The following is a 57,671-nucleotide window of genomic DNA, read 5'->3' as shown; positions in this document are numbered from 1 at the left end:
ATTGTACGTCGCTTGCTTTTCCCTCAATGGCGAGCATATTGCCACGACTAAGTAATTGAACCGACAAGGCCTCTTCAATCAACTTTAGAAAGGCCTCATTTGTCCCTGATAATTTGGTTTGCTGTTCAATATTTTCAAAGGTGAAGTTCTTACTTGTTTGTTCTGCCAAAAATAGTTACCTCGAATAAATTCATACTCTACCAATTTTAACACAAACCCCGCCAATGTCTTGATGCGTCTTAGATAATTCTAAAAAATATGTATAAAAAAACCGGCTATTTGCCGGTTTTTAAAAATGAATTAAATTGTTTGTACTGACAACATGTTAGTTGTACCAGACTGGTTCATTGGTACACCAGCGACAACCACAATCTTGTCACCACTTTGAACAAGTCCTTGTTCCTTAGCGGCGCGCTTTGACAATTCAAGCATTTCATCAATTGTTTCAGGAGCATCGTAGACAACTGGCACAACACCGTAGTTCAAAGTCAAACCACGTTGTACACGTTCTGAGTAAGTCACTGCCAAAATGTTAGCAGTTGGGCGGAACTTAGAAACGATACGTGCTGAGTATCCTGACTTAGTTGAAACAACAATCAACTTAGCGTTTACATCTTGAGCGATGTGGGCAACTGAAGCAGCAACTGATTCAGTTGCATCTTCTTCGACAAAGTGTAGTAACTGCTCACGGCCATCGACACGCAAAGCAGTTTCAGCCTTTTCATCAATGGCAGCCATAGTAGCAACAGCTTCGACTGGGTAGTCACCGTTAGCTGATTCACCAGACAACATAGTTGCATCAGTACCATCAAAGACAGCGTTGGCAACATCGGAAACTTCGGCACGTGTAGGACGTGGGTTTTCTTCCATTGAGTCCAACATTTGAGTGGCAGTGATAACTGGCAAACCACGCTCGTTCATCTTACGAATCATTTCCTTTTGAATCAAAGGAACGTTTTGAGCGGGCACTTCAACACCCATGTCACCACGAGGAACCATCAAACCATCCGAAACATCCAAGATAGCATCAAGATTGTCAATACCTTCTTGTGACTCGATCTTAGGAATGATCTGTACGTGTTCCATGTGCTTTTCTTTTAGCAAAGCACGGATGTCCAAAATATCTTCTGGCTTACGAACAAATGAAGCCGCGATATAGTTGATTTCGTGATCCAAACCAAAGCGGATGTCATCGGCATCCTTTTCAGTAATACCAGGCAAGTTGATTGACACACCAGGGGCGTTAACACCCTTACGTGAACCCAAAATACCGTGGTTTTCAACACGAACAACTAATTCCTTGTTTGCGTCGTCTTTTTCAGTAACAGTTGTAGCTAGCAAACCATCATCAAACAATACTTGGCCGCCAACCTTAACGTCATCGTAAAGACCTGGATAAGTAACCGCAATCTTTTCCTTAGTTCCCTGCAAGCTGTCGTCCATTGAGATACGGAGAACATCTCCAGTATTAAACTCAATCTTACCATCAGCTTGGACAGTAGTACGAATCTCGGCTCCCTTAGTATCTAACAAACGACCAACAGTCTTACCGGTAATCTTTTCAGCTTCGGCAACTGCGTTCATACGACCCAAGTGTTCTTCGTGATCACCGTGGGAGAAATTGAAACGGAACACGTTGGCACCGGCTTCAATTAACTTAACAATTGTATCCACATCAGTTGATGAAGGACCAAGCGTTGAGACGATTTTCGTCTTTTTCATGGGTAAATAGCTCCTTTGATATCTAGGTTACTTGCTCTTGCAAGCACTTCCTTGTCTTATTGTAAACATTTCACGAAAATTCTACAAGGTAGAATTTAGCCTTTTTTCTGAAAAATAACATTTTCTTTTCCTAAAAGTCCGATTAAGTCACGCTTTACTGCTGCTTGGCTAGTTAACCAATAAGTTTGATTTAGTGCTTGTTTCTGATTAGATTGGGCCCAATAGAGCACAACTGGACAATCTCCGTGATATTTTTTGAGCAATTGAGATAATTGTCCTTGAATGTTTGACTGTGCATGGGCTGCATCAATTCGCAAAAACCAAGTCCCCTGTTCCATTGCTGTTGGTTTAGCCTGTTTCGTTGGATAAATCAATTGATTAGCGACCAAAACAATATCTTGACGTTCTTGACTTTTACCAATGACCTGCACCACTTGGGCTACTTTAAGCTGATCAGCCAGCCGGCCATAAAGTTGTGGAAATAAAGTGACACTGATATTGCCAGTTTGATCACTTAGCGTTAAAAAGGCCATATCCTGCCCTTTTTTAGTGCGAATTGTTTTAATTTGATCAATTAAGCCAATCACTTGGACGGTTTGATTGGGCTGGGTAATTTGATTAATACTAGGTATTTTTTGATCCGCAATCAGGCCTTGATAAGCATCAAGCGGATGTCCTGATAGATTAAGACCAATTACGGCCTTTTCCTGATTTAACTTCTCTAACAAGGGCAAATCTGCCATTCGTCGGATTTTAGTTTCTTGTAAGATTAAATCGCCAAAATCCGCCCCGGCTACCAAGTCTGGTAAATTAGCTAATAATTCGGCACGATTATAACCAAAATTATCTAGAGCCCCGGCATAAACTAATTGATTAAAAGTTTCTAATTTACGTAATTTTTCTGGTAAGCGGCGAATAAAGGATTGAACCGTTTGAAAGGCCCCGTGCTCCTCCCGTTCAGCCAATAGACTGGTAATGAAATCCGAGCGTAAGCCATGAACAGCGTGCAAACCCATTCGCAACCCTGCAGCCGAACAAGTCCAAAAGCGCTCAGATGAATTAACATTTGGTCCCTGAACTTGAATCCCAGCACGTTTAGCCTCTAAAATATACTGCCTAATTTTTTCGGTATTGTTTAAATTAGCGTTTAGTAAGGCCGTGTAGAAAGTTAAGGGATAGTGGGCCTTTAAATAGGCCAGTTCAAAGGCTAACTTCGTATAGGCAACGGCATGCGAACGGTTAAAGCCATAGTTAGCAAACTCGTCGATGTAGGAAAAGATTTTTTCTGCTTCGGTTTGGGGATGTCCCTTTTGCACAGCCCCTTTAATAAAGAGCACCTTCATGCTCTCCATTTGAGCTAACTTTTTCTTAGACATAGCACTCCGTAAAACATCGGCTTGTCCCAAAGTAAAGCCCGCATATGCTTCAGCAACCCGCATTACCTGTTCTTGATAAATAATAATGCCAAAGGTTGGGGCTAAAATATCGGTCAAACTATCATCTAAAATTTCAATTTTTTCGCGGCCATGTCGTCGTTGGATAAAGGAATGGATATTTTGACTAGGTCCTGGACGATAAAGGGCATTGACGGCCACTACCTGTTCAAAATCTTTGGGGGCTAGTTGGCGCAAAACATTGCGAATACCCCGTGATTCAAATTGGAAAACACCGCTAGTATCACCGGCAACAAATAAAGCCAAAGTTTGCGGATCATTTAAGGGAATCTTTTTAATATCAAAATTATCGGGTAAATTCGGCTTAGCCAAAGCTAAGGCCTGACTTAGAATGGTTAAATTAGTTAGTCCTAAAATATCAATTTTTAATAGACCGAGTTGTTCGACTGGCCCCTTTTCAAATTGCGTTAACAACCGCTCATCACTACCCAACTGAACTGGGAGGGTTTCCACCAGTGGCCGATCACTTAACACCACTCCGGCCGCATGAGTTGAATAATTGCGGGGCAACCCCTCTAATTGTTGAGCGGTCTTAAATAATAGGGGGCCATTATCAATTTTATCAATTAGAGCTTTTAACTGCGGCTCACTTTGCCAGGCTTCCAAGAGGGAAACTTTCCGACCATTTTTACCGGGCGGAATGGCACCAGACAACTGGCTTAACTGACGAGTATTCAAATCAAAAACCCGACCGGTATCACGTAGAGCTTGTTTTGCAGCTAAGGTTCCAAAGGTAATAATTTGCGCAAAATTGCGTTGACCGTATTTCTCGTGCAAATAAATTAAAACTTCTTCGCGGCGATTATCCGGCCAATCGATATCGATATCTGGCATTTGCGCTCGTTCTGGGTTTAAAAATCGTTCAAATAGTAAATCAAAGGCCAGCGGATCAACATCGGTAATTGCCAGACAGTAGGCCACCAAGGAACCAGCCGCCGATCCTCGACCTGGTCCGGTTTGAATATTATGAGTGTGCGCAAAATTTAAAATATCCCAAACAATTAAAAAATAATCACTAAAACCTAGTTTTTCAATAACGGCTAGCTCATGATCTAGCCGTTTTTGATATAAGTCTGTGTTAAGATTTTGATTAGAATTCGCTAATTTTTCAACCAACCCCTGCTGTGCTAATTGACGTAAATAGCGACCACTATCCATTCCAGCTGGGCTTTGGAACTTTGGTAAACTAGTTGCCTGAAAATTCAAGCTTACTTGGGCCTGATCAATCAATCGTTCATTATTGGCATAGGCAGTTTGTAAAATTGCACTCGCTTGATAGGACTGCCTAATCTCTTCTAGAGGTAATAAAATATTTTGACCGCCTTGGCGCGCCAAAAAAGATAAATTATCCAGTTTACTATTACTAGCAATGGCTCGTAAAACTTCTTGGCTAAAAGCATCTTGGGCTTGTAAATAATCAATTTGGTCTAAAGCAATTACCGGTATCGCATATTCATGGGCAAAGTCAGCCAGTTGCTCTTGGGTCTGAGCAGCCATACGTGGATTTAGCCCCAGATATAATTGATTTGGATTTACTAATCCTAGTAATTTCTGCCAGTACTGGGCCAAATGACTATCACCAGCTAAAATTAACTGGACTAGCTCACTGTTGGGTGGCAAAGTTATCGCAATCCCTTCAAGGTGTTGAGCAATTTTACTGAGGGATAGTTGCTGGTCAACTGCCGTCATTTTGGCTGATGAAAGCCACATCAAATTCTGATAGCCTTTATCAGTTAAAGCGGTTAATAAAATTGGAAATAACGTGGCTGTATTAATTAAGCCATTAACCTGCAAGGTTAAACCCAAAACTGGTTTAACGCCTATTCTCTGAGCCTTTTGATAAAATTCAACTGCGCCATATAAAACGTTCCAATCAGCTAAAGTAACCGCCTGATATCCCTGTTGATGCGCTTGGATTAGGATTTGGTCAATCGTATTTGGATTTTTTAACAAACTATAACTTGAAAATATTTGTAAGGGTGCGTACATTGTCCCTCCTACTGTGCCTTATTTGGCTTCATTATACCGTAATCGCCCCCAATATTTGTATCACCATTGCGGAATTATAAAAAAAGCGTATCATGATTGATAGCAAAGGGGTGAATGATGATGAAATACTTAACAGTCGCTTTTTGGGCCGCAATTTTTGGTGAAATTGTTGGTTACATCGTGTCACAAATGACATCAGCTATCTATGATCCCATCGTGGTCGCAGTGATTGCTGTTGTTGTTGGCGAGCTAGCCATTATCGCTATTCCAGCGGTTTCTGGTTCAGCAATAGCTGAGAAAAGTAAAGCAAAAAATTAAATTAAAAAGGCATGTCACTCCAGTGGCATGTCTTTTTTTGATTAACGAGCTAGCTCAATAATCTTTAAAATCACATCTGTAGCCGCTTCCATAACTTCTAAGGAAACATATTCAAAACGGCCGTGCATGTTTTCCCCACCAGCAAATAAGTTTGGCGTTGGTAACCCTAAGAAAGAAATCTTAGAGCCATCGGTTCCGCCACGGATTGGTTCGATGATTGGCTTAATCGATAAAGCTTGCATGGCTTGTTCTGCCAGCTCTACGGGGGCCATATTTTCTTTAAGAATATCTCCCATGTTGTAATACTGATCTTGGATTGTTAAAGTTAAACGATCTTGGCCAAACTTAGCATTAAATTGGTCAGCAATGGCAATTAACTGGTCCTTACGACTCTCAAATTTTTGACGGTCATGATCACGAATAATATAAGTTAGGTTAGCTTCATCAGGCGTACCACTCATTTCAATCAAATGCCAAAAACCTTCCCGACCACTAGTTTCTTCGGGACGGTCATGAACTGGTAATTGTGCATGAAAATCCATCGCCACTTGGTTAGCATTGATCATGGCGCCTTTAGCAGTACCCGGATGAACATTTTGTCCTTGAATATGCAGTTTGGCAGAAGCAGCGTTAAAGGTTTCCCACTCTAATTCCCCCAATGGGCCGCCGTCAACCGTGTAAGCAAAATCAGCCCCAAAGGCCTTCGTATCAAAATGATCAGCCCCAGTACCGATCTCTTCATCTGGTCCAAAAGCTAGTGAAACTGGTCCATGCTGGATATCAGGGTGATTAATTAGATATTCAATGGCCGTAATAATTTCAGCCACACCAGCTTTATCATCAGCCCCTAAAAGAGTCGTCCCATCCGTGGTGATTAGGGTATGTCCTTGGTACTTATTTAGAGAAGGGAAAACAGCTGGATCCAATTGATAAGCTGTCGTTCCCAATGGAATAATACTTTTACCATCATAATTTTCAACAATTTGCGGCTGAATATTTTCGCTGTTAAAATCAGCTGTATCAACGTGGGCAATGAAACCGATGTTGGGTACATTTTCTAATCCTGGACTAGCTGGCAACTTAGCAAAGACATAACCATCTGACATGGTTTGAATATCTGATAAACCAATCGTCGCTAATTCTTGAGCTAACTTCCTTAAAAAGGCCACTTCTTTATCAGATGAGGGTCGTTTTGTGGCATCTTCATCAGAACGTGTATCAACTCGTACATAATTTAAAAATCGCTCAGATAATGCTGAATATTTGTTAGTCATATGATTCCCCTCACTTAAAAATCACTAAATATAACGGTACGGATCGGTATTAACTTGACTTTCATAAACACTTAAATCAGGTTGCCAGTCACGTACCAAAGTTGCCATCGGTTTCTTTGCCAAAGCTTCCATATGATGGTCCGGATCAATTACCACAAAATCATTAGCCAAAATATCATGTCCGACATGGTAATAAAGATCAGCTGTAATATAGGCGTCAGCGCCTAATTCTTGAGCCTTAAACCAATAGCGGCCGCCATCGCCCGCCAAAAGCGCAACTGTATGTAACCGACGATCTAAATCATTTGTAATGACACGTACTTCAGCTACTTGGCAGGCCTGTTTAACCTTTTGAGCTAATTGACTAACCGTGAGATCCTCTTTTAAAATGCCAATTCGCCCTAAACCACTTTGCCCATCTGGATTAGGCAATAATGGTTGTAAGTCTTGTAACCCAAAAATACTGCCCAACCAATCATTCATCCCCCCAGCAGCGGCATCCAAATTAGTATGGCTGGCATAAACAACAATGTCATGCCGTAGTAAATCCGCATACATCTTGTTTTGAGGGTTACTTAAATCCAAATTACGGGCTGGGAAAAACATCGCTTCATGATGGGCCCAAATAAAATCAACCTTTTGTTCAATTGCCTCTTGGACAGTTTCTGGTCGCACATCCAAAGTGGTCATTACCTTATGAATCTCTTGTTGCGGGTCACCAATTTGCAAGCCTACTGGATCTCCCTTTTCTGCTAAGTCTTTGGGGGCAAAGGCTTCAATTTGTTGAATTAATGTTTGTACCTTAACCATTATTTAAGTACCTCTTGAATCTTATTTTTCTGAGCCTGCCATTCCTTATAGGTGACACTCTCCCCCTTCTGAGCAGCTACTAAACGATCTAAAATGAGATTAATACGCTGTAGTTCTGCCAGCCACTTAGCCGAAAAAACTGGGCCTGCTTGCCGGCGTAAAAAGGGACCAAATTGTAGGTCAAAGATACCTAATTCCTGAAAACCAGGCTGAGCCACAATAATTTCATAAAAATGCTTACCCTCTTGGACTATTTTTTCAGCTTTGACTTGGTACTGATGGTTGATAAGCCATCTACGTACAGCAGCCTCTTCCGTATTAGGCTGTAAAATCAAGGTTTGGAATTGCCTTTGACCATTTTTTTGCCAATCACGATCTAAAATATCCCGAATCAGCAGGCCGCCCATACCAGCAATCACCACAGTATTAATTTGATCACTAGTTTGTACTGCATCTAAACCGTTGGCCAAACGAGCAATCAATTGTCCCTGTAAATTTTGTTGAATAATTTCACTTTGGACATTGGCCAAAGGACCCACAGCTACTTCGCCAGCTAAAGCATATTTAATCTGACGACCGACCAATAAGTGGGCTGGTAAATAGGCATGGTCAGAGCCAATATCGGCTAAATAAGCCTCCTGAGGGACATAGTTGGCCACTGCTTCTAAACGCGGTGAAAGATGAACGGGATTCATAGAATAATCCTTCCTATCGTGGAGTTTATGCTGAATAATTTTATGGTGTAGCAATCCAGTCTTTAATCGGCGCAAAGGTACGCCGATGAATGGGACAAATCCCCTGCTGCTTAATTGCTGCTAAATGTTCTGCGGTTCCGTAACCAGCATTATGCTCAAACCCATAACCGGGGTATTTTTTAGCATAATCAGCCATTAACTGATCACGACTAACCTTAGCAATAATACTGGCTGCGGCAATTGAATTACTACGGGCATCGCCTTTGATTAGTGATTCTTGAGCCAAAGGACTATCAATTTGCATGGCATCAATTAATAAAGCTTGTGGCTGGGGATTAAGTTGCTGAACTGCTAATAACATCGCCTGACGACTAGCCTGATAAATATTTACTTGATCAATGACATCGGCATCAACTTGAGCAATACCAATGGCTAAAGCCTGCTGACGAATTTTTTGATCTAATTCAAGTCGCTGATGGGCCGATAATTGTTTGGAATCAATCACATCAATTAAATTAAAGTCATGTTTTAAAATGACTGCTGCAGCCACCACTGGACCTGCTAAGGGCCCACGACCTACCTCATCTATGCCAGCAATATTGGTATAGCCATTTTCCCAGTACCTCTGTTCAAAGTCGAAACGATGATGAAAATGCTCAATTTTAGCTTGTAATTTAATCTGCTGCCGCTGATAGCGTTCAACCAATTGGCGCACACCTTTACGAGAATCTTGCGCCCATAATTCAAGTCGAGCATCACTAGACCCAATAGTAGTTAGAGCAGCTTTGATATCAGCAATTGTCTCAGTCATGGTAAATATCCAAAGTATAACGACCCAACTTTCCCTTACGCAGGTCGTTTAGCAAACGCTCACTGGCCTTATCATAATCATCTTTAAAGCCTAATCTTTCGGTAATGGCTAGCAAAACTTCCACATCACTAAGGTCATTTAAGTCCGAATTCAAATGATAACGTTGTACCAACTCTTCTAAATGGTACTGTCGATAAAACTGGATTAAATATAAGGCGGCATCATCCTTAGAAAATAAAGTGTCTTTAACAGCTCCAGATACCGCTAACTTCATGCCCACTGTTTGATCTTCAAACTTGGGCCAGAGTACCCCGGGAGAATCCAATAATTCTAATTTAGTCGGCGTTTTTAACCAAGCGATTTTCTTAGTGACACCCGGTTTATTGGCCGTTGGCGCCACATTTTTCATCACTAAATGATTCAATAAAGTTGATTTACCGACATTAGGGATACCAGACAGCATCGCTCGAATTGGTTGATCATAAATTCCCTTAGCAAGTTGATCTTCCCGCTGCTGACTAAGCGCTTGGCGAGCAGCCTTAGTAACCGTTTGAGGAGTCTTAGGATCACGACTATCTAAAACAAGTACTTGATGACCAGCTTGACGAAAGTGCTGCGCCCATAATTTAGTCTGGATAGGATCAGCTAAATCGGCCTTAGTCATAATTAATAATCGCGGTTTTTGACCGATTAATTTCTCTAGTTCCGGATTACGTGAACTGGCTGGTAAGCGAGCATCAATCAATTCAAAAACAATATCAACTAAAGATAAGTTTTCACGCATTAATCGCATGGCCTTGGCCATATGTCCGGGGAACCATTGAATAATTTGAGCCATATTTCTCCTTTCTAGCGGGCGGCTTGAAAATGTTGCCAAGCTTCATCAAAGGTGGTCATACTCATTAAATATGAGCTATCCTCTTCTAAATAATGTGATATTTCTTCAAAATCAACACTTTGCTTAGGAAAAGTTGAATCCAAAAAAGCGTTATTAGCAAACTGTTGAATTTCATCAGCAGCAACAGGATTGCGGTTAGTCATCAACCAATCATAAAAACTACGATTACTTTTTGCCATTAACAACCTCACCCACAAATTGGAACTGGCCTTGATTCAAATCAATTTTAGTAGCCTTAAAGCGCATATTTTGATTTTGCGTTGCCTTATTCAAATCGATAATAATTTTTTCTTGATTAGGCTGGAATTGGACGTAACTTGGTCCATTATACATTTGTTTGATATAGCCCATTGCTACATTGACTGGTAGGGAAATCTGCCCCAAAGAAATAGATTGAGCTTTTAAAACAATATTACCATCGTTAGTTGCTTCGGGCATCATCGCCATTTTAGCATCAATATTTTGTCCCAAAATACTTAATTTACCGGATAAAACAACATTGCTTTGATTAGCAACAAAGGTAAAATCACCATTACCAGAATCCTGGAGGTAGCTGCTAGCTAATGCATTAACTTGATCTCGATTTAAATTAATATCAAACGTTGCCGCAGTATTTTTACTAGGTTGACTCAAACTAACCTTTGACGGTGAAAAAGCCAAATAAGCTGAGTAGCAACCGCCAGCAACCAAACCTACAATCAATAGCCAAAATAACCAAAACCAAAGTGCTGATTTTTTCTTCATAATTCACTTCCTTTTTACCTCAACTTAGTGTTGGGTAAGTTAACGGGCACGATACAAAATGGCTAAAGCACCTAATCCCGTATGGGTTGAAACAATCGGGGTCGTGGTTGAAATCAAAATGTTGATATCAGGCCAAATTTGATTCAAACGATCAGCCAAAGCTTGTGCTTCTTCCGCTACCCCAGCATGCGAAATACCAATTTCTAGCATCTCAGTGTAGCCCTTCATTTTCTCAATTACTTCGTCATTAAATTTAGCAATCGTTTTCATGCCACGGCCCTTGAGCATAACATCTACTTTTCCTTGGGCATCAACAAAAGCACCGACTTTAATATTTAATAGATTACCAATTAATCCCTGGGTCTTACTTAATCGTCCACCGGCAACCATGTTAGTCAATGATCGAAAACTCAAGTAGATATGTGACTCACTTCGAGCAGTGGTGGCAGCAGCTACTACTGTGTCCATATCTTCCCCAGCTTTAGCAGCCTTAGCAGCAGCCAAAACAACAAAACCTTCACTGCGATCAGCCAAAAGTGTATCAAAAGTAGTTACATCAGCCTTAGTAAGTGAGCCTGCCTGTTGAGCAGCGCCAACTGTTCCAGAAAGACCCGATGATAGATGTAAACTTAAAATTTCAGCTTCAGGATGCTCCTGATAAATTTTGTCATACGTTTCTTTAAAGGCACCAATTGAAGGTTGCGAGGTTTGTGGCAAAGTACTACTTTGCGCCATTTTCTCCAAAAATTCTTCTGGATGAATCGTAACGCCATCTTCATAGACCGTGCCATCAATTTGAACCGTTAAGGGCACAATATGAATATCATATTCTTTTATTTCTTCCGCCGTTAAGCGAGCCGCCGAATCAGTTACAATTGCTACTTTTACCATCTTTTATAATCCTCATTTACCCTTACGTTGATAATACATTATCTTAAATTCAATGCCATTTTGTTCTTCCGATTGACTTTTAGTCAAATCAAATACATCTAAATCAACTGGTTCAACCCAAGTATCACCAGCAAAATCACCAGTAACTCTGGTCACCACTAGTTGTGTAGCATAGGGCATCATCATTTTATAAATTTGTGCGCCACCAATTACGGTCACCAAACCACTGATTGATTGAATGTACTTTAATACATCCGCTAAATCGTGGCATACAACTACATCCTTACAGTTGGTAGAAAAGTCCGGTTGTTGGGTCACTACCACACTCTGCCGTTGTGGTAATGGACGCCCGATACTATCCCAAGTTTTACGCCCCATAATCATGGTTGAGTGCAAAGTTTCTTTTTTAAATAGCGCCCGATCGGCTGGTAAATCCCAAGGGACTTGACCATTTTTACCAATCCCATGTTGCTCATCTTCAGCCCAAACCATCTTAATTTCAGTCATTTCGTTTCTCCTGTCTGACATAGGCTAATAGTGCTGCTTGCTGGTTAGGGATTTCACCGGTAACAACTGCTTTTTCCAAGTGTTGTAGTAGTTTCCCCATCTCAGGACCCGGTTTAACCACACCACTTTGCATCAATTCTTGACCGCTAAGCGCCATTTGTCGAGCATTTCGAATGGGCAATTGTTCAAAGATTTGTTGCACTAACTCAATTTTATCCTTAGTAAAGCCTAACGAATGCATACCTTCAATTAATTGTTCTTGGTATGCTTCAACTTGATAAAGATGCCAGGCATCCAAGGAAACCTTGCCTCTTAAAATGGGGACTAGCGCTTGCGCCGTCTTAATCACTGCGCGACTTAATTTCCATTCTCGTAAAAAACTGGCAATATCTTGCTCTTTGACTGGTGAAGGTACTAAAAGATTGATCCAAGCAATTGCCGCCTGACTGATTTGTAAACGATTTAGAATCGTTAAAATCTCCTGCCAGGTCGTCAATGGCCAGTGACCAACTCCACCTGGTAGGTAGGCTAACAAATGGCTATCCAAAGCCTGTTGCAAACCCCGACTAGCTGCGGGACTCAAGAGCATTTTTTCAAATTCGACTTGAATTCTCTCTACTGCTATCTTTGTTAGATTGGGTGCTAAATCTGTTAAGGCAGTTTTAGTTTGATTTTCAATGGCAAAATCTAATTGGGCACTAAAACGAATTGCGCGCATAATCCGCAAGGCATCTTCATTAAAACGTTCTTCGGGGTTTCCAACCGCACGAATTAAACCATTTTTTAAGTCAGTTAAACCGTCAAATAAATCGACTACTTCGCCATTAGCTTTTAAGGCCAGAGCGTTGATAGTAAAGTCGCGGCGTTTTAAATCTTCACTAAGACTACGAACAAAAGTAACTTCATCAGGTCTGCGATAATCAGTATAGGTGGATTCTGTTCGAAAAGTCGTAACTTCGTAACCAATATGATGATCTAACACCATCACTGTGCCATGTTGAATACCGGTATCGACGGTGTTTTCAAAAATCATCTTAATTTCTTGTGGAAATGCTGAACTAGCAATATCCACGTCATGAATTGTATCTCCTAGAATCATATCCCGCACTGCGCCACCCACAAAAAAGGCTTCGTAACCAGCGTCTTCTATTTTTTGTAATATTGGTCGGGCTTCAGCCATTTGACTGGGAAATTGATCAATTTTCATTTATTTTTAGTACTCCTAGAACATCTATCATCACAATCTATCTTAGCAAGTTTTAGATTGTTAGTCATCTAAAAGTAAACCACTCAAACGATCCTGCACCTCATAGTCATCGGGCGCTTGTTCTAGATAATGTTCTAAGGTTAACCGCTCTTGATTCAGTTGTCCCTGTTCATGATACCAACTCGCTAAATCTAGTAAAAATTCAGGACGATTTAATTTAGCCTCTAAAGCCTGATCCCAATAAGTTTGCGCCTGCTTATAATTATCTAATTTTTGATAAGCTAAGGCGAGAATCCAATAGAAGTTTGGATCAACCAACTCCTTGTCCTGAGCTTGTTCAATAAGATCAATAACGGCCTGATACTCTCCTTGGGCCATTTTAAAATTAGCTAGTAAGAGGTAATTGGCACTTTCTTGATCATCAATGGCTAGCGCGGCTTGAAAATCAGCTTCGGCAGCATCGAAATCTCCTAGTTGTTGGGCGACCTTTCCAGCTTGACGATAAAGTTGAACGTTAGTTTGATCGGCAGCTAAACCTAGTTGATAATTTTGATAAGCCTTTTCAATTTCACCCGCTTGTTCATAAGCTTGACCCAAATAAGGATAAACGGAACTATACTGACTATCTTCGATAAGAATTTCTTCAAAGAGTTTGATGGCTTCGTCATCACGGTGACTTTGATAGTACAACAAGGCCAATTGGAACTTAGTGTCTAAAGACATTAGCTCGGGCTTAATTTGTTCTAAATAACCAATTGCATTGTCATAATTACCAATGGCAGCATAGGCCAAGGCAATTCGGCTTGCTAAATCAATGCCATTTAGATATCGTTCTCCCGCCAATAACAAACTACGATAATAATTAATCGCTAAACGATATTGAGCAGTCGTATAGTAAAATTCAGCCAAAGCAAATTGAACCACTGTTTCTTTTGGTGCCAGTTGTTCAGCTTGTTGTAAGCAGTGCTGAGCTGATTCGACCAATCCTTCGGCCTGATACAAATCTGCTTTAATCATCAAAGCTGGTACATAACTAGACGAATTCGGGTTAATATTAGCTAAATATTCCTGAGCTAGTTCCGTTTGATCGTCTTCAATCGCGATTTCAGCCAAGGCTGTTTTCAATTGATCTTCTTCTGGATATTTTGTTAACAGATGTTGATATATTTTTTGCGCTTGATCTAAAAAGCCACGACCAGCTAATTCTTCAGCCAGACTATAAACCATATCGTCGTCATCAACTTGCAAGGCCTGATCAAAAAATAATTGTGCTTGATCAATTTGTCCCAAACTTAATGCTGCCAAACCTTGCTCAGCTTGACTAATATTTTCGGATGTCATGTAGTGGAATCCCTTCTAGTGCACTGGATATTGAGATACTAAACCATCCCTATTTTACCTGAATAAAATTTTGAACACAAAGCACCATTTAAAATATGAGAGAAGTATAATAGTGTCAGTATTTGATTTGTGATATAACTTTCTGACGTATATTTGTCTAACGAAATGAAGGTAAAGCTGAACATGTATTCTCTAACCAAAAAGCGTTGGCAAGCGATTAATGAACATGATGCCAGCTACAACAATCAATTTTTATACGGTGTAACTACCGATCATCGTGTATGTTGTCCAGGCTGCCTACGACCAAAGCAATTCACTCGAAAAGATATTGAAATCTTCAAAACCCCGGATGAATCACTTATTCATGGATTCATTCCTTGTCCAGATTGTCACCCATTTGGGCAGCTAGATGAAAGGGCTAGTTTTGTACTCAATGTAAAGTCCTACTTAGTTAGTAACTATGCCAAGCGGATTACCTTGGAAGAACTCAGTCAAATTTTTCATACTAGTACTGGCGTCTTACATCGTAGCTTCCTATTAGAAACGGATGAAACACCACAAAACTATCTACTGCATATCCGCATGTTTCACGCGACTGAATTTTTAAAAAATACCAACCTATCTGTGGCTGCAATTGGCCTTAAAGTTGGTATACCTAATCTTTCATATTTCAATACGGTTTTTAAACAACAAGCCGGTCTAACAGCGGTACAGTATCGTAAGCAGTTTAATTAAATGAGTCTTTGACAATCATGTCAAAGGCTTTTTTATGTACCATTAATTTTAATTTCACTACTACATTGAGCCTTGCTAACATTACGCCAGTTAATCCTAATACCAAGTCCAGGTTTTTGAGGAACTGCGATGTTACCTTGCTGAACTGTCAGCTTTTCTTGGATTAAATCATATTGGAAGTAACGATTCGTATCTGAAATATCAGCTGGGTAGGCATTAGGAAGACAACTGGCTAATGCTAAATCAGCACTGCGCCCCAGGCCACTGGTAAACATGCCGCCCACCCAGGCTTGCAATTGCGATTGTTTAAGAAGTTCAATGGCTTTTTGAGCAGCTAACAATCCACCAATTTTTCCTATTTTTAGCGTTAAGAGTTGAGCAGAATGACAAGCAATCATCGTTCTAACATCCGTAAGCTGGTTAACACTTTCGTCTAAACTCAGAGGTATTGTAAGTTTCTTTTGTAAATGAGCATGCTCAATGAAATCCCCATTGGCAAAAGGTTGTTCGACAAAATTTACATTTTGGGGTAACTTTTGTAAAGCTATCCCCTGCTCCCAAGACAAGGAGGCATTGGCATCTAGTGAAAAATTTTGATTCGGAAAGTGATTAATTAATTCAATTAACTCATTCAGGTGCCAGTCCTGGCCAGAAATTTTTAATTTAATTCGGCTGTAACCTTCTTCAATCGCACTAATGACTGCCTCAGTGGTATTTGTCCAGGTATCTTGTTGTCCAATTGCTATCCCAACGGCTACCGTTGATGACTGTCCACCCAACATTTGAGCTAATGATTGTTTCTTTAATTTACCAATGCAGTCCCAAAAAGCCAAAGCTAATCCGGCTTTGGCAAAAGAATAGTAAGGAATCTTTTGCTCTAACTGAGTTTCAAATTCTTGTGGACTAACAATTGATTTTCCTAATAAATGTGGCCCCAACCATTTTTCAATCGCCCCAAGACTACTATTTTGAGTTTCTGAAGCGTAATTGGGCGTACTAAAAGATTGCACCTCACCGTAACCAGTTACCATCGTGTTAGCACTTGTATCCCAAACGGTCATTTCTACTAGCGTTAGTGGTCGTTTTACTAACTGCGCTTGAGCGGTTACAAAGTGATTAAGCAACGGTAAGGCTACCGGTATCAATCGGATACTCTGGATTTGATACATAATTGTTGTAAAATCTCCTGATAAACACCTGGTTGTTCTAGATGGACATTATGACCGGCATTTTTAACAACTGACAATTCAGCATCGGGTATGCTTACTGATAATTTTTGAGCAATTTTTAGAAATTTAAAATCATTTTCACCAACAATTAAGCCTGTGAAAAGCTTTAACTGTTTTAACTTAGGCCAAAAATTGGGTTGACTACCAGTCCCCATCATCCGTAAAGAATTAGCCATATTTTCAGGTTTTTGATTTAGACGTTCATGCTGAATTTGCACCTGCTGGCGCACTGGCAATAATTTTTGACTGGCAAAAAGTGGTAACTGCCGCCAATTTTGAACAAACTGGCGGTAATCTGCTAGTAAGGCGTTGGCCCGTTGTTCATCTTGTAATTGACGTTCTTGTCGCCTTTGGGCAGAATCAAGCCCCGCCGTACTACTTTCCAAAACCAAACAATTGATAAAATCAGCTAAATGTGATTGTGCTAAACCAAGAGCTAAACGACCACCCATTGAATAACCGACTACATTCAAGTTTTGCCAGTTAAAATGCTGAAAAATAATTTCAAAATCAATGATTTGACTTTCCATACTTAATCGCTTTCGTGGCACTAACGGTGCTTGGTTGCCAAATCCCAGTAAATCAACTGTCCAAACGGTGCCTGGTAAATAGTCCAATATTTGATCGAAGTCATGATGATTACCCATAAATCCATGTAAAAAAAGCCAATTGACCTTAGTAGAACTATTTTGCTGGTAATAAAAATGATAGGGATACTCTCTAACATTCAAAATAATTTCAGTCATCAAACTGTTTTCCCCTTAATAGGTATCACTTTCATACAAAATTAATTGTGGACCGGCCGTAACCGGTTGATTTAATAATTGTGGCAACTGAGCTACATTCTGCACGGCAGTATACGGTAAATCGTACACTTGAGCAATGGCTTGAAAGTCTAAATTTAAAGGAGTTGCGAAAAGTTCTGTAAAATACTGTTTACACTGCGCCTGTGGTAGACCGGCAAAAATCCCACCTCCATTATTGTTCATGATAATAATATCTAATGGCAACTGATATTTTTTTGCCATCATCAACCCATTCATATCATGAAAAAAGGACAAGTCTCCCGTTAATAAAATACTTCGGTGCGGTTTTTGACTAACTGATAAACCAAGGGCGGATGAAATTATCCCATCAATACCATTCACACCACGATTAGCATAAATTTTATGACTATTTTTACCGGAAAAATAAGTATCCATCTGTCGAATTGATAGACTATTGGCAACAAAAATAGCCTGATCAGGCTTAACAGTTTGATCCAAGCAAGAAATTAAATTGCTGGCCCGTGAGGTCCCCTTATTTGGTTTCAAGGCTTGCCAACGAGCATGAAAAGCTTGTTGTTCATTACTTTGAACACAGGCTACGCTATTTAAAAATTCAGATGGTGACATTTCAAAACAGCGTTGACTCTGGCGAGTGTAATCTAAATCAGCTGGCATTCCAATTTGCCAAATTGGAATTGCTTTTTGTTTTAACCATGATAATAAATTAGGTGAAATCGGCGTTTTCCCAAAGCGGAGGACCAAATCTGGTAAATATTTTGAGTCTAATTTATCATCAGCTAACCAGTCATTCAACCCATACAAACTTTTAGGCGTCCGAACTCGACTTAAAATATCAGTCCAAACCGGAATGCTATATGCTTGGGCAAATTGCCACAACTGATCTTGATAATCTTCCGTCACATTCGGTCCAGCTAAAATCATAATTCGTCGGTAAGCGGTTAGTGAGTGGGGACTCCCTAGCGTTCTTTTACTCATAGCTGCATACGTCAAAGGCTGAACCGGTTCAATTGGCGCCTTACCCATATCCGGTAGAAGTGGTTTTCGCAAAGGTAAATCAATTTGAACCGGACCAGCTGGTGTACGCCAAGCTTCATGGACCAACGCTTGCACCTTAAAATCAATATACTCGGTGACCCCTGGTTCGTCATCCTGTAAGGCTAAACTCAGCTGATTTTTGGCATAAACCGTAAATGGTTCAATTTGAGGGATAGTTTGTGCAGCACCCAGATTCTGTAATTCCTGCGGTCGGTTAGCCGTCAACAAAATTAAAGGTATTTCCGACACCTGTGCTTCGGCCACCGCCGGGAGATATTCCAAAACAGCCGTGCCCGAAGTGGCTAATAAAACAACGGGTTGCTGTGATCCTTTGGCTAATCCTAACGCAAAAAAAGCCGCCGATCGCTCATCTACATCAACCCAATAATGAATTGTGGCGTCATATTGAGCATACTCGGCAATTAACAGTGCAATCGGTGTGCTCCGCGATCCCGGTGAAATAACAAAATTTTTCACGCCGGCCGTTACGAGTGCTGAAATTAAATGTTTTGTATTAAAGGTTAACCGATCAGCTGTCATTTAGAAATCACCTCGTGAATCATACTTTCCATCGTCAAAAATTTTGCTTGGGTCTCTTGCCATTCGCTTTGGGCTTGGGATTGAGCTAAAATACCGGCCCCTGCAAATAATTGAATCTGACGACCTGAAATCACCATAGAACGGATACCAACTGCTAGTTCTCCTTGATTTTTATTTGTAAAATAACCCAAGGCTCCCCCGAAAAGTCCTCGAGGTTCTCGTTCATGTACCCGTAAATACGCTAAGGCGCTTTGCTGTGGTAGCCCGGCTAAAGCCGGTGTTGGATGCAGTGCTTGAGCTAAGGTTAAGAAATTAACTCTCGGTAATATGGTCGCTTGAATTGGCGTATATAAATGTAGCAATTGCGATGTGAATAAAATTCTAGGAGTAGTTGAATAATGACATTGCACTACCAATGGAGCCAGCCTGTTGACAATATGTTGGGTTACGTAATCATGTTCCTGACGATCTTTACTACTTTTTAGCAACCGATCAGCTATCTTTTGCTCATCTTGATAATCATCGTTACGTGCTGCTGTGCCGGCTAAAGCTGCAGTTTGGACCTGGCCATCTTCAACTGATAATAAGCGCTCGGGCGTTAGGGAAACAAAATAATGCTGCTTTTGTTTTAGTACAATCCGATAAGACTGTTCTTGCTCAATTAATCGGGTCCATAGCTGCCTAATCGTCATTGGTTCAGATAATGCTATCAATCGCTGCCGGCCAAACACAACCTTTTTTAACTCTTGGTCATTTTTTAAAATATCAATCAACTGATTAGCTCGTTCAAGCCAATCAGATTCATCACTAACACTTAAAATCTGATTTTTAATTTCCGTATTAGTGTGTACTGACGCTAGCCAGCTACCCCAATTAATCGCATCAATGCTCTTCACTTTTAACTGGTCATTTTCCCAAGTAATACTGATTTGCGGTGCAAACCAATAACTTGACATTTGACTTGGTGTAATCGACCTATCCGTATCAAAATCTTGTCCACCAACAATTAACGGATAGTGAAAATTATCAATATCTTGCCAGTTAGACCATGATTTTTGGCAACCAAAGGCAAATATTTTAATTTGATTATTGGGACTGGCGAAAAAGAAGCTATTCTCATCTTGATCCAAATGTTGTACCAATTGATTAATTGTATCTGGCTGAGCATCGATTGTGAAGCTTTTCATTTATTCCATCCTAATAAAAAACAACAGGATTCCCCGTTGCTTTAATACATTACTGTATCTTGTTTTCCCAACGTTGACCAGCTGGCCAAACACTATTACCCGTTAATTGATCACCCAAGGTAACACTATGATTAATAGCTGCCCAAACAAAATCTTTAGCCCTTTTAAGCGCCTGTTCCATTGTCAGGCCTCGGGCTAAACCAGCCGCAATTGCTGCGGATAAAGTACAGCCCGAACCGTTAACATCAGCTAAGAAATCTAGCTTTGGTTTTTCAAAAAAGCGATTCCCATCAGGGCTAGACCACAAATCTAAGGCCATTTTCCCCGCTAACCTTTGCCCCCCTTTGGTGAAAACATTAGTTATGCCTAAAGCCTGTAACTGCTGATTGACTGCTATTAAATCTGCCTTGTTATTAATCGTTGTTACATTAGTTAGCAACTGAGCCTCACTAATATTAGGGGTAATTATGTCTGCCAGCGGTAATAAATTAGTCCGATAAAAGTCAATAAATACTTGTTGTTGTTGATAGTCGCCTTCTTTAACCGCTAAGACTGGGTCAATGACAATTGGTATAGTCAACTGCTTTAAAAACTCAACCACTAATTTTACTTGGTCTAAATTAACTAACAGGCCAACTTTTACCGCCGCCAACTGATCAACCAATCGAATGGAATCTAGTTGTCTTGCTAAAACATCAGTATCGACTGGAAAAACTTTGAAATCAGTTGCGGTTATCGTGGCAATACTAGTAATCGCTGTTAAGCCAAATAGACCGTATTCGTTAAAAGTTGCTAAATCAGCTTGTACCCCACCACCAGCTAAACTATCAGATCCAGCAATCGTTAATATTTTAGGTGTCTGATTTTTAATCATAAAAATTTTTCAATTACTTAGCTTTACCCGCTGTTTCATGTTGGTCATCTCCTTCTTTTTTAGGAGTAGTTCCATCTGGTAAAGTCGCTTCGGTGGGCTTATCCCAAGAGACAAAATCACAATCAGGATACCGCGAGCAACCATAAAAGCGACGGCCACGCTTGGTCTTTCGTTCAACCACTTGCCCCTTTTTACACTTAGGACAAGCCAAGCCAATTTCTTGCACGATGGCCTTGGTATTTCGACAATCTGGGAAACGAGAACAAGCATAAAACTTACCGTAGCGACCCATTTTAACTAGCATTGGTGCGCCACAGACTTCACAGTCTTGCTCGGCCAACTCATCATGCATGGTAATTTTTTCCAAAGTTTCTTCAGCGCTTTGAACTTCCTTACTAAAAGGTCGATAGAATGTGTCAACAACCGGTACCCATTGCTCATCCCCGACTTCAATTTCATCTAACTCATGTTCAACTTGAGCAGTGAATTTAGTATTGGTAATATCTGGGAATTTATCTTCAACTATATTTTGAACAATCTCTCCCAACTCAGTTGGTACGAACTTACGAGCATCAATACGGACATAGTTACGCCGTTGAATAGTATCCAAAGTCGGCGCATAAGTTGAAGGACGTCCAACTCCGTTTTCTTCTAAGGCCTTAATCAAAGCCGCTTCCGTGTAACGAGCTGGTGGCATTGTAAAGTGCTGTTGAGGATCACTTTTAGCTAACCCAACTACATCTCCAACTGCTAAAGCTGGTAAGGCATTATCCTTTTCTTTGGCAGCAGGATAAGCCTTAGTGAATCCTGGAAACTTAGTTTTAGAACCGTTGGCATGAAAAAGTACACCATTTTGTTCAATGGTAACGGCCATTGTATCTAAAATTTCAGGAGTCATTAAACTAGCAACAAACCGTGACCAAATCAAAGAATACAGCTTAAATTGGTCGGGGGTTAACTTATCCTTAATGCTAGCCGGCGTACGATTAACATCCGTTGGTCGAATTGCTTCGTGGGCATCTTGAGCCCCTTCTTGCAAAGCTGCTTCAACCGGTTTGTGGCGAGAATATTCCTCCCCCCACTCATTATGAATATATTGAGCAGCAGCATTTTTAGCTTGAGAAGATAAACGGGTCGAATCAGTACGCATATAGGTAATTAGTCCAACTTGCCCTAAACCACGTCCTAAGTTAACCCCTTCATAAAGCTGTTGGGCGGTCATCATTGTTTTCCGTGTTCTAAACTTCAACTGATTATTGGCCGTTTGCTGCATCGTCGAGGTCGTAAATGGTGGCTGAGGCTGTCGCTTACGCTCCTTACTAGTTACCTGAGTAATATTAAAGTCAGCATCTTTATCTAACCGCTTAAGAACTGCTTGAATACTAGCATTGTCTGGCAAGGGCTGTTTCTTACCGTCAAAGCCATAAAAAGTAGACTTGAACTTGGAGCGTCCCTTTTTAAATTCTGAATCAAGCGTCCAATATTCTTCTGGTTCAAAAGCTTGAATTTCACGCTCACGAGCTAGAATTAGTCCTAAAGCCACCGATTGAACTCGTCCAGCCGATAAGCCACGTTTAACCGTTTTCCAAAGAATTGGCGAAATGGAATAACCAACTAAGCGATCAATAATGCGTCGTGCTTGTTGGGCATCAACCAAATCTTGATTAATTGTTCGAGGCGTTTTAAAGGCATTTTTAACCGTGTCTTTGGTAATTTCATTAAAAACGACTCGATTAGCATTCGTAGGGTCTAAATCGAGTATATGTTGTAAGTGCCAGGCAATGGCTTCCCCTTCACGATCCGGATCGGATGCCAGGTAGACAGCTTTAGCACCCTTAGCAGCTTTACGCAAATCCTTAATAACTGGGCCTTTTCCACGAATGTTAATGTAACGAGGCTCATAATCATTATCAACGTCAACACCTAAGGTAGATTTAGGCAAGTCACGCACGTGCCCAATACTGGCTACCACTTTATAACCACTACCTAAGTATTTTTCAATGGTTTTAGCCTTGGATGGACTCTCAACAATGACTAATTTTTTCTGATTGCGTTTTTTGGTACTTTTACGCTTTGAAGTTTTTTTAGTAGCTTTTGCTTCTACCAAGGTCTAATCCTCACAATTTTAAATAATAGGGGCATTATAGCACACGACTGTAAAACGCTTAATTATTTTATCAAAGTCTCTGCTAAACTGATAGATTTTCCAAAATCAATTTTACGACCATTTAATAATTTCGGGCTGGCGCTGAAAAGATTCAACCAAGACAGACTGTAGCGTAATCTTAATAACCGCCTGTTTACGAGCATTTTCAGCTAAGTCTAAAATTTCAGGATGATGCTTGATTTCAATCTCAGCTTCTTGTTCGGTTAAAACTTTAATAGTCAGCTGGTTAGAACTAATCCGTTGCCCAGTTTTGTCATCATACCAAGTTGTAAAGGCTGCTGTGGAATTGGCCTGCAAGTTTTTTACTCGAGTACTTTGCCAATCAGACACTAAGTATAAAACATTATCATTATTATGAGCTTCTTTGAAGGTAATCACGCTAGTGGCTAACTGTCCAGCTTGATTGACAGTTGCTAGAGCAATTAAATTTGACCCATTTTGTAATAATTCACGAAAATGGGTCACTTGAGCTGATGCTGAATCATTTTTACCAAATTTACGTTGATTTTTTAAAATAGTTAAAATTGTCAGTGGAATCGTTAATAATAAGTAACCAATGATAGTCACAAAAATAATCCTAATTCCTAAACTGTTCAGTTTTAGGACACTTGCTAACCATTCTGATAAAACAATTGTTACAAAAAAAACAACAAATAACTGCACAAAACGTTTTAAATACATAAGCCATCCTTCTCAAATCAGTGGAGTAATCACCTCCATAATATCACTGAGTTTCGTTACGGGCAAAGCACCAGCCTTAATTAGTTCATTTGTTCCCTGAGACTCAGTGGAAAAAATCGAACCCGGTATCGCTAACACCTGGCGATTATTTTGTAAAGCCGAATTAGCCGTAATTAAAGAGCCTGAGTGACGTTTGGCTTCAATTACCAAAGTGGCTGAAGATAGGCCTGCAATAATTCGATTTCGGTCGGGAAAATGCGCTCGTTGCGGACCGGTATTTGGCGGATATTCACTTAACAATAGACCCTGCTGGCCAATTTGTTTTTGTAAAGAATGATGATTAGCCGGATAGGTGACATCAATGCCAGTACCTATTACAGCAATTGGAACACCTTGTTGACTAAAGGTAATCTGATGAGCCATCACATCCACTCCCTTGGCTAGACCGGAAACAATTGCCACCCCAGTACCAACTATTTTAGGTAAGAAAGTCCGTAGCACATTCAAACTGTAGGGACTTGCACTTCGAGTACCGACCACTGATAAACTGGGAAGCTTCAAAGCATCTAAATGGCCTTGATAAAACAAAATTAGCGGTGGTTGATAAATTTGTCGCAACCGCTCGGGATAATCATCATCAAAATAACTTAGGTAAGAACTTTTGAATTGCTGGGCTTGATTCAAAGCTGTCAAATAGCCATTCTTAAAATCAGCCAGTCTGCTTGCCTTGGTCGGCTTAGTTAGTTCAATAATGTGACACAAGTCTTCAAAATTCCAAGGGTATTTGGTCGGCGCGTAGCCCTTTTCAATGGCATGGATTACTTTATTTGCCCGCTCTTTACCAATCCCTGGCGTTAATCGTAATGCTAATAAAAATTGTTTTAAAATCATAAAAAAACCTCCTCGCAGTATCATACGAGCAGGCTTCATTTAATTTATATAAATCGTTAAGATTGTTTTTCAACAATTTCACTTAAATAGGCCCAACGATCCATTTTTTCTTCTAAAGTCTGATTAACTTGATTTAATTGGCTTTCAATTTCAATCACTTTAGTATAATTACTACCCTCTTGAGCCATTTGTTCGGTCAAAGTTGCGGCATTTTCTTCCAATTGAGCAATTTCATTCTCAATGGTAGCCCATTCTTCCTTTTCTTTATAAGTTAATTTTTGAACCACTTGTTTTTTAGGTTTTTTAACTTTAATGGGCGCTGGCTGATCATTTTGAGCAATTGGTTGATTAATTGTACTACCGTTTTGCGCTAAGTATTGGCTAAATAAGCCATCATAACGTTCAATTATGCCATTTCCAGTAAATATATATAACTGCCGTGCTACTTTATCTAGGAAGTAGCGATCATGGGAAACGGTAATAACTGTCCCAGCAAAATCAGCCAAAAAATCTTCTAAAATCGTCAAAGTGCCAATATCTAAATCATTCGTCGGCTCATCAAGAAGCAAAAAATTTGGCTGTTCTAAAAGCAGTTTCAGCAAATACAAACGCCGTTTTTCACCGCCGGAGAGCTTACGAATTAACGTGCCATGCATAAAAGGAGGAAACAAAAATTGTTCTAATAATTCTGAAACCGAAAGTTGATTCCCATCTTTATCAGTAACCGAACTGGCGACGTCTGTTAAATACTCAATCACTCGTTTATCTTCTGGAATGGGCTCAGTCGTCTGAGTGTAGTAGGCCATTTTAACGGTTTCACCCAACTCAATTATCCCAGAAGTCAACGGGATACGGCCAGCAATGACATTTAAAAAGGTGGACTTACCAGCGCCATTAGCCCCAGTAATCCCAATCCGTTCACCAGCACCCAAACGAAGGTTGAAATCTTTTAAAATCTGATGATTACCAAAGGCTAGATTCGCATCTTCCATTATCAAAACTTTTTTACCCAAGCGTTGCTGCCCAAGCGATAGCGTAACATCTTCATCAACTTGGAGATCGTCCATCCCCGCCTCTAACTTTGCAAAAGCTTTTTCACGACCTTTTTGCTTAGTTGTTCGGGCCCGAGCTGATTTTTTCATCCAAGCTAATTCACGCTGATATAACTGTTCTTTTTTATGCTGGCTAACCTGTTCAGCCTGAACCCGCTCTGCTTTACCAGTAACATAGTCCTGGTAGTTCCCCTGATACTCATATAATTTTCCAAAAGAAAGTTCAAAAATACGATTAGCAACCGCATCTAAGAAATAGCGATCATGCGTAACAGTCAAAACTGCCCCACGATAGTTGGCCAAATATTTTTCTAACCAAGCAATTGAATCAAAATCCAAATGGTTGGTTGGCTCGTCCAAAATTAACAAATCCGGTTCTTCAATTAAAATTTGAGCCAAACCGACTCGTTTTCTTTGACCACCCGATAATTCTTTAATTTTTCGATTTAAGTCAGGCATATGTAACTGCGTTAAAATAGTCTTAATTTGAGACTCCGCCGTCCAAGCATCATCACGATCCATAGCACTTTGAGCCCGTTCAAATTTTTGCCCAATTTGCTGATCCTCTGGATTCTGACTAAATTCTTCCAAGGCCTGTTGGTAGTACCGAATTGTTTTAAAAACCGGTTGATTACCTGCAAAAACTGCATCCATCACCAACTGTTCGCCATCTAATGACGGATTCTGACGTAAATAGCCGATATTATAGTCATTTTGAACAACTATTTGACCCTGATCAGCCGGTTGGCTACCTGCTAAGGCATTTAAAAGAGAAGTTTTCCCACTGCCGTTAACACCAACTAAACCAATCCGATCACCTTCGCTGATTAAAAAAGAAATGTGATCAAATAGTGTTTTTTCACCGTAAGTACTTGTTAAATTTTCAACTCGAAATTGTTTCATAGCATCTATTATAGCGATATTTTCTAATGCCGACTAGGGAAATTAAACTACCAATTTCTCCTACAGATAATTACTAGCCTGCTATAATGGTTAATAACATGTGTTGATCAGATTTATAAGGAGAGTTTTCAATGGATTTAACGGGGCAGATTGCCAATTTTCACTTTAACCATATTTTATTAAATGCCGCAGGAGTTAAATGTCAAACAACTGCTGAATTAGATCAGGTTCTAGCCAGCCCATACAGCGGTAGTGTTGTCACAAAATCGGCTACGCCCATGGTACGTCCTGGCAATCCCAGTCCCCGCTATTATCAGCTCCCTGAGGAACTAGGCTCGATTAATTCAATGGGCCTACCCAACGAAGGATTTGCTTATTACTTGGATTATGTTCTCAATAAACAAACCGACAAACCCGTTTTCTTTTCAGTTGCTGGCCTAACCAAAGACGATAATTTAGCGATGCTAATGGAATTGGAACAATCTGATTTTAATGGTTTGGTTGAACTAAATCTTTCTTGCCCTAATGTGCCCGGTAAGCCGCAAACTGCCTATGACTTTGAAGCCACACGGGCTATTTTAACTGAGGTTTTTGCCTTCTTTACTAAGCCACTGGGTGTTAAATTACCACCCTATTTTGACATGGTTCATTTTGATATGATTGCCGCTGTTTTAAATGATTTCCCTCTGGCCTTTGTTAATACCATCAACTCAATTGGCAATGGTTTAGCCATTGATCCTCACACTGATACGGTGGTCATTAAACCTAAGGGAGGCTTTGGTGGTCTCGGTGGCAGCTTGGTCAAGGCTACCGCTTTAGCTAACGTTCGGGCCTTGCGTGAGCGTCTTAATGAAAGTATCAAAATTATCGGTACTGGGGGCGTAACATCCGGTCGTGACGTATATGATTTAGTTTTATGTGGTGCTGATTTAGTTGAAGTTGGTACACAATTGATGGTTGAAGACACCCCTGTTTTTGAACGACTAGAGGGCGAATTAGCCAACGAATTAGATAAGAAAAATTATCAAAGCCTTGCTGAAATTCGTGGTAAACTCCAAACAATTGCTTAACGCCAACCCACATCGAACATCAAGAAAATTAGGAACTTTTTACAATGCTGAGATGGTTCACAAACAATCGAATTGGTCTGACTGTTACCGGTAGTTTCCTATTGTTGGTCTGCGTTTTAATTACTTCTTTGCTTAATCAAAACCAGCTAACTACTCGGCCTGATCAAGTTCCTTTGCGAACTGGTCCTGGTATTAGCTACGCGCAAACAACCAGTTTGAAAAGTGGTACTAAATTAGTCGTTTTAGAAAAAAAACATGGCTGGTGGAAGGTTAAGCGCGGCGATAAAAATCAAAGTGGGTGGGTTGCTAGTTGGGTAGCCAATAACACCCACCTAAAAACCGTACAATCCATGAGTGAGGCTACCATTGTTTTAGATCCTGGCCATGGTGGTTCTGATACTGGGGCTTTATCAATTGATGGCAAGCATTATGAAAAAAACTATACCTTAGCTACTGCTACAGTTACTAAAAAAGTTTTAGAATCAACGGGGGCTCGGGTGCTAATGGTACGTTCCACTGATGTCGTGGTTCCTCTACTTCATATTCCTAGAATGGCTGAGAGTGAAAAAGCTGATGCCCAAATTTCATTCCACTTTGATTCTTCTGACAGCAACAATTCGGCTAGCGGAATTTCACAGTATTATTACAATGAAAATTCTCGCCCCCTGGTTCAAGTACTTAATGAACATCTTAATAACCTCCCGCTTGAAAATCGTGGTTATGAAACCATGCCCTATCTGGTGATTAAAGATATCAGCCGACCAGCAGTATTATTAGAACTTGGGTTTATGAATAGTAAAAAAGACTTTTCATACATTCAAAAGGAAAGTTACCAAGAAAAAATTGCTGACGATATTAAGGCGGCCATGATTCAATACATTGATAGTATTCGTAACAAATAAGAGAGACCCTTTGGGTCTCTCTTATTTATCTCTGTAAATCTTTAGCTTTCATTTTTTCGATTGCCAGATTCTCTTTCTTTTTACGGGCAACTAATGCTTCAACCCAAATCGAAAGCAGCAGACCTTCTCCCAGAACTAATACTAGCAATCCTGTCCAAGACGGTCCCCTGCTTACCATGATATAAATCATGTAAATAAGGAAAGCAAGACAAGGAAGTGAGCCAAACCATCGCGGAAGATAACGTTCCAATAAGCTTAAAATTCCCACGGCTATCGCTGCAATAATCACATTTTTTATATCAGACATTTTCTTCCTCTCGATACTTCTCAATAATTTCTTTAGCAATATCTAAAGAAATTTTCTCATCAATAACTAATTGCATTATTTTGCTTTCAAAATTATTCGTGTCTTTTTCAGTTAATCTTATCTTGTCAATAATCCGATTTAATCTTAACCGCACGGTTGGATAACTAACGCCATAAATCTTAGCTAATTCCTTTAAGGAACCTGAAGCCAGAGTTAACTGCTTAATAAATTCTTGATCTTCTTCTGCTAAATCCCAAAACCACAAAGCACAGCTCCTCTTTAATATTATTTATTTTATTTTAATATAATTGAATATAAATTTCAATAATATTTAATTTATATAAATATTATTGAAATTCAGCCAAAAAAAACGCCACTCCGAAGAGTGACGGGTAGGTAGATAGATACTACCCAGTTGGTCAAGAAGTATTATAACATGCTTACTGCCAAGCCTGCAATAGTTGCGCCACGGTCAATTGACCAGGTGCAGAACTGTACTGGCTCGATAAAGTAGCAAAAGTCATCTGCGAACCATACTTATATCCTTCAATACGGCTTTTTTCACCAAATGGTCCCATCGCCATTGTCACTAAAGGCTGACTAATCACGGGAGCCATGGCGGCTGTTGCATTCAGCAAGCGATCAACATCAGCTGCTACTTGGGGCATTACAGCTAGTTTAACAATTTGAACTGGTTGATCCGCCAAATATTGAATGACCTTTTCTAGATTAACTGGTGTGGTCTGCCAATCATGATAAGAAAGTAACACTGGAATCTCACGTGCTTTGGCAGCCTGAATAATCTTTTCCTTCAAACCACTTTCCAAAGTATCTTCTAAGTCGATGGCTGCAAATGGAAAACCAGTTTGTAAGGCAGCCATGATGAAGGTCACATACTCTAACTCATTAAACTCTCCTTGGCCGCCCTGACTCTTAGTCCGATAGGTCAAAATAACCGGATATTGACCAACCGTATCAAAGACATTACTAACAATTTCTTTAATAATTTCACGTTGCATCGCTGGCCAATTCGTTAAAAATTCCTGCCGTGCGGATTCTAGTTCCGACAGCATTTTGGCTTCGGTTAATTTAGAAACATTTTTCTGAGCTAACTCTTGCTGAGCTCCGGCTTTGACTTGCTGCCAAATCACTTCCTGACTAAATTCATCGACGATATAATCAGCTCGCCATTCGACGACATCTGGATTTTGCGTAGCTAATTCCCGAGCAAAGGGTGAAAATTTATCCTGGGGGCCCAAGGTCATGGGCACAGCAATGACTGGTCGGTTAGCGGGAGGAAGCTTCAATAATTCACGTAAATTCATTTTATCCTACTTTATTTCATAGACAACCCAGACCATCTCAGGACGGAGGGTTTGTCGAACTTGGTAATGATCATCGTCAACTAAATCACTATTTTCATACTGGTTTAACGATACGATTGAAAACCAATCTTGATCGGCCACAAAACGTTCAAAGGCCACGGGTTTACTAGGAGCAAAAACAACCGAAGGTCCCCAAACATTATCTAAATCAACCGATTGTAAGTAGCGCTTCATTAAGCCTTCAGTCGCTGCATGAATGATGGCAATTTGCTTGCGATGATTAAGATTTTCCAAAACAATTAAGGGCAAAAGTGGTAACACAAAAGCCGTTTTAATTTTAGCACGTTGCCACTCCAAGTAGTTAAAGTCTGCAAAATTTAAACCGGGAACCTGCTGCGATTTAAAGGCCACCGGTAGCAAAATTTCTTCGCCCTGATAGTCAGCTAAATTGGTTAGAATTTCTTCAAAACTACTGTGTAAAATAATTTCTTGATTAGTTTGATAATATTGAGCCGCCCGCTGTGAATCCGTACCGACCGGTCCCAAAGTATGTAGTCGCATGGCTTCACCCCCGCTGCATCTCTTCGTCTTCACGTTTCATGGCGGTTTCTAACAAAATAGTCATTAATTCATCAATAAATTCGTCGGAAATATTAGGATTTTTGGCGTAGTCAACCTTCAAAGCGGCCCGCATATTAGACATCCGAGTCGGTTGAGAAACGGACATACCGACTTTTTTCTTGTAATTAGCCACTGCTAACACGACTTCCATCCGTTTTGAAATAATGTCAAATAGTTGCCGATCAAAGGCATCAATTTGCGATCGCAAGGCCAAAAAAGCTAATTCATCTTCATTGGCACTAAAAAGCGCTACGATTTCAGCCGCAATTCTTTGTGGCGTTTTTCCAACTGTTTCTACAGTGAAATTAGCCACTTCTTGGTATTTAGGATCCCGTGCTTCCCAAAGTTGGAAGAAATCGGCGGTTGATTTTTCCTGTAAAAGTGGTCGTTGCCCTTCCGCCAACAAACGACTAATCGTACTTTCCAAGTTACCATGTAAATAAACGAGAGTGGCTGGTGAATTTTTTAAGATTTCACGATTTTCAGCCCGTTCCACCACACCACCACCGGTTGCCACCACCCCATTAAAGGTTTGAACTTGACTTAACACTTGGGTTTCTAAGCGACGAAAGTAATTTTCATCATGTTTTTGAAAAATTTGAGCAATCGACATCCCCGCTGCCCGTTCAATCTCTTGATCTAAATCTAAAAACTTAGAATGATGTTGACGGGCAATTTCACGGCCAACAGTTGTTTTTCCGGCTCCCATGAAACCAATTAACATTAAGGTATCCGGTTCTTTAATCATTATTTTCTCGCTTTATTAATAAATTTTGTCGACTCGTTTGGGCCCGACTAATTAATTGCAGTAACGCTGTTTCATCACTAGCTTCAATCGCTCTTTGAAATTGATCCAAGGCTTGTCGAAAGCTAGTTAAATTGTTTAAAACTGCCTTTTGATTACTCAATAAAATATCTGACCACAGTTGCGGATTACTGGCCGCAATCCGAGTCATATCCTTAAAACCGCCCGCCACATATTGGCCAAAGTCTTGACTCTTGCCCAAATCATTAACGGCACTATTCATCAGAGCAAAGGCAATTACGTGGGGGTTATCTGAAATAACCGCCATTAAATCATCATGTTCGTCAACTGACATGGTAATAAAATTGGCTCCGGTGGGCGCTAAAATATCTTTTAAATCGCCCACTCGGCTAGCTGCCTGCTCATCTGCTGGCATTAAAAAATATGGTGCTTGGCGATACATGCCAGTTTTAGCAGCCTGAACACCTGCTAAATGACTGCCGGCCATGGCATGCCCGCCGATAAAGGTAATCCCTTTTGGTAACAAAAATTGCCGAGCCTGAGCCATAATAGCACGTTTGGTTGAGCCAGCATCAGTGACAATTACCGTTGCTTTTAAAGGCAACTGTCCTAATTGGGCAATCATTTTTTCAATACTGTCAACTGGCGTCGCTAAAATAATCAAATCAGCCTGGGCAGCAACTGTCGCCAAATCCTGACTAGTTTCGTCTACCAAACCAGTTTTACGAGCATAGGCTAAACTAACCGCATTTCGATCAACCCCTATTAATTTTATCTGCGGACTTTGGCGTAAATCACAGGCCAAGGAGGCCCCCATTTCACCTAGTCCTACAATCACAACGTTCATTTGATTTCCTCGTTAGGCATTAATTGCGCTAAATCTGCCATAAAAGTAGGATAAGAAATAGCCATCGCATCTTCGTCAATCAGGGTCACTTCCCCCTTAGTAATTAAGGCCGCCACAGCAATCATCATGGCAATGCGATGATCGCCATTTGATGACAAGGCCACGGCTTGATCATGGGCAACTAGCGGCTTACCGCCCTCAATTACCATCCCATCCGGCTTTTCAGAAACTGACACGCCCAGTCGGGACAAAACGCGCACTACGGCGTCAATCCGATCAGTCTCTTTGACACGTAATTCTTGGGCCCCACTGATGGTCGTTTTCCCTTGGGCCTGACTGGCTGCCAAAGCTAAAATTGGTAGCTCATCAACCGTTGCCGGAATATCAGCAGCAGTAATTTCAATACCATGCAATGGCTGATACTTAATAATCAAATCGGCTACTGGCTCTTGGTCATCATGCCGATTAACCATCTCAATGTTAGCGCCCATCTTTTTTAATAATCGTAAAATACCATCCCGAGTAGGATTAATGCCAACACCTTTTAAGGTAATATTAGAATTTGGCGTAATCAAAGCCGCTACCATAAAGAAGGCTGCACTAGAAATATCGGCTGGCACAACCACATGTTGCCCCTGTAATAAGGGCTGTTTTTCAATTCGAATTGTATTGCCATCGAGTTCAATACGACCACCAAATTTTTGGAGCATTCGCTCGGTATGATCCCGTGAAGCCAGCGGTGACACAATCGTGGTGGTGCCCTCAGCCTGCATACCAGCAAAAATCAAAGCACTTTTAACCTGGGCCGAAGCAACCGGCATTTCATAGTGGATTCCTTGTAACTGATTATTAGCTTGGATTATTCCAGGTAAATAATCACCATCGGTTAACTGAAAATGAGCACCCATGGCCTGTAACGGTTGGCTAACCCGTTTTAAAGGCCTTTTAGATAGCGACTCATCGCCAAAAAAAGGCATATCAAAGGGCTGCTTAGCGAGTAATCCCATTAGTAAACGCGTGGAAGTACCCGAATTTCCCATATCTAAAGCAGTTTTGGGAGCATGAAAATGTTCTAACCCGCGTCCTTCAATGATTAATTGGTCGCCTTGTTCTTTAATTTGCACTCCTAAGTTTTGTAAAACACCCATCGTATGATAAACATCAGCTGAGGCCAAAAAACGGTCTACCACTGTTTGTCCTTGGGCAATTGCCCCAAACATTAAGGCTCGATGGGAAATCGACTTATCTCCGGGAACCATTAATTCTCCCTGCAAACCGCTGATTGGTGCTGACTGTAATTTAATCATATTGACTTTCCTTTACTAAATTATATGTACGTAGCCGAAGCTACTTTGACTTAAAATTCTTTAATTTCTTGGCGATACTGTTGAACTTGTTCTTTCATGCGCTCAATATTATCGGCATCAAATTTATCCAAAACTGCCTTAGCCAACTCAATAGCGACCATGGCTTCCGCAATCACCGCCGCTGCAGTCACTGCGGTGGTATCTGAGCGTTCAATCGAAGCCTTATGATTTTCATGACTGTCAATATCCACTGACTGCATGGGCCGATACAAGGTCGGAATCGGTTTAACCACACCACGAACAATGATTGGTTCGCCGGTCGTCATGCCGCCTTCAAAACCACCCAAATTATCGGAACCACGATAAAAACCACGTTCTTGACTCCAATAAATTTCATCCATAATTTGATCACCAAATTTATCGGCATTATTAAAAGCATCCCCAAACTGGACCCCCTTAAAAGCGTTAATGCCGACAATTGCTCGGGCAATTTTAGCATCTAACTTTTCATCGGCGGAAACATAGGAACCCAAGCCGACTAGTATGCCAGTGGCCATCACTTGCACCTGTCCACCCACAGTGTTGGCATCGGATTTGGCCTGATCAATCACCTGCTGGATGGCCTGATCAGCTTGAGCATCTAAAGCCCGAGTCGCAAATCCTTCCGTCACCTGACGTAATTCTTCTAAGTCTTTGTACTGGGTCAAGGTATTCAAATCTGAGTAGGCCGGCCCAACATTGACCACAAAACCATGCACATCTACGCCAATTTCAGCTAATAACTTTTTGGCAACTGCCCCAACGGCCACCCGCATAGTGGTTTCACGGGCCGAAGACCTTTCCAAAACATTCCGTAAATCTTCTTGATGACGGTATTTCATCCCACCAACTAAGTCGGCATGTCCAGGACGCGGCCGTAATACCTTACGGAGCGTATTTTCAGCACTGGCAGGTTCATCTGGCGCCATAATTTTGGACCAATTATTATGGTCATCATTATGAACATTTAAAGTAATTGGTGATCCTAAAGTAGATTGGTGCCGAACCCCGGTTAAAAAAGTTACCCGATCAGTTTCTATTTTTTGCCGTTCACCCCGGCCATAACCGTGTTGACGACGAGCCAATTGAGCATCTACATCAGCTTGACTCAGGTGCAAACCGGCCGGAATACCTTCGATAACAGCAATTTCTTCAGGTCCATGGCTTTCACCAGCTGTAATATATCGCATAAGTCCTCTTTCTAATTTTTAAATCATCGAGCGAATTTCATCTAAAGGCTTGGGGACAATGATTGGTTGGCCAACTTGGGCCAAAGCTACCATATTAATCACCCCGCCTCGATTCTTTTTATCATTAATCATGTGCTGGAAAAATAAGGGCGTTCCGACTAGGTCAGAACTAATTGGCAAACCAACAGCCTGCAAACGGTCAATTAAAGCTTGGGTGAGTCCCTCCGGACTAATCCCTTCGGCTTCAAAAACACGCGTAACAGTCACCATGCCAATTGCCACCGCCTCACCATGTCGTAAACTGCCATGGGAAAGTAATTCAATGGCATGGCCAAAAGTATGACCGAAGTTCAAAAATTGACGTTGGCCGGCCTCTTTTTCATCGCCCATTACCACCTTAGCCTTATAAGCAATTGAGCGTTCGGAGAGTTCAGGCGCATGGTCACGAATGTCTTGGACGGAACGAATTTTACCAGTGAAATTAAAGAAATCCTGTCCCTCCAAGGCTGAAGTTTTAGCAACTTCCCCATAACCCTCAACCAAATCACGATCCGTCAAAGTATCTAGATAATCACTATCAACCAAAACTAAGTCCGGTTGATAGAAGGTACCGGCAATATTTTTAGTTTCACCGAGGTTGACGGCTGTTTTACCACCGACTGAGGAATCAACTTGAGCTGTTAGGGAGGTTGCAATTTGGATAAAGGCGATGCCGCGCATGTACAAAGAGGCCACCACGCCGGATAAATCGCCAACCATACCGCCCCCAAGGGAAATCACCCCGTCTTGCCGGGTAAAACCAGCCTGGGCCATCTGGCTGATAATTTCACCAACTTTGGTTAAGGATTTTGAAGCTTCACCAGCGGGTACTTCAACTGGTAAAACTTCAAAACCAGCTTTTTCTAGCTGTCCTTGAGCACTGCTTAAATAAAGGGGGCCAACATTACTATCCGTAATAAGTACCACCTTACGTGGCTGCCAAACTGAGCGGACCTGCTCACCAATTGCTTGGTGTAATCCCTTTTCAATCTTTACATCATAATTTTTATGAGTCAATTTTACTTTGACCGTGGTCATGCAATCACCTCGTGAATCTTTCGTACGGTTGTCGCCAATACCTGGTATTGAGCTGGTGTTAAAGCTTGGGCACCATCAACAAAGGCATGGCTAGGATCATTGTGAATTTCAGTCATCAAACCTTGAGCACCAGCGGCAACAGCGGCCTGAGCCAATGGCGTTACAAATTCGCTGTGTCCAGCGGCATGCGAAGTATCAGCGATAATTGGGTAGTGAGTCAACTTTTGCAAAACTGGAATAGCGCCAACATCAAAGGTATTACGCGTATATTTACTGTCAAAAGTACGAATACCACGTTCCATCAACATAATTTGATCATTTCCACCAGCAGCAATATATTCAGCTGCATTTAATAAATCATCAATGGTGGCCGACATACCGCGCTTTAAGACCACTGGCTTGCGCTTTTGTCCTAAAGCCTTTAGCAAGGCGAAGTTTTGCATATTTCGAGTACCGACTTGGAAAATATCAGTATATTGATCAACTAAATCAACATCCCGAGTATCCAAAATTTCAGTAACCATATCCATTTCTAAAGCATCGGCAGCAGCCCGATGAGCTTTAAGCCCTGCTTCGCCATTTCCTTGGTAAGAATAAGGGGATGTCCGCGGCTTGAAGGCCCCACCACGTAGAATAGTTGCCCCAGCAGCCTTTACATCTTGTCCCATTTCCAAAACATGTTCGGGTGATTCAATTGAATCCGGTCCAGCCATTAAGACAAAATGCTTACCGCCGATAACACTGTGCTTGGTTTTAATAATGGTATCTTCTGGATGGAAGGCCCGTGAAGATTTAATGGCGGAATGATGGTTCTCAATAATTTCTTCAACTTGATCGGCAATTGCCTGCTGATCAGCTGCACTAATGTTTTTAATACCGGCTAAAGCTACTCGGTTTTGGTGAACAAACACTGGGTGAATTGGATCATGTTGATCCAACTTTTGGGCAATTTCTTGAGCAGCAGCTTCATTTTTTGCAACAATAATCATAATTTATTCCTCAATTTCTTTTTTCATCAATTTCCGGTCAGCCGGACGATTAAACCAATATTCAAAACTCAAAGCTCCCTGACCCACCAACATGGGTAAGCCATTTTGGGTCTTTAATCCGCGCGCTTGCGCTAGTTGTAGCAATTTAGTACGGGCATTGCGATAAATCATATCAACCACATAGGCTGAAGCTGGTAAATAATTGAGCATGGTAGTAGTCAATAAACAGTCGTCACCATCCATCCCAACCGTGGTGGCATTAATCAATAAGTCAGCCTGAGACAGGGCTTCTTGCAATAATTTCTCATCAACAATATCCATTAATTGAGCCTGGGGATTTAATTTAGCTAAGGCCTCTTGTCGTTGCAGCCAATCTGTATGCCGACGGTTGAAAACAGTTAGGCTAGTAACCCCATACTCCTTAGCACTAGCAATCACGGCACGAGCGGCGCCACCAGTTCCTAAAATCACTACTCGCTGCTTGACTTGTCCTTGCGGTAAACTCTTCCAAAAGCCATCTCCATCGGTACTGGTGCCAATCAGACGTCCCGCTTCAATTTTTACTGTATTAACTGCCTGTAACCGCTGGGCTAACGGAGATACTTGATCCAAATAAGGAATAACAGCTGCTTTAAAGGGGGTTGAAACATTAAAACCACCAGCCCCTAAGGCTTTTAACCCAGCTATGGCAACCGCCAACTGATTAGGATCTACATCAAAAGCCTCATAGTGAGCAGGCAAGTCGCTCGCTTGCATCATAGCATTTTGCATTTTAGGGGATTTAGAATGTCCCGCTGGATGTGCTAATAAGCCGTACAACATCCGCTCAGCCCTCCTTTCTCTCTAATTATCACGCTAACTACCTCCTAACGAAAAAAGAACCGTGCTAGCACAATCCTTAGCACGATTCTCACCCCCGCCGGTCCGGCGGAAAAATAAAAAGTCACTAAGTATTGTTTGCTAACACCCAGTGACCTAACCTCAAAAACTTCTGGTCGCTCAGTGCATCGTATTACCGACGCATTGAGCGACGGCGCTACATAAACCAGAAGTAAAAATAACTATTGTGTTGTGAGGTCATAATGGTCATAAAAGTTTCCTTAAATTTATTTATGAGTATACTTTAATTTAAATTTCATGATTTGTCAAGGATGTTCTTAGAATTAATTATCAGATATTTTATAAAAAACTTGCTAATTCATTTATCAAGTGATAAATTATAGGCATTCACAACTATACCAAAAGGAGTTTTACATGTCCGATAGAAAACTAACAACTCGCAGCGGTCATCCCTTTGCTAACAATCAGCACAGCTTATCAGCCGGCGAACGTGGCCCCCTGCTTTTACAGGATTACCAATTAATTGAAAAATTAGCTCACTTTGATCGTGAACGTATCCCCGAACGAGTTGTTCATGCTAAAGGTTCCGGTGCCATGGGACATTTTACCCTGACCAAAGATATGTCAGCCTACACCAAGGCCGATTTCTTAAACGGAGAAGGTAAGGTCACTGACACCTTTGCCCGCTTCTCATCAGTGGCTGGTGAAAAAGGTTATCCCGATACGGCTCGAGATGTTCACGGTTTTGCCGTTCGTTTCTACACTAACGAAGGAAACTATGACATCGTCGGTAACAATACGCCAGTTTTCTTTATTAATGACCCGTTGAAGTTCCCCGACTTTATTCATTCCCAAAAGCGTGAACCAAAAACTGGTTTACGTGACGACAATATGCAATGGGATTTCTGGTCTAACTCACCCGAAAGTTTGCACCAATTAACGACCCTATTTTCCGATCGTGGTTTCCCTTATGGCTACGGTTACATGCACGGTTATGGTTCTCACACTTTCAAATGGGTTAACGCACAGGGCGAACAATTCTGGGTTAAATACCATTTCAAGTCCAACCATGGCATTAAAAATCTATCCCCTGAAGATGCCACAGCCATGATGGCCAAAGATACTGACTGGCACCGCCACCAAATGTTTGATGCCATTGAAAATGGTGACTATCCATCTTGGACCGTTAAAGTTCAAATTATTCCTTATGAAGAAGGTTTGAATTATAAATACGATATCTTTGATGTAACCAAGGTTGTTTCTCAACACGATTATCCTTTGATTGAAATTGGACAATTTGTGCTGGACCACAACCCGGGTAACTTCTTCCGCGATGTCGAACAAGCGGCCATGTCCCCGGCTAACCTAGTGCCTGGAATCGAACCTTCATTAGATAAGTTACTCCAGGGTCGTTTATTCTCTTATAACGATACCCAACGCTATCGTCTCGGAGCCAACTATCAAGATATTCCGGTTAACCGACCAAAGGCTGGCGTCAATGTTGATACCTACGAACGTGATGGCTACATGACTACTAATGACAATGGTGGTGATTCCGTTGTCTATGAGCCAAACACCAAGGGTGGTCCGGTCGAAGATCATCGCGGTGACATTGCTGGAGATGAAGTATCCGGTAAAACTGGCAATTACCCCGCCTACGACCAGGATTACTTCTCTCAACCAGCTGCCTTGTACAATTTGATGACTGAGGATCAAAAAGAGATTCTAACGCAAGGGATTGCCGATTCATTAGGTTACATTGATGATCTTGCAACCCAAGAACGTCAAATTAATTTGTTTAAGCAAGTTGACGCCGATTATGGTCAACGGATTGCTGACAAAATCGCAGCCATTAAGGCCCAGCAACAATAACCATACAAAAAATGACTTGAATTTAAAATTCAAGTCATTTTTTAGTCTTCCTAGAAGAAAGTCATGCTGTAAGAACCTTCGAAGGTATCCCCGGCTGCCAAGACATTGACACCAAATTTCTCCTTGAAATTCCCAGTCGCATCAACTGTATCAGCAATCCCCCACCATGGCTCAATGGCAATGAAAGGTGCCTCTTTCCCAGCTGGGGTCCAAATCCCTAGGAATTGGGCATTTTCAACTGTCATCTTCATGCCATGCTGGTTAGCCAAACGGGCCAACAAAAAACTAGTCCGCTGACGATCAAGCTTTAAGACAATCGCATCATCATGATAATCTTCCTGACGTAAACGCAAAGGAATATTAGCATTAAATGGCGTTGGTAAATTAGGATTAGAATATGGTCCTACCAACCGAACTCGATCGTAAACAATTTCAGGTTCAATTGACAAATAATAATCTGAAAATTTACCACCATCAAGTGGTAGATTAAAGGCTGGGTGCCCCCCAACGCTAAAGAAGAGGGTTTCCTTCTCATCTGGATTATGAACAATGTAATCCACCTTAACCTCATCATTATCAGTTAAGATAAACCGCACATCAAAACGGAATTTAAAGGGATAAATCCGCAAAGTCGACTCATTATCAGTCAAACGCAAGACAACTTCTTGCTCGCTTTGTTCAACAACATCAAACCGCATATTGCGGGCGAAACCATGTTGATTCATGTAATAAGTTTCACCGTCGACTACAAACTGGTCACCTCGTAAACGACCCACGATTGGAAATAAGTTCGGTGCATGCCGGCCCCAATATTTAGGATCCCCAACCCAAATATATTCTAATTGAGCCGCTTTATTCCAGACGCTGGTTAACTCGGCTCCCTCTTCGTTGATTTTTACTTGTAAGTTATTATTCTCTAAAATAATCATGTTTTAATTTTACTATTGTTACCGTTTGAAAACAATTGCAAAAATTTATCGTTTTGCCCGGGGAAAAAAATTGCGGTAATTTTCTTGCAAACTGGCCCGAGAAACGTGGGTATAAATCTGAGTCGTCGATAAATTAACATGCCCTAATAGTTCTTGTACAGTTCGCATATCAGCGCCATAATTGAGTAAATGCGTGGCAAAACTATGACGGAGCATGTGGGGATGAATTTTCCCGGTCAGACTAGTTTTTTTCATCAATTGTTGCAAAATATAACTAATACCAGCGGTAGTTAAAGGTTTACCCCGTTGATTCACAAAGACATAATTATGTTGTTGTCCTTGTAATAATTCTGGCCGTAACTGGTTTAAATACTGCTGAAGGGCTTGCTGGGCAAAATGACCAAAGGGTACATAACGATCACGTTGTCCTTTTCCATGAAGTAAGACTAGCCGCTGACTAAAATCGATTTGATTAATTTCTAGCTGAGCAACTTCTGCTACTCGCGCTCCAGTTGCATAAAAAAATTCTAGTAAGGCAGCATCTCGTTGCCAAAGGGGGTGTTGGTCATGATTATAGGCCACTGCAAAGAGCTCATCTAACTCACTTTCATAAAAAAACTCCGGTAAGTGATCTTGATGCTTTTTTAAAGCGACCTGACTAAAAGGATTATCGGTCACGTATTGCCGATTTAATAAAAACTGATAAAAAGTCCTTAAACTACTGACCTTTCGAGCAATCGTAGTCCGGGCCTGCTGAGCTTCATAGAGGCTCGCTAAATAGACCCGCACGTCTAAATTTTGCACCGCTTGAAAGCTAGTAAAACCACCATTCTGATGCAAATAATCTTTAAAATGGCCAATATCAGTTAGATAGGCCTTAACCGTTTGTGGTGAATATTGCCGTTCAGCAGTTAAATATTCGGCATATAATTTTTCTAAATTTCGTGACATGTCTTTTATTATAACTTTTTAACATGCTAAATGTTAAGAACTAGTAAAGTTCCTTATGATTTGTAAAAGACCCGCCTTTCTGTGCTTTAAACCGCTATAGTTAAGGGAAGAAGTAACCCAAGGAGGTCAATTATGAACTTACCAGTTTCATCAACAGCCGATACTTTACGTCATTTTATTCTTGATATTCAAAGTAAGTTTGCTGGATCTTTAAATCACTTTCGCGATAACATTTTAAACACTCGTGATGCCCGTGTCGCTGCGAAGCGTGGCGAGGCCTTTGTGCCAAAACACTATCCCCTACAATTGGACAAAAATAAGCGTGTTTACGTGCGTAATGATCGTTACGCTTATTCCCCAAAGAATAAATCGGTAAAATAATTCATAAAAAAACGGCTAAACTAAGCCGTTTTTTTGTGTTTAATTTTTAAATGAATGAATTGGTGCTGGAATATGACCGCCACGATTGATAAAATCAGCACTCGACTTTTCGATCACTGGCATAACCGGCGCAGTTCCTAATAAACCACCGTAATCAACCATGTCACCCACCTTGGTACCGTTAGTTGGTAGCAAGCGGACAGCCGTGGTTTTATTATTTTGCACCCCAATCGCCGCTTCATCAGCAATAATGGCACTAATGGTCGTAGCTGGCGTATCACCAGGTACAGCAATCATGTCTAATCCAACTGAACAAACTGACGTCATTGCTTCTAATTTGGCTAGGGAAAGCGTTCCTGCTACGGCCGCGTCAATCATCCCTGCATCTTCAGAAACTGGGATAAAGGCCCCAGAAAGCCCACCAACTTGTTGGGAAGCCATGACCCCGCCCTTTTTAACGGCATCATTTAACAACATCAAAGTTGCGGTCGTGCCATGGGTGCCGACTTGCTCTAGTCCAATTTCTTCTAGAATTTCAGCCACAGAATCACCCCGGGCTGGGGTTGGTGCCAAACTCAAATCCACAATGCCAAAGGGTACCTGTAAACGCTGTGCTGCCAAGCTCCCCACAAATTGCCCAACACGGGTAATCTTAAAGGCTGTTTGCTTGATGGTCTCGGTGACCACATCAATTGGTTGGCCCTTAACCTGCGTTAAGGCTCGTTTAACCACTCCCGGTCCAGAAACACCGACATTAATCACCACATCCGGTTCACTGACTCCGTGAAAAGCACCCGCCATGAAGGGATTATCTTCCACGGCGTTCGCAAAAACCACCATCTTAGCATTGGCTGTATCGGATTTATCCGTGATGTTTTTAATCGTTTCACCCATTAATTTAATGGCGTCTAAATTAATACCGGCCTTAGATGAACCAATGTTGACGCTAGACATGACCAAGTCAGTCTCAGTCAAAGCGCGCGGTAGCGACTTAATCAAGGCCAAATCACCATGGGAAAAGCCTTTTTGAACTAAGGCTGAATAGCCCCCAATAAAGTCCACGCCAACTTCTTTAGCCGCCCGGTCTAAGGCGTGGGCTAAGACCAAAATTTCTTCTTCATTAGCTGAACCAGCAATCAAAGAAATCGGTGTAACACTAATTCGCTTGTTAGTGATGGGAATCCCATATTCCCGTTCAATTTGTTGGGCAACGGCGACTAAGTGTTGGGCATACTTGGTAATCTTTTGATAGACTCGTTCAGCTGTGTCGTTGACATCAGCTCCCACCGTATCTAGCAGGGAAATTCCCATTGTTACTGTTCGAATATCCAAATGATCTTCGGCAACCATTTGAATTGTTTCACGTATTTGCTTTGTATCCATGGGTTACCGCCTAAACTCGTGCCATTGCATCAAAAATTTCTTCCCGCTGAACATGGATAGTCACACCCAATTGTTGACCGGTAGTTTCTAAAGCCTGTTGCATAGCGTTAAAATCATTGGCTTGGGGTAAAGCAACTAACATTGACATGGTAAAAGTTGTGTCCATAATCGTTTGGGCCATGTCTAAAATGTTAGCTCCTTCTTGGGCCAAAGTCTGAGCTACGCCAGCAACAATCCCCGCCTTATCTTTACCAACTACAGTCACTACTGCTTTAATCATTCTTTCTACTCCTCTGCTCTTTAAAACATTTCTCCGTCATACGGAATGCTTGTTAATTGATCAAAATCATATTCTGCCAACTGACTTTCTTGCGTCAAAAAGGCTGTCAAGGATTTCCCTAACATCAAGTTAACTGAACCAGGCTTTTCCTTAAACAAAATAATTGGATGTCCAGTTGCATGGGCATACCCGATTTCCCATGCTGTTCCAGAATCAACCTGATCATCGACATAATCAACGATTGCCACAACGACATCTGCCTCATCAATGGCCTGGACATCTCCTTGGTAGGTTACCGTCTGCCAAGCCGGACTAAACATTTCATATTCTTCATGCTGATGTTTACGAGGTGAAAAAACTTCCCCAATTTGTGGATGTGAAGCTAACAGCGTTTCCAATCGGCTAACCCGATCGATCTGCTCTTCGTCAAAAAAAGGACCTGCTAAATAAATATTTTTAGTCATAACCATACTCCTTTATTAAATCCAAACTACCTACAATAACATTCTAGCGATAAAGTCGTTGACCCGCTCGCCAACCGAAAAATTGGCAAGTTGAGCGGTCATCTAGGGCTGCTGATTTTTGATCTTGATGAGAATCATATAACTGTGATTTAAACACTTTTTCATACTCAACCACACTCAAACGTTGCCGTTTAACCAATTGATAATCAAGGACGGTGGCATTAATCAAAGCTTGATAATCAGGTTGAAGGGTCAAACTAAATAGTTCTGCTTCGGCTCCTGATCCAAAACTAAATAAATTGACTTGATCACCGGCCTGTAAACTATCATCATGGGCCAAAAGCGATAGTAAACTCAAATACACCGAACCAGTATATAAATTACCAACCTGGCGACTATATTGTTGACTGGCCAACAAACGTTTAGTTAAAGATTCTTGCTGATCAACCGAGGCTTGGTCGATAATTTGATTCAAGGCCTTTTTACCCATTTTAGTATAGGGTAAATGAAAGGCAAAAGCGGCCACATCGGCAATTGTTTGCTTATTTTTTTGACAATACTTTTGCCATAGCTCAACAAACATCGTCAGATAAATTTCCGTTGATAAATGGCCGTCTACTAGGGCCGTATCCGAGTCTAAGGGACGCCAAAAATCAGCTACTTCGCGGCTCATAAAGACCGAATCATTATTAATCACGGCTAATTGCGGATCAGCACTGACCAACATGGCAATGGCCCCGGCCCCCTGGGTGACTTCCCCAGCGGTATTTAAACCATAGCGAGCAATATCAGCAGCGACCACCAAAACTTTACGGTCTGGATGCAAGGTCACATAGTCTCGCGCACTCATTAAAGCGTAAGTTCCACCGTAACAAGCCTGTTTAACTTCAATCGTCCGTAAATCATCGGGGAGTTCCAACAACTTTTTTAAGTAAATTGCTGCTGATTTGGAATTATCAATGCCCGATTCCGTGGCAAAAATCACTTCATCAATTTGATGACCGTTGTCTTCATTTATAATTTGTCGGCTGGCATTAACCGCCATGGTCACAACATCTTCATAGTTAGGAACCACGGCCTGCCAGTCTTGCCCGATACCAATCTTAAATTTATCAGGATCAACACCCCGGGCCTGAGCTAAGTCAGTTAAATTTAAGACATAATCAGGTGTATAAAAAGCGATTTGATCAATACCTACCTGCATCTCAGACTCCTTTGTGCTTAATAAAGTTGAGCGACTTTTTCTTGAATACTTTCACTGTTAATAAATTCATCATAAGTTGTATCAAGTCGATCAACACAGCCCTTAGCGGAAACTTCGACCACGTGATTGACGGTCGTTTCCAGGAATTCATGATCGTGAGAAGTCATAATAATTGAACCCTTAAAGGACTTCACCGCATCGTTTAGGGATTGAATTGATTCCAAATCTAAGTGGTTAGTTGGATCATCCATTAGCAAAACGTTGGCCTTAAGTAGCATCATTTTAGCCAAAACAATGCGAACTTTTTCACCACCAGATAGGACACTGATTTCTTTTAGGGCATCATCACCCTTAAACAACATTTGACCCAACATGCCGCGCAATGAAGTATTGTCCTTTTGCTCTTCTTCAGCAAAGTCGCGCAACCAATCCAAAACGACTGCATCTTGCTTATCAAAGTTATCGTTTAAATCTTTGGCAATGTATGAGCGACTAGTCGTAACACCCCAAGTCACAGTTCCCTCATCGGGTGCCATTTCACCGGCAATAATTTTCATCAAAGTGGTACTAGCCAAATCTGACCGAGATAAAATTGCAATTTTATCCCCGGGACGGCCAATGAAATTAATGTTATCTAAAATCTTTTGGCCATCAATGGTTTTAGAAACTCCTTCCAACCGAATTAAGTCATTTCCCAATTCCCGATTAATTTCAAAATTAATGTAGGGATACTTTCGCGATGAAGGCTTAATATCATCCAGAGTAATTTTATCTAACTGTTTTTTACGGGCAGTTGCTTGTTTAGACTTAGAAGCATTAGCTGAAAAACGGGCCACGAATTCCTGCAACTGCTTAATTTGTTCTTCTTTTTTGGCATTTTGTTGACCGGCCAAACGCTGAGCCAGTTCAGATGATTCCCGCCAGAAATCATAGTTACCAACAAAGGGCGTAATCTTACCAAAATCAACATCCAAAATGTTAGTTGATACGACATTTAAGAAGTGACGATCGTGGGAAACCACAATGACCAAGTTAGGAAAATCAGCCAAGAAATCCTCCAACCAGGTAATCGTTTGGACATCCAATCCATTAGTCGGCTCATCTAAAATCAAAATATCAGGATTACCAAACAAAGCTTGGGCTAGGAGCACCTTAATCTTATCGTTTTCAGTCAATTCGCTCATTAGTGACTGTTGCTGTTGGTCATTGATGCCTAACTTGGTTAGCATTTGAGCGGCTTCGGCTTCAGCGTTCCAACCATCTAGTTCCTCAAATTCCGCGCTTAAGTGGGCCACTTGAACCCCATCCTCATCACTAAAATCAGGTTTAGCGTAAATGGCATCCATTGAACTCTTCACTTCATAAAGACGCTTATGTCCTTGCAAAACTGTATCCATGACCGTAAATTCGTCAAAGGCGAAGTGATCCTGTTGCAAGGAGGACATTCGCTCCCCTTCGCCAATATTAATAGTTCCTGATGTTGGTTCCAACTGGCCCTGTAGCAATTTTAAAAAGGTAGATTTACCGGCACCATTGGCCCCAATAATCCCATATGTATGCCCTGGGGTTAGTTTTAAATTAACGTCTTGATACAACTTATGACCTGAAAAACTAAAGGACATGTCAGCTACTGTAATCAATGTGTTTCCTCCTTGGAATGCTTGCGTATTAATACTCTTTTTAGTGTAACAGAAAAGGGCGCGTCAATTCGCGCCGTAAAATCAATTGCCTAAATCGTGAAAACCATTTTCAACTGATACAAAATTTTCATCCGGATCATCGCGTGTATCACGCAAGAAAGTAAATAGACTCAAAATTAAGTAAAATAAACTAAAGTAATAACCATATTGATTTGAAACTAAATTCAATAACAGTGTGGTTAGTAAGGCAAAAATTAAAGGCTGAACTACCAACCACAGCGGCGATAGACCATGCTTGCGAATTTGCCAACCAAAGTACAGAGCATAACCACCGTTTAGGATAAAGAAAATCCATACAATCGGGGTTACCCCATACCAACCCAACCAATCTCCTAATTGAGGTAAGCCATAGGCCAAAATAATCATTAAGAATAACTGCTGTATTTCAAAACGGCGTAAAATTTTTTTCATGAAGATCTACTTCCTTAAAATGCCAAATTAAATTGCCGGATTATTGTAATTCCGTCAAAACGCTGATACCTGACAAGGCATAAATTGGGGCAGTTTCAGCCCGTAAAATTCGAGGACCGAGGCCAACCGGCTTATAATCAGCCTGCACCAACTGCTGGATTTCATATGAGCTCAATCCCCCTTCAGGACCAAACCACAGGCACAGTGATTGACCAGTTTTTAAAGTACTAATTTCTTGGACAAAACGACTACTTTCGCCCTCTTTAGCCGACTCTTCCCAAGCGACTAAAGCCATATCGGCTTTAATTTGCAAAGCCTGTTCCACTTTTAGTAAGTCAATTTTAGCGACTACTAAGCGGTGAGACTGTTGGGCAGCCGCCAAAGCAATTTTTTCCAGTCGAACTTGTTTTTTTGCCGCTTGTTTTTGCCAGTCGACCACCGAACGAGCCATTCTAGTAAAAACAATCCGACTAACACCTAGCTCGGTTGCTTTTTGTACGAGCCAATCCGAACGATCGTTTTTTAAAGGAGACACCACCAAAGTGACTGCCACCGGTAGTTCGACCTGCTGATGCAACTCTTTGACAATGGTCAAGGCCATTTTTTCAGCATCGATTGAATCAACCTTAGCAACCACTAAACGCTGTTGTTGATCCACAAACTCAGCCTGACTGCCAACTTTAGCGCGTAACACTCGACCAAAATGTTGGTAAGTATCAGTATCCTTTACCAATTCAAATTGATTAGTATCGAGCGTTTGATTTAAGAAATAACGTTGCACGACTAGCCTTCCTTTTGGGTAATGTAAGCGTACCACGGACCTCGATTTAAGCGTTCAACCATCTTGAATCCTTGATTTAGGAGGTTCTTTTCAATCATTGCCGCCTGGTCTTCATAAATACCAGAAACTAAGAAATATCCCCCAGCAACTAGATGCTCCTTGGCCTGGGGAATCAGTGGTTCAATTACATCAGCTAAAATATTGGCCATAATGATGTCAAAATCATAATCAGGTACTTGCTTTAATAAATCAGATACTACTAAATCAACATCTTGTGCTACTGGATTAAGGTTTAAATTCTGTTGTGCCGTTGTCACGGCCGCTTGGTCAATATCAGTCCCTAAAACGTAATCGACCCCTAATAATTTAGCAGCAATCGCCAAAACTCCTGAGCCAGTCCCGACATCAAGTACTTTTTCACCACCACGCACAATCGTCTCGACAACTTGTAACATCAAAGAAGTGGTCGGATGTGTACCGGTACCAAAGGCGGTCTCTGGATCCATGATAATTAATTTTTCATCACTTTGTTGCCGTTGATAATCTTCCCAGGCCGGCACTACCGTTAACTGCCGAGTAATCCGACTAGCATGGTAGTATTCTTTCCAGTTGTTTTCCCAATCACTGGGCTCCAATTGCCTTTGACTGGGCGTAATTTCCGGTAAGAATAGGCCTGTTGCTTGCAGGTTCTTTAAGGCTTGGTCAAATTTTTGATAATTTTGCCTAAAATCATCATTTTCTTCCAAATAAACCGTTAAATCAACCGTCTGTTCTTGATCAGCTAACTCAACACCCGTAGCACCATTACTAACTAAAGCATCAGCCACCAGCTCAGCACTATCGACTGGTACATGATAGGTTAGCGCAACCCAAGTCATTGCTCATCCTCTTGATAGTCAATCACAACCTTACCCAGAGTATGATGGCCTTCAACAATTTTAGTAGCCTGCTTTAAAGACTCAACACTAAGTCCTTGGTAGAACTTAGTAGCCGTTGACTTCAACTCACCTTCATCCAGTAAGGTGGCAATCTTTGTTAAAATATCGCCCTGTTCCTGCAAATTATGATTGAAGTTACCACGAGCTAGGATAAAGACCCATGTAAATTGAGCGCCAATTTCTTTCAAAGCCCCAATATCAACTGGCTTCGTATTAGTTACAATGCCAGCAATACGACCAAAGGGCTTAATGGTATTCACCATCAAATCCCAATAGGCATCCGTATCTTGTAAGTTGGCAATATAATCAACTTTGGGATAACCCAATTTACTCAATTGTCCGGCCAAATCTTCATGATAGTCCAAAACATGGTCGGCACCTAAGCCTTCTTCCCAAGCTCTTGATTCTTTATTACCTGCCGTAGCGATAACTGTCAAACCGATGTATTTGGCCAATTGAATTAAAATTGATCCAACGCCACCCGCACCATTAATAATCAATAATGTTTTATCTTGGACACTGTCCCGTTCCACGGTCAAACCAAAAGCTTGATGCAAAATATCATAGGCCGTAATCGATGTCAGTGGCATAGCGGCTGCTTGACTGGCTGATAATTCACGTGGGGCATGAGCCACCAAGGCTGCTTTAATCACTTGATATTGAGCATTAGTTCCAATTTGAGGTTGCGTTCCAGTATAAAAGACCTGGTCGCCAACCACAAAATCATCAACGTTTTTACCAAGAGCTTCAACTTCACCAACGGCGTCTAAACCTAATACTTTAAAAATACCATCTAAGTGATAATTTACCCGCGTTTTAATATCAATCGGATTAACCGAACTAGCACTAATTTTAACTAATAATTCTCCTTCGGCTGGCTTAGGCTTTGGAATTTGACGGCTAATGAAGGCATCTTTTTCAGACAGCTCAGCATTATGGTTAATTCCAACCGCCATCATCTTGGGTTGGAAGCGCTGCATTAAATTTTTAAATGGTGTCAGAATTGACATGCTATTTCTCCTCTAGCTATTTTAAATTCAGTAATTAATTTAATTACCACGAGCAAATTTTTCATCATCATCGGTTTTCAAAACTGCCATAAAGGCTTCTTGTGGCACACTTACGGTACCAACATCCTTCATTCGGGCTTTCCCACGCTTTTGTTTATCCAACAATTTAGCTCGTCGGTCTGGATCTCCCGTATGGATTTTAGCGGTAACATCCTTACGATAAGCCTTGATGTTTGTCCGGGCCAATATTTTGTTACCAATTGCGGCTTGAACTGGAATTTCAAAGTTTTGCCGGGGAATAATTTCCTTTAACTTGGCCGTAATAATCCGCCCCCGTTCAACGGCAAAGTCACGATGGACGATAAAGCTCAAGGCATCGACCTTACTGCCATTTAGAAGAATATCAATCTTAACCAAATCAGATGGTCGATAACCAGCTAAATCGTAATCTAGTGAGGCATAACCACGCGTATTTGACTTCAACTTGTCAAAGAAGTTAAAAATAATTTCCGATAACGGCATGTAATATTTAACGTTAACCCGGTTTTCATCCAAATATTCTAAGGTATCAAATTCGCCCCGTTTACGCTGAGCAAGCTCCATGACTGATCCGACATATTCGTTAGGTACCATGATTTGAGCGTGAATATAGGGTTCTTCAATCTCTTTGATTTGTTGTGATTCTGGTAATTCCGATGGGTTTTCAATCGATAATACTTCCCCATCGACTGTTTTCACTCGGTAAGTAACCGAAGGTGCCGTGGTAACTAGGTCCAAATCAAATTCACGTTCGAGTCGTTCCTGAATGACATCCATGTGCAAGAGGCCTAAGAAACCAACACGATAACCAAATCCTAGGGCCTGGGATGTTTCCGGCTCAAAGGTCAAAGCCGCATCATTTAACTGTAACTTCTCCAAAGCTTCGCGCAAATCACCATAACGGGCGTTATCAGATGGATACAACCCCGAGTAGACCATCGGGGTCATCGGTTGATAACCCGGCAAAGCTTCTTGGGCGGGATTTTGAACCGAGGTGATTGTATCACCGGAATGGGTCGTGTGAATATCCTTAATCGAAGCCGTCAGGTAGCCAACATCACCAGCCATTAGATAATCACGCTTTTGGGCATTCGGTGACATGACCCCGACTTCCGTAACCTCATATTCAGCACCGGTGTTCATCATCTTAATCCGGTCGCCAGGCTTAACCACACCCTCTCGAACCCGGATATTGACCACCACGCCCCGGTAAGAATCATACTGGGAATCAAATATTAAAGCCCGCAATGGTGCTTCCAAATCACCTTCTGGTGCAGGAAAATCACTAACAATCCGTTCCAATAATTCCGGAATACCAATTCCCTGCTTAGCCGAAACCATGACTGCTCCAGAAGCATCAATGCCAATCACGTCTTCAATTTCTTTTTGGACTTTTTGCGGGTCAGCTGCTGGCAAGTCAATCTTATTAATAACTGGTAAAATTTCTAGTTCATTATCAAGGGCCAAGTAAACATTGGCTAAGGTCTGGGCTTCGACTCCCTGAGAGGCATCGACGACTAAAATTGCCCCTTCCGCGGCAGCCAAAGAACGTGACACCTCATAGGAAAAATCAACGTGCCCGGGGGTATCAATCAAATGAAAAATATAGGTTTGCCCATCGTTGGCATCGTAATGAACTTCAACGGCATTTAACTTAATGGTGATCCCGCGTTCCCGTTCTAAATCCATGGTATCGAGCAATTGCTGTTGCATATCGCGTTCAGCCACTGTATGTGTTTGCTCCAAAATTCGGTCAGCGATAGTTGATTTCCCATGATCAATGTGGGCCACAATCGAGAAATTCCGGATCCGCTTTTGTCGCTCTTTGAGTTGGTCAATCTTAATTTCTGCCATACTTGCTCCGTCTGTTTAAAGTTTAATCCTGCTTCTATTTTACATGAAAAAGGCACAAGGTGATACTTGTGCCAATAAATAGTACGGTCAAAGCCTTACTTGATTACGATTTCTTCCAAGTCACCCATACCGGCAATCAAACGACTAATTTGATTTAACTGAGCATAACGGTTAGCCCGAATGGCCTGGTCATCATCATTAACCATTGTTGCTTCAAAATAGGCGGCAATTGGTGCCTGCAAAGCAGCCAAGGCTTCATACAAGGCCTGCGCACCAGTCTGAGTCAAATCCTTGAGATTAAGCTCCTTAGTTGCCTGGTACAACTGCTTTTCAGCATCATTAACTAATAAGTCTGGCTCAACTGCTGCATCGCTAGCTTGCTTAGCTGCCAAACGACTAACACGGGTCAAAGCTTCAATGACAGCCCTAAAGTTCGCATCATCGGCATGTTGGCTTAACACCTGAGTACGATCAGCGACATAAACAAAGTTACCTGTAACAACATTAGCCGTTCCAGCTGAAACAATATCAGCCCGAATACCTTGATCCAAGGCCTGTTTGCGCAAGCGATCAGTCATAAAGTCAATCACTTTTTCCAAATTAGTATCAGCCACTGGCAAATTATTTTGCTTATATTTACTCAAAATTGCCAATAGATCCAACTGCCAGCCCTTACTTTCTAAAGTCCGGACAATTCCACTGGCTGCTCGACGCAACCCGTAAGGATCATTTGATCCAGTTGGTACCATATCAGCTGCAAAGAAGGTCACAATGGCATCCAGCTTATCAGCCAGTGCCAACACTGCCCCAACGTTACTTTGAGCCACCACGCCATCAGCTGCAATAGGTAGGTAGTGTTCGCGAATTGCCTGTCCCACGGCGGCTTCTTCGCCAAAGAGGTTGGCATAGTGTTCACCCATAATGCCCTGTAATTCATCAAATTCACCGACCATACCGGTCATCAAATCAAACTTATAAATTTGAGCAGCACGCTGCAAGGCTTTGGTTTCATCCTCAGATAGTTGCAAATGTTGAGCTAACATAGCAGCTAATTGGCCAACCCGTTGCATGTGCTCATAGACTGTACCAATCTTTTCATGGAAGACCAATTTCTTAACCCGTTCCATGTAATCAGCAATCGTCTTTTGCTGATCTTCTTGGTAGAAGAACTCAGCATCTTCCAAACGAGCTACTAGCACCTTTTCATTTCCAGCAATCACATTATCAAGATGCTGGTCGTTCCCATTACGGACAGAAAGGAAGTGTGGTAGCAATTCTCCGGCTTGATCAATCACAAAGAAGAAACGCTGGTGTTCGCGCATAGAAGTAATCAAAACTTCCTTTGGTAGGGCCAGGTACTTATCCGCAAAGTTACCGGCAAAGGCGGTGGGCCACTCCACAATATTATTCACTTCTTCTAGCAAATCTTGAGCTGCTTTTGAATCCAAATCTAGTTGCCAGTGATTTTCTTGAGCAATGGCTGTTAATTGAGCCATAATCTTTTGCTTACGAACTGAAGCATCCGCCAAAACAAAAGCCTGCTCCAAGCTTTGTTGATAGTCATTAGCAGTTGGAATAACTACGTCACCATCGGACAAGAAGCGGTGTCCACGAGTGGTATTACCAGTCTTAACATCCAAAACCGAGAAATCAATCACTTGCCGGTCCAACATGGCTACTAACCAGCGAATTGGTCGAACATACAAGAAGTCATGGTTTCCCCACTTCATGTAAGTGGTAAATTTCATTTGCATGACCACTTCATCACCCAACTTAGCCAAAATATCAGCCGCTGGTTCGCCAGGCAAAACTTTATTAAACCAGACATAGCCGTCACGCTGCGTTAAGTTTTCTGGCATTGTACCCTGTCCGCGAGCAAAACCCTGGGCTGCTTTAGACCAATTACCCTCAGCATCCTTAGCCCGCTCAATGGCTGGCCCACGTTTTTCTTCACTGATACTTTCTGATTCAGCAGCTAGGTCGGTGATTTGGACTGCCAAACGTCGAGGTGTTGACAGGCCCTTTAATTGACCGTATGACAAACGATGGTCAGCCATAAAATCACGAACTCGCTGTAATAATTGCGCTTCTGAACTAGTTACCAAATGTGCCGGTACTTCTTCTAAGCCGATTTCTAATATAAATGTTGCCATTAGTTATTCTCCTGACGGGTGTACTTTCCATGACTGCCCAAATACTTTTCACGTAAATCTTGATCCTTTAATAAAGGAAAGCCCAACTTTGCTCGTTCTTCAATAAAGACTTTAGAAACTTTACGAGCCATGGTCCGAATACGGTGCAGGTAACCAGCACGTTCAGTGACTGAAACCGTTCCACGGGCATCTAGTAAATTAAAGGTATGCGATGACTTTAAAATATAGTCATAGGCTGGGTGAACTAGACCTAGATCCAACAAACGAGTTGCCTCGCCTTCATAATCATCAAAATGGCGTAAAAGCATGTCTTGATTAGATTCTTCAAAAGCATACTTAGAATGCTCATATTCTGGCTCTTTGAAAATATCACCATACAAAACACCATGGCCCCACTCCAAGTCATAAACCGTAGGCACATCTTGGATGTAAGATGCCAAACGTTCTAATCCATAGGTAATTTCGGCAGTAACAGAATCCACTTCGATACCACCGACCTGTTGGAAGTAGGTAAATTGGGTAACTTCCATTCCATCCAACCATACTTCCCAACCAATCCCAGCAGCCCCCATTGAAGGGTTTTCCCAGTTATCCTCAACAAAACGGATATCATGTTCTAACGGATCAATTCCCAACGCTTCCAAAGAAGCCAGATAAAGTTCTTGAATATCATCAGGCGAAGGCTTCATCACCACTTGGAATTGATGATGTTGGAACAAACGGTTCGGATTGTCACCATAACGACCATCGGCTGGTCGACGCGATGGCTGTACATAGGCAGCATGCCAAGGTTCTGGTCCATTGGCCCGTAAGAAAGTATAGGGACTTTGGGTACCAGCGCCGACTTCATTATCGTAGGCTTGCATTAGGTTAGCTCCTCGGCTAGCCCAAAACTCCTGTAAAATCAAAATAATATCTTGTAATGAATGCTTTTTTTCAGTCATAATTTTTCCTTTAATTTTTCCTAATGAGTCATCAACGCTCTTCTTGCGACTTAAGGCTGGCAAACTTAGCCTGCATGGTTGGATTACCTCGGGTTAGTTTTTTAACACTGACGTCATCTAACTTATTATTGGCTAAGCGTAATTGATTTTCAGAAGTTGTTAATTGCTTCTTAACATCTTCCATTCGAGCAATTGATTTATCAATACTCTTCAAAGCCTCTTGTACATTTTTGGAATACGAAGTGTAATTTTTAGAAAAACCAACCTTGAATTTTTCAATATTATCTTCAAAGTGAGTAATGTCTAAGTTTTGCTCGCGCATGGCTGCTAGTTCCTGCTGGTAAGAAACTGAATTTAAGGCCGCATTACGCAAAATTCCAATAAATTGAATAAAGAACTGAGGACGAATAACATACATTTTTTCGTAATCACTCACCTGCACGATTCCCGTATTATAGTAGTCACTATCAGCTTCTAGCATTGAAACCAAAACGGCATATTCAGTCTTTTTTTCCCGGCGATCTTTATCTAACTCTTTGAAAAAATCAGCATTTTTATGCTTAGCCGCAGTTGTATCAGCTTCATTTTTCATATCAAACATGATTGAGATAAACTCCAAGCCATTTTGATAATCACGGAAAATAAAATCCCCTTTAGATCCACTTTGACGCGATACCTCATTATCTTTTTCAAAATAGGCATTAGGAAAGGCATAGGGCCGAATCTTGTTAAATTCCTGATGAGCGTATTCTTCTAAGCTTTCCCCAATTTCCTTGGTAGACTGGCGCGCTTTAAAGTCCTTATAAAACTCAACTTGTTCGTTGGCCGCCTTTAACTTAGCCTCATAGTCATTTTTAACTGTGACAACTTCTAGCTCCTGAGTTTTAGCTTGATTAGCCAGCTCACTCTTAATTTGAATCATGTCCTTTTCAAGCGCCGTAATTTGTTGATCTTTGGTTGTTAGGGCTTGGTTATGAGCTAACTCATTTTGAGAGATGGCTTCTTTGACCTTGGTCTCAGTATTTTCCTGGATGTTTTTAATTTGGGCTTCTAAAAGCGCAATCTTTTCTTTTTGTTGACCTTGTATTTCTAGTGCTTTTAGGTGCTCATCTTTTTGAACCTGCCCTTTTTGGGCCTCAATAATTGGTGCTTGTTCTTCCTGCCAGATCTTTTTTTGCTGGGCTAAGCGTTGTTCAAAATCGCGATTCAATTCATCGGACAAACCTGCCGTATCAATTTTCTGTTCGTCTTTTAAATCAATTAAATCGCCAGCCTGAGCCGCTTCATCCAAAACTAATTCGGTTGCCGAGCGTAAATGATATTTTATCTTAGCCATGATTCCCCTCTCTATTCATAAAAAAAACGCCTAAGTCATCCCAATGTCAAAACTGACATCAGGACGCTTACGCGCGGTTCCACCTGATTTCTGAATCAAAGATTCAGCACTCGAATTGTTCTCAACTCCTAGGTTGCCAAGCCCAATCAATGCTAAGAACTAAATTAATTACATTATGAATAGTTTCCTGCTAAAAATCAAGAAAAGATTAAATCGTCATCAATTCCTTTTCCTTGTCACTAGCAATAGTATCAACGGCCTTGGTGTTGTCATCAGTCAACTTTTGCGCCTGATCTTCAGCATCGTGCACTTGATCTTCAGTCAATTCTTTATCTTTTTTGATGTCATCCATTACGTCACGGCGGACATTACGAATGGCAACCTTAGCCTTTTCAGCCTCAGCCTTAACCTCTTTAACCAATTCCTTACGACGCTCTTCAGTCATTTGTGGAATTGCTAAACGAACAATTGTCCCATCACTAGCTGGGTTTAAACCCAAATCAGACATATTAATCGCAGTAACAATTGCTTCCAATGCACTCTTATCAAAAGGCGTAATCAATAACAAGCGAGCTTCTGGCACCGAAATTGAGGCCACTTGGTTTAAGGGCACCATAGCCCCATAATATTCAACTTGAACTCGGTTTAAAATGTTAGGATTAGCACGTCCAGTGCGAATATCAGCCAACTCGCGGCGAAGTGCTTCTTGGGCACCGTGCATACGTTCCTTTGCCTTAGAAAAATCAAAAGCCATTACTTTCCTCCTACAACTGTTGTACCAATGGGTTCACCCATGATAACGCGTTTAATATTACCTGATTGATTAAGGTTAAAGACCACCAAAGGCATGTTATTTTCCATGGAAAGTGAACTTGCCGTTGAATCCATGACCTTAAGACCCTTCTTCAAGATGTCCAAATGAGTCAAAGTGTCAAACTTGTGGGCTTCTGGGTTAGTACGAGGATCATCATCATAAACCCCATCAACACCATTTTTAGCCATCAAAATCGCATCTGCA

57 protein-coding genes (2 of these 57 running past the window's edge) are annotated in these 57,671 nt (G+C 41.3%); 6 read left to right on the top strand and 51 right to left on the bottom strand.

Features of this window, described 5'->3' with window-relative positions; all coding sequences use genetic code 11:
• The 3 genes from C7384_RS00600 to C7384_RS00590 form a co-directional block, all read right to left on the bottom strand.
• Window positions 1-169, bottom strand: the beginning of a protein-coding gene (locus tag C7384_RS00600; RefSeq protein WP_089937409.1) for a PhoH family protein. 842 nt of this gene lie to the left of the window's left edge; only the first 169 of its 1,011 coding nucleotides appear in the window; its start codon is at window positions 167-169; its stop codon lies beyond the left edge, outside the window.
• Window positions 170-300: 131 nt separating this feature from the next.
• Window positions 301-1,722, bottom strand: a complete 1,422-nt coding sequence (pyk, locus tag C7384_RS00595) for a pyruvate kinase (protein ID WP_089937407.1) — start codon at window positions 1,720-1,722, stop codon at window positions 301-303.
• A gap of 95 nt (window positions 1,723-1,817) precedes the next feature.
• Complete coding sequence (locus C7384_RS00590; protein ID WP_089937405.1) at window positions 1,818-5,165, bottom strand: DNA polymerase III subunit alpha; 3,348 nt, start codon at window positions 5,163-5,165, stop codon at window positions 1,818-1,820.
• A 120-nt stretch (window positions 5,166-5,285) separates the two neighbouring features.
• Between C7384_RS00590 and C7384_RS00585 the strand changes: the two genes are divergently transcribed.
• On the top strand, window positions 5,286-5,483 hold the full coding sequence (locus C7384_RS00585) for a DUF2929 family protein (RefSeq protein WP_089937924.1): 198 nt from the start codon (window positions 5,286-5,288) through the stop codon (window positions 5,481-5,483).
• Window positions 5,484-5,524: 41 nt separating this feature from the next.
• Here C7384_RS00585 and pepT read toward each other — a convergent pair whose 3' ends face one another.
• The 11 genes from pepT to C7384_RS00530 are packed head-to-tail and all read right to left on the bottom strand — an operon-like array spanning window position 5,525 to window position 14,661.
• Window positions 5,525-6,757: a peptidase T gene (gene pepT / locus C7384_RS00580; RefSeq protein WP_089937403.1), complete on the bottom strand. Its 1,233-nt coding sequence runs from the start codon at window positions 6,755-6,757 to the stop codon at window positions 5,525-5,527.
• Window positions 6,758-6,781: 24 nt separating this feature from the next.
• On the bottom strand, window positions 6,782-7,567 hold the full coding sequence (locus tag C7384_RS00575) for a Nif3-like dinuclear metal center hexameric protein (RefSeq protein ID WP_089937400.1): 786 nt from the start codon (window positions 7,565-7,567) through the stop codon (window positions 6,782-6,784).
• The gene (locus tag C7384_RS00570; protein ID WP_089937398.1) at window positions 7,567-8,262 is read right to left on the bottom strand and encodes a tRNA (adenine(22)-N(1))-methyltransferase; all 696 of its coding nucleotides are present in this window, start codon (window positions 8,260-8,262) and stop codon (window positions 7,567-7,569) included. Before C7384_RS00570 ends, C7384_RS00575 begins: the two co-directional genes overlap by 1 nt.
• Window positions 8,263-8,302: 40 nt before the next feature.
• Window positions 8,303-9,073, bottom strand: coding sequence for a ribonuclease HII (locus C7384_RS00565; RefSeq protein ID WP_089937396.1), 771 nt, complete (start codon window positions 9,071-9,073; stop codon window positions 8,303-8,305).
• On the bottom strand, window positions 9,066-9,911 hold the full coding sequence (gene ylqF / locus C7384_RS00560) for a ribosome biogenesis GTPase YlqF (RefSeq protein WP_089937394.1): 846 nt from the start codon (window positions 9,909-9,911) through the stop codon (window positions 9,066-9,068). Before ylqF ends, C7384_RS00565 begins: the two co-directional genes overlap by 8 nt.
• A gap of 11 nt (window positions 9,912-9,922) precedes the next feature.
• Window positions 9,923-10,150 (bottom strand): YozE family protein, encoded by a 228-nt coding sequence (locus C7384_RS00555; protein WP_089937392.1) that lies wholly within the window; start codon window positions 10,148-10,150, stop codon window positions 9,923-9,925.
• Complete coding sequence (locus tag C7384_RS00550) at window positions 10,137-10,715, bottom strand: YpmS family protein (RefSeq protein ID WP_089937390.1); 579 nt, start codon at window positions 10,713-10,715, stop codon at window positions 10,137-10,139. Before C7384_RS00550 ends, C7384_RS00555 begins: the two co-directional genes overlap by 14 nt.
• 39 nt (window positions 10,716-10,754) lie before the next feature.
• Window positions 10,755-11,606: a DegV family protein gene (locus C7384_RS00545; RefSeq protein ID WP_089937388.1), complete on the bottom strand. Its 852-nt coding sequence runs from the start codon at window positions 11,604-11,606 to the stop codon at window positions 10,755-10,757.
• A 12-nt stretch (window positions 11,607-11,618) separates the two neighbouring features.
• On the bottom strand, window positions 11,619-12,113 hold the full coding sequence (locus C7384_RS00540) for a dihydrofolate reductase (RefSeq protein ID WP_089937386.1): 495 nt from the start codon (window positions 12,111-12,113) through the stop codon (window positions 11,619-11,621).
• Window positions 12,106-13,320 carry a CCA tRNA nucleotidyltransferase gene (locus C7384_RS00535; RefSeq protein WP_089937384.1) on the bottom strand — a complete coding sequence of 405 codons (1,215 nt, stop codon included), beginning with the start codon at window positions 13,318-13,320 and terminating at the stop codon, window positions 12,106-12,108. Before C7384_RS00535 ends, C7384_RS00540 begins: the two co-directional genes overlap by 8 nt.
• A 60-nt stretch (window positions 13,321-13,380) precedes the next feature.
• Window positions 13,381-14,661 (bottom strand): tetratricopeptide repeat protein, encoded by a 1,281-nt coding sequence (locus tag C7384_RS00530; protein WP_089937382.1) that lies wholly within the window; start codon window positions 14,659-14,661, stop codon window positions 13,381-13,383.
• A gap of 165 nt (window positions 14,662-14,826) precedes the next feature.
• Between C7384_RS00530 and C7384_RS00525 the strand changes: the two genes are divergently transcribed.
• Window positions 14,827-15,396 carry a helix-turn-helix domain-containing protein gene (locus C7384_RS00525; RefSeq protein WP_089937380.1) on the top strand — a complete coding sequence of 190 codons (570 nt, stop codon included), beginning with the start codon at window positions 14,827-14,829 and terminating at the stop codon, window positions 15,394-15,396.
• 32 nt (window positions 15,397-15,428) lie between these two features.
• Here C7384_RS00525 and menC read toward each other — a convergent pair whose 3' ends face one another.
• The 9 genes from menC to C7384_RS00480 form a co-directional block, all read right to left on the bottom strand.
• Window positions 15,429-16,565, bottom strand: a complete 1,137-nt coding sequence (gene menC / locus C7384_RS00520) for an o-succinylbenzoate synthase (RefSeq protein WP_089937378.1) — start codon at window positions 16,563-16,565, stop codon at window positions 15,429-15,431.
• A complete protein-coding gene (gene menH, locus C7384_RS00515) occupies window positions 16,538-17,371 on the bottom strand; it encodes a 2-succinyl-6-hydroxy-2,4-cyclohexadiene-1-carboxylate synthase (protein ID WP_089937375.1) in 834 nt (277 codons plus the stop codon). Before menH ends, menC begins: the two co-directional genes overlap by 28 nt.
• 15 nt (window positions 17,372-17,386) lie before the next feature.
• The gene (gene menD, locus C7384_RS00510) at window positions 17,387-18,988 is read right to left on the bottom strand and encodes a 2-succinyl-5-enolpyruvyl-6-hydroxy-3-cyclohexene-1-carboxylic-acid synthase (protein ID WP_089937373.1); all 1,602 of its coding nucleotides are present in this window, start codon (window positions 18,986-18,988) and stop codon (window positions 17,387-17,389) included.
• The gene (locus C7384_RS00505; protein ID WP_089937371.1) at window positions 18,985-20,175 is read right to left on the bottom strand and encodes an isochorismate synthase; all 1,191 of its coding nucleotides are present in this window, start codon (window positions 20,173-20,175) and stop codon (window positions 18,985-18,987) included. The genes menD and C7384_RS00505 overlap by 4 nt, the downstream gene beginning before the upstream one ends.
• 49 nt (window positions 20,176-20,224) lie before the next feature.
• Complete coding sequence (locus C7384_RS00500) at window positions 20,225-21,049, bottom strand: hydroxymethylpyrimidine/phosphomethylpyrimidine kinase (RefSeq protein ID WP_089937369.1); 825 nt, start codon at window positions 21,047-21,049, stop codon at window positions 20,225-20,227.
• A 13-nt stretch (window positions 21,050-21,062) separates the two neighbouring features.
• The gene (gene topA / locus C7384_RS00495) at window positions 21,063-23,156 is read right to left on the bottom strand and encodes a type I DNA topoisomerase (RefSeq protein WP_089937367.1); all 2,094 of its coding nucleotides are present in this window, start codon (window positions 23,154-23,156) and stop codon (window positions 21,063-21,065) included.
• A gap of 111 nt (window positions 23,157-23,267) precedes the next feature.
• Window positions 23,268-23,897 (bottom strand): pyridoxamine 5'-phosphate oxidase family protein, encoded by a 630-nt coding sequence (locus tag C7384_RS00490; protein ID WP_089937365.1) that lies wholly within the window; start codon window positions 23,895-23,897, stop codon window positions 23,268-23,270.
• Between the two features lie 12 nt (window positions 23,898-23,909).
• Window positions 23,910-24,788, bottom strand: coding sequence for a DNA-processing protein DprA (gene dprA, locus C7384_RS00485; protein WP_089937363.1), 879 nt, complete (start codon window positions 24,786-24,788; stop codon window positions 23,910-23,912).
• Window positions 24,789-24,844: 56 nt separating this feature from the next.
• Window positions 24,845-26,743 carry an ABC-F family ATP-binding cassette domain-containing protein gene (locus C7384_RS00480; protein WP_089937361.1) on the bottom strand — a complete coding sequence of 633 codons (1,899 nt, stop codon included), beginning with the start codon at window positions 26,741-26,743 and terminating at the stop codon, window positions 24,845-24,847.
• A gap of 131 nt (window positions 26,744-26,874) precedes the next feature.
• Here C7384_RS00480 and C7384_RS00475 point away from each other — a divergent pair, with 131 nt between their 5' ends.
• Window positions 26,875-27,813: a dihydroorotate oxidase gene (locus C7384_RS00475; protein WP_089937359.1), complete on the top strand. Its 939-nt coding sequence runs from the start codon at window positions 26,875-26,877 to the stop codon at window positions 27,811-27,813.
• A gap of 44 nt (window positions 27,814-27,857) precedes the next feature.
• On the top strand, window positions 27,858-28,715 hold the full coding sequence (locus C7384_RS00470; protein WP_089937357.1) for an N-acetylmuramoyl-L-alanine amidase family protein: 858 nt from the start codon (window positions 27,858-27,860) through the stop codon (window positions 28,713-28,715).
• Window positions 28,716-28,740: 25 nt separating this feature from the next.
• Here C7384_RS00470 and C7384_RS00465 read toward each other — a convergent pair whose 3' ends face one another.
• From C7384_RS00465 to aroE, 11 genes are all read right to left on the bottom strand, one after another.
• Entirely contained in the window at window positions 28,741-29,022 is a 282-nt protein-coding gene (locus C7384_RS00465; RefSeq protein ID WP_089937355.1) for a hypothetical protein, read from the bottom strand.
• Entirely contained in the window at window positions 29,015-29,287 is a 273-nt protein-coding gene (locus C7384_RS00460) for a DUF2089 family protein (RefSeq protein WP_089937353.1), read from the bottom strand. Before C7384_RS00460 ends, C7384_RS00465 begins: the two co-directional genes overlap by 8 nt.
• Before the next feature lie 175 nt (window positions 29,288-29,462).
• On the bottom strand, window positions 29,463-30,347 hold the full coding sequence (locus C7384_RS00455; protein WP_089937351.1) for a type I 3-dehydroquinate dehydratase: 885 nt from the start codon (window positions 30,345-30,347) through the stop codon (window positions 29,463-29,465).
• Window positions 30,348-30,353: 6 nt separating this feature from the next.
• The gene (locus C7384_RS00450; protein ID WP_089937349.1) at window positions 30,354-30,908 is read right to left on the bottom strand and encodes a type 2 periplasmic-binding domain-containing protein; all 555 of its coding nucleotides are present in this window, start codon (window positions 30,906-30,908) and stop codon (window positions 30,354-30,356) included.
• A 4-nt stretch (window positions 30,909-30,912) separates the two neighbouring features.
• Window positions 30,913-31,716: a shikimate kinase gene (locus C7384_RS00445; RefSeq protein ID WP_089937347.1), complete on the bottom strand. Its 804-nt coding sequence runs from the start codon at window positions 31,714-31,716 to the stop codon at window positions 30,913-30,915.
• Window positions 31,709-32,581 carry a prephenate dehydrogenase gene (locus C7384_RS00440; RefSeq protein WP_089937344.1) on the bottom strand — a complete coding sequence of 291 codons (873 nt, stop codon included), beginning with the start codon at window positions 32,579-32,581 and terminating at the stop codon, window positions 31,709-31,711. The genes C7384_RS00445 and C7384_RS00440 overlap by 8 nt, the downstream gene beginning before the upstream one ends.
• Window positions 32,578-33,888: a 3-phosphoshikimate 1-carboxyvinyltransferase gene (aroA, locus tag C7384_RS00435; protein WP_089937343.1), complete on the bottom strand. Its 1,311-nt coding sequence runs from the start codon at window positions 33,886-33,888 to the stop codon at window positions 32,578-32,580. The genes C7384_RS00440 and aroA overlap by 4 nt, the downstream gene beginning before the upstream one ends.
• Window positions 33,889-33,938: 50 nt before the next feature.
• Window positions 33,939-35,117, bottom strand: coding sequence for a chorismate synthase (gene aroC / locus C7384_RS00430; RefSeq protein ID WP_089937341.1), 1,179 nt, complete (start codon window positions 35,115-35,117; stop codon window positions 33,939-33,941).
• Between the two features lie 18 nt (window positions 35,118-35,135).
• The gene (aroB, locus tag C7384_RS00425; RefSeq protein ID WP_089937338.1) at window positions 35,136-36,194 is read right to left on the bottom strand and encodes a 3-dehydroquinate synthase; all 1,059 of its coding nucleotides are present in this window, start codon (window positions 36,192-36,194) and stop codon (window positions 35,136-35,138) included.
• The gene (gene aroF / locus C7384_RS00420) at window positions 36,191-37,183 is read right to left on the bottom strand and encodes a 3-deoxy-7-phosphoheptulonate synthase (protein ID WP_089937336.1); all 993 of its coding nucleotides are present in this window, start codon (window positions 37,181-37,183) and stop codon (window positions 36,191-36,193) included. The genes aroB and aroF overlap by 4 nt, the downstream gene beginning before the upstream one ends.
• A gap of 3 nt (window positions 37,184-37,186) precedes the next feature.
• On the bottom strand, window positions 37,187-38,005 hold the full coding sequence (aroE, locus tag C7384_RS00415) for a shikimate dehydrogenase (protein ID WP_089937335.1): 819 nt from the start codon (window positions 38,003-38,005) through the stop codon (window positions 37,187-37,189).
• A gap of 432 nt (window positions 38,006-38,437) precedes the next feature.
• On the opposite strand from aroE, the gene C7384_RS00410 reads away from it, so the two are divergent.
• The gene (locus tag C7384_RS00410; RefSeq protein ID WP_089937333.1) at window positions 38,438-39,895 is read left to right on the top strand and encodes a catalase; all 1,458 of its coding nucleotides are present in this window, start codon (window positions 38,438-38,440) and stop codon (window positions 39,893-39,895) included.
• A 50-nt stretch (window positions 39,896-39,945) separates the two neighbouring features.
• Here the strand turns inward: C7384_RS00410 and C7384_RS00405 are convergent, their stop codons facing one another.
• Together C7384_RS00405 and xerC are read right to left on the bottom strand one after the other, a co-directional pair.
• The gene (locus C7384_RS00405; protein WP_089937331.1) at window positions 39,946-40,824 is read right to left on the bottom strand and encodes an aldose 1-epimerase family protein; all 879 of its coding nucleotides are present in this window, start codon (window positions 40,822-40,824) and stop codon (window positions 39,946-39,948) included.
• A 45-nt stretch (window positions 40,825-40,869) separates the two neighbouring features.
• The gene (xerC, locus tag C7384_RS00400) at window positions 40,870-41,775 is read right to left on the bottom strand and encodes a tyrosine recombinase XerC (protein ID WP_089937328.1); all 906 of its coding nucleotides are present in this window, start codon (window positions 41,773-41,775) and stop codon (window positions 40,870-40,872) included.
• Between the two features lie 132 nt (window positions 41,776-41,907).
• On the opposite strand from xerC, the gene C7384_RS00395 reads away from it, so the two are divergent.
• Window positions 41,908-42,156, top strand: coding sequence for a hypothetical protein (locus C7384_RS00395; RefSeq protein ID WP_089937326.1), 249 nt, complete (start codon window positions 41,908-41,910; stop codon window positions 42,154-42,156).
• Window positions 42,157-42,195: 39 nt separating this feature from the next.
• Here the strand turns inward: C7384_RS00395 and C7384_RS00390 are convergent, their stop codons facing one another.
• The 15 genes from C7384_RS00390 to pyrH all read right to left on the bottom strand — a co-directional run.
• Entirely contained in the window at window positions 42,196-43,539 is a 1,344-nt protein-coding gene (locus C7384_RS00390; RefSeq protein WP_089937324.1) for a PFL family protein, read from the bottom strand.
• A gap of 10 nt (window positions 43,540-43,549) precedes the next feature.
• The gene (locus C7384_RS00385) at window positions 43,550-43,819 is read right to left on the bottom strand and encodes an ACT domain-containing protein (protein ID WP_089937322.1); all 270 of its coding nucleotides are present in this window, start codon (window positions 43,817-43,819) and stop codon (window positions 43,550-43,552) included.
• Between the two features lie 20 nt (window positions 43,820-43,839).
• Window positions 43,840-44,283, bottom strand: a complete 444-nt coding sequence (locus C7384_RS00380; RefSeq protein ID WP_089937320.1) for a nucleoside 2-deoxyribosyltransferase — start codon at window positions 44,281-44,283, stop codon at window positions 43,840-43,842.
• A gap of 43 nt (window positions 44,284-44,326) precedes the next feature.
• Window positions 44,327-45,487, bottom strand: a complete 1,161-nt coding sequence (locus tag C7384_RS00375) for a hydroxymethylglutaryl-CoA synthase (protein ID WP_089937319.1) — start codon at window positions 45,485-45,487, stop codon at window positions 44,327-44,329.
• 17 nt (window positions 45,488-45,504) lie between these two features.
• Window positions 45,505-47,127 carry an ABC-F family ATP-binding cassette domain-containing protein gene (locus tag C7384_RS00370; protein ID WP_089937317.1) on the bottom strand — a complete coding sequence of 541 codons (1,623 nt, stop codon included), beginning with the start codon at window positions 47,125-47,127 and terminating at the stop codon, window positions 45,505-45,507.
• An 81-nt stretch (window positions 47,128-47,208) separates the two neighbouring features.
• Window positions 47,209-47,598, bottom strand: coding sequence for a hypothetical protein (locus tag C7384_RS00365; RefSeq protein WP_089937315.1), 390 nt, complete (start codon window positions 47,596-47,598; stop codon window positions 47,209-47,211).
• A gap of 40 nt (window positions 47,599-47,638) precedes the next feature.
• On the bottom strand, window positions 47,639-48,379 hold the full coding sequence (locus tag C7384_RS00360) for an RsmE family RNA methyltransferase (RefSeq protein WP_089937313.1): 741 nt from the start codon (window positions 48,377-48,379) through the stop codon (window positions 47,639-47,641).
• 2 nt (window positions 48,380-48,381) lie between these two features.
• Window positions 48,382-49,257 carry a 50S ribosomal protein L11 methyltransferase gene (prmA, locus tag C7384_RS00355; protein ID WP_089937311.1) on the bottom strand — a complete coding sequence of 292 codons (876 nt, stop codon included), beginning with the start codon at window positions 49,255-49,257 and terminating at the stop codon, window positions 48,382-48,384.
• Window positions 49,254-50,327 carry a zinc-binding alcohol dehydrogenase family protein gene (locus tag C7384_RS00350; RefSeq protein WP_089937309.1) on the bottom strand — a complete coding sequence of 358 codons (1,074 nt, stop codon included), beginning with the start codon at window positions 50,325-50,327 and terminating at the stop codon, window positions 49,254-49,256. The genes prmA and C7384_RS00350 overlap by 4 nt, the downstream gene beginning before the upstream one ends.
• A gap of 39 nt (window positions 50,328-50,366) precedes the next feature.
• A complete protein-coding gene (gene lepA / locus C7384_RS00345) occupies window positions 50,367-52,220 on the bottom strand; it encodes a translation elongation factor 4 (protein WP_089937307.1) in 1,854 nt (617 codons plus the stop codon).
• A 95-nt stretch (window positions 52,221-52,315) separates the two neighbouring features.
• The gene (glyS, locus tag C7384_RS00340; protein WP_089937305.1) at window positions 52,316-54,373 is read right to left on the bottom strand and encodes a glycine--tRNA ligase subunit beta; all 2,058 of its coding nucleotides are present in this window, start codon (window positions 54,371-54,373) and stop codon (window positions 52,316-52,318) included.
• Window positions 54,373-55,317: a glycine--tRNA ligase subunit alpha gene (glyQ, locus tag C7384_RS00335; RefSeq protein WP_089937303.1), complete on the bottom strand. Its 945-nt coding sequence runs from the start codon at window positions 55,315-55,317 to the stop codon at window positions 54,373-54,375. Before glyQ ends, glyS begins: the two co-directional genes overlap by 1 nt.
• A 31-nt stretch (window positions 55,318-55,348) precedes the next feature.
• Window positions 55,349-56,653: a DUF2130 domain-containing protein gene (locus C7384_RS00330; RefSeq protein WP_089937301.1), complete on the bottom strand. Its 1,305-nt coding sequence runs from the start codon at window positions 56,651-56,653 to the stop codon at window positions 55,349-55,351.
• A gap of 208 nt (window positions 56,654-56,861) precedes the next feature.
• On the bottom strand, window positions 56,862-57,407 hold the full coding sequence (gene frr / locus C7384_RS00325; protein ID WP_089937299.1) for a ribosome recycling factor: 546 nt from the start codon (window positions 57,405-57,407) through the stop codon (window positions 56,862-56,864).
• A protein-coding gene (gene pyrH / locus C7384_RS00320) for a UMP kinase (protein ID WP_089937297.1) crosses the window boundary here: on the bottom strand, window positions 57,407-57,671 show its final stretch. Its footprint extends 461 nt past the window's final position; 265 of the gene's 726 nt are visible here — the last part of the coding sequence; its start codon lies beyond the right edge, outside the window; its stop codon occupies window positions 57,407-57,409. Before pyrH ends, frr begins: the two co-directional genes overlap by 1 nt.

It is taken from the genome of Convivina intestini, assembly GCF_003096575.1.
GTDB lineage: Bacteria > Bacillota > Bacilli > Lactobacillales > Lactobacillaceae > Convivina > Convivina intestini.
This window is presented reverse-complemented; position numbering and strand designations above follow the sequence as displayed.

Bases quoted from the DNA above. Each gene is read 5' to 3' on its own strand.
- C7384_RS00455 (WP_089937351.1), bottom strand. From the start codon at position 30,347: ATGAATTTACGTGAATTATTGAAGCTTCCTCCCGCTAACCGACCAGTC.
- aroB (WP_089937338.1), bottom strand. From the start codon at position 36,194: ATGACCACGGTCAAAGTAAAATTGACTCATAAAAATTATGATGTAAAG.
- ylqF (WP_089937394.1), bottom strand. From the start codon at position 9,911: ATGGCTCAAATTATTCAATGGTTCCCCGGACATATGGCCAAGGCCATG.
- glyS (WP_089937305.1), bottom strand. From the start codon at position 54,373: ATGGCAACATTTATATTAGAAATCGGCTTAGAAGAAGTACCGGCACAT.
- C7384_RS00545 (WP_089937388.1), bottom strand. From the start codon at position 11,606: ATGGTAAAAGTAGCAATTGTAACTGATTCGGCGGCTCGCTTAACGGCG.
- C7384_RS00375 (WP_089937319.1), bottom strand. From the start codon at position 45,487: ATGCAGGTAGGTATTGATCAAATCGCTTTTTATACACCTGATTATGTC.
- menD (WP_089937373.1), bottom strand. From the start codon at position 18,988: ATGACAGCTGATCGGTTAACCTTTAATACAAAACATTTAATTTCAGCA.
- aroF (WP_089937336.1), bottom strand. From the start codon at position 37,183: ATGATTATTGTTGCAAAAAATGAAGCTGCTGCTCAAGAAATTGCCCAA.
- C7384_RS00480 (WP_089937361.1), bottom strand. From the start codon at position 26,743: ATGAAACAATTTCGAGTTGAAAATTTAACAAGTACTTACGGTGAAAAA.
- glyQ (WP_089937303.1), bottom strand. From the start codon at position 55,317: ATGACTGAAAAAAAGCATTCATTACAAGATATTATTTTGATTTTACAG.
- C7384_RS00440 (WP_089937344.1), bottom strand. From the start codon at position 32,581: ATGAACGTTGTGATTGTAGGACTAGGTGAAATGGGGGCCTCCTTGGCC.
- xerC (WP_089937328.1), bottom strand. From the start codon at position 41,775: ATGTCACGAAATTTAGAAAAATTATATGCCGAATATTTAACTGCTGAA.
- menH (WP_089937375.1), bottom strand. From the start codon at position 17,371: ATGACTGAAATTATTTTGAATGTTAGAGAGTATCCCTATCATTTTTAT.
- C7384_RS00470 (WP_089937357.1), top strand. From the start codon at position 27,858: ATGCTGAGATGGTTCACAAACAATCGAATTGGTCTGACTGTTACCGGT.
- C7384_RS00525 (WP_089937380.1), top strand. From the start codon at position 14,827: ATGAAGGTAAAGCTGAACATGTATTCTCTAACCAAAAAGCGTTGGCAA.
- C7384_RS00490 (WP_089937365.1), bottom strand. From the start codon at position 23,897: ATGTATTTAAAACGTTTTGTGCAGTTATTTGTTGTTTTTTTTGTAACA.
- C7384_RS00575 (WP_089937400.1), bottom strand. From the start codon at position 7,567: ATGGTTAAGGTACAAACATTAATTCAACAAATTGAAGCCTTTGCCCCC.
- C7384_RS00585 (WP_089937924.1), top strand. From the start codon at position 5,286: ATGAAATACTTAACAGTCGCTTTTTGGGCCGCAATTTTTGGTGAAATT.
- C7384_RS00555 (WP_089937392.1), bottom strand. From the start codon at position 10,150: ATGGCAAAAAGTAATCGTAGTTTTTATGATTGGTTGATGACTAACCGC.
- C7384_RS00505 (WP_089937371.1), bottom strand. From the start codon at position 20,175: ATGAAAAGCTTCACAATCGATGCTCAGCCAGATACAATTAATCAATTG.
- C7384_RS00530 (WP_089937382.1), bottom strand. From the start codon at position 14,661: ATGACATCCGAAAATATTAGTCAAGCTGAGCAAGGTTTGGCAGCATTA.
- C7384_RS00395 (WP_089937326.1), top strand. From the start codon at position 41,908: ATGAACTTACCAGTTTCATCAACAGCCGATACTTTACGTCATTTTATT.
- frr (WP_089937299.1), bottom strand. From the start codon at position 57,407: ATGGCTTTTGATTTTTCTAAGGCAAAGGAACGTATGCACGGTGCCCAA.
- menC (WP_089937378.1), bottom strand. From the start codon at position 16,565: ATGTATCAAATCCAGAGTATCCGATTGATACCGGTAGCCTTACCGTTG.
- C7384_RS00500 (WP_089937369.1), bottom strand. From the start codon at position 21,049: ATGATTAAAAATCAGACACCTAAAATATTAACGATTGCTGGATCTGAT.
- C7384_RS00590 (WP_089937405.1), bottom strand. From the start codon at position 5,165: ATGTACGCACCCTTACAAATATTTTCAAGTTATAGTTTGTTAAAAAAT.
- dprA (WP_089937363.1), bottom strand. From the start codon at position 24,788: ATGATTTTAAAACAATTTTTATTAGCATTACGATTAACGCCAGGGATT.
- C7384_RS00535 (WP_089937384.1), bottom strand. From the start codon at position 13,320: ATGAAAATTGATCAATTTCCCAGTCAAATGGCTGAAGCCCGACCAATA.
- C7384_RS00445 (WP_089937347.1), bottom strand. From the start codon at position 31,716: ATGATTAAAGAACCGGATACCTTAATGTTAATTGGTTTCATGGGAGCC.
- C7384_RS00570 (WP_089937398.1), bottom strand. From the start codon at position 8,262: ATGAATCCCGTTCATCTTTCACCGCGTTTAGAAGCAGTGGCCAACTAT.
- C7384_RS00450 (WP_089937349.1), bottom strand. From the start codon at position 30,908: ATGCGACTACATACTTTGGGACCGGTCGGTACGGATTCACAGCGGGCG.
- aroC (WP_089937341.1), bottom strand. From the start codon at position 35,117: ATGCGATATATTACAGCTGGTGAAAGCCATGGACCTGAAGAAATTGCT.
- C7384_RS00330 (WP_089937301.1), bottom strand. From the start codon at position 56,653: ATGGCTAAGATAAAATATCATTTACGCTCGGCAACCGAATTAGTTTTG.
- aroE (WP_089937335.1), bottom strand. From the start codon at position 38,005: ATGTTGTACGGCTTATTAGCACATCCAGCGGGACATTCTAAATCCCCT.
- aroA (WP_089937343.1), bottom strand. From the start codon at position 33,888: ATGATTAAATTACAGTCAGCACCAATCAGCGGTTTGCAGGGAGAATTA.
- pyk (WP_089937407.1), bottom strand. From the start codon at position 1,722: ATGAAAAAGACGAAAATCGTCTCAACGCTTGGTCCTTCATCAACTGAT.
- C7384_RS00550 (WP_089937390.1), bottom strand. From the start codon at position 10,715: ATGAAGAAAAAATCAGCACTTTGGTTTTGGTTATTTTGGCTATTGATT.
- C7384_RS00385 (WP_089937322.1), bottom strand. From the start codon at position 43,819: ATGATTAAAGCAGTAGTGACTGTAGTTGGTAAAGATAAGGCGGGGATT.
- prmA (WP_089937311.1), bottom strand. From the start codon at position 49,257: ATGACTTGGGTTGCGCTAACCTATCATGTACCAGTCGATAGTGCTGAG.
- lepA (WP_089937307.1), bottom strand. From the start codon at position 52,220: ATGGCAGAAATTAAGATTGACCAACTCAAAGAGCGACAAAAGCGGATC.
- pepT (WP_089937403.1), bottom strand. From the start codon at position 6,757: ATGACTAACAAATATTCAGCATTATCTGAGCGATTTTTAAATTATGTA.
- C7384_RS00390 (WP_089937324.1), bottom strand. From the start codon at position 43,539: ATGGATACAAAGCAAATACGTGAAACAATTCAAATGGTTGCCGAAGAT.
- C7384_RS00380 (WP_089937320.1), bottom strand. From the start codon at position 44,283: ATGACTAAAAATATTTATTTAGCAGGTCCTTTTTTTGACGAAGAGCAG.
- C7384_RS00540 (WP_089937386.1), bottom strand. From the start codon at position 12,113: ATGACTGAAATTAAGATGGTTTGGGCTGAAGATGAGCAACATGGGATT.
- C7384_RS00465 (WP_089937355.1), bottom strand. From the start codon at position 29,022: ATGTCTGATATAAAAAATGTGATTATTGCAGCGATAGCCGTGGGAATT.
- C7384_RS00405 (WP_089937331.1), bottom strand. From the start codon at position 40,824: ATGATTATTTTAGAGAATAATAACTTACAAGTAAAAATCAACGAAGAG.
- C7384_RS00350 (WP_089937309.1), bottom strand. From the start codon at position 50,327: ATGTCAATTCTGACACCATTTAAAAATTTAATGCAGCGCTTCCAACCC.
- C7384_RS00410 (WP_089937333.1), top strand. From the start codon at position 38,438: ATGTCCGATAGAAAACTAACAACTCGCAGCGGTCATCCCTTTGCTAAC.
- C7384_RS00475 (WP_089937359.1), top strand. From the start codon at position 26,875: ATGGATTTAACGGGGCAGATTGCCAATTTTCACTTTAACCATATTTTA.
- C7384_RS00365 (WP_089937315.1), bottom strand. From the start codon at position 47,598: ATGAAAAAAATTTTACGCCGTTTTGAAATACAGCAGTTATTCTTAATG.
- C7384_RS00565 (WP_089937396.1), bottom strand. From the start codon at position 9,073: ATGACTGAGACAATTGCTGATATCAAAGCTGCTCTAACTACTATTGGG.